At 38.7% G+C, this 57671-nt stretch carries 60 protein-coding genes, 1 pseudogene and 1 riboswitch (1 of these 62 cut by a window edge); of the genes and pseudogenes, 11 read left to right on the forward strand and 50 right to left on the reverse strand.

Going from position 1 to position 57671, the window contains the following annotated elements; all coding sequences use genetic code 11:
- Positions 1-218: 218 nt before the first annotated feature.
- From LIS78_RS15240 to LIS78_RS31420, 12 genes and pseudogenes are all read right to left on the reverse strand, one after another.
- Positions 219-926: an ABC transporter ATP-binding protein gene (locus LIS78_RS15240; protein WP_195782833.1), complete on the reverse strand. Its 708-nt coding sequence runs from the start codon at positions 924-926 to the stop codon at positions 219-221.
- Positions 923-1720 carry an ABC transporter ATP-binding protein gene (locus tag LIS78_RS15245; RefSeq protein WP_252283938.1) on the reverse strand — a complete coding sequence of 266 codons (798 nt, stop codon included), beginning with the start codon at positions 1718-1720 and terminating at the stop codon, positions 923-925. The genes LIS78_RS15240 and LIS78_RS15245 overlap by 4 nt, the downstream gene beginning before the upstream one ends.
- A 12-nt stretch (positions 1721-1732) precedes the next feature.
- Positions 1733-3019, reverse strand: a complete 1287-nt coding sequence (locus LIS78_RS15250; RefSeq protein WP_252283939.1) for a branched-chain amino acid ABC transporter permease — start codon at positions 3017-3019, stop codon at positions 1733-1735.
- 9 nt (positions 3020-3028) lie between these two features.
- Positions 3029-4015 (reverse strand): branched-chain amino acid ABC transporter permease, encoded by a 987-nt coding sequence (locus LIS78_RS15255; RefSeq protein ID WP_209150011.1) that lies wholly within the window; start codon positions 4013-4015, stop codon positions 3029-3031.
- An 81-nt stretch (positions 4016-4096) separates the two neighbouring features.
- Positions 4097-5272: a branched-chain amino acid ABC transporter substrate-binding protein gene (locus LIS78_RS15260; RefSeq protein ID WP_014459526.1), complete on the reverse strand. Its 1176-nt coding sequence runs from the start codon at positions 5270-5272 to the stop codon at positions 4097-4099.
- Positions 5273-5750: 478 nt separating this feature from the next.
- Positions 5751-6113 carry a P-II family nitrogen regulator gene (locus LIS78_RS15265; RefSeq protein WP_013057611.1) on the reverse strand — a complete coding sequence of 121 codons (363 nt, stop codon included), beginning with the start codon at positions 6111-6113 and terminating at the stop codon, positions 5751-5753.
- A gap of 14 nt (positions 6114-6127) precedes the next feature.
- Positions 6128-7354: an ammonium transporter gene (locus LIS78_RS15270; protein WP_013057612.1), complete on the reverse strand. Its 1227-nt coding sequence runs from the start codon at positions 7352-7354 to the stop codon at positions 6128-6130.
- A 266-nt stretch (positions 7355-7620) separates the two neighbouring features.
- On the reverse strand, positions 7621-9159 hold the full coding sequence (locus LIS78_RS15275; RefSeq protein WP_209150013.1) for an AbgT family transporter: 1539 nt from the start codon (positions 9157-9159) through the stop codon (positions 7621-7623).
- A 231-nt stretch (positions 9160-9390) separates the two neighbouring features.
- Positions 9391-10347 carry a class F sortase gene (locus tag LIS78_RS15280; RefSeq protein ID WP_252283941.1) on the reverse strand — a complete coding sequence of 319 codons (957 nt, stop codon included), beginning with the start codon at positions 10345-10347 and terminating at the stop codon, positions 9391-9393.
- A 106-nt stretch (positions 10348-10453) separates the two neighbouring features.
- Entirely contained in the window at positions 10454-11797 is a 1344-nt protein-coding gene (locus tag LIS78_RS15285; RefSeq protein ID WP_252283942.1) for a copper amine oxidase, read from the reverse strand.
- 340 nt (positions 11798-12137) lie between these two features.
- Positions 12138-12317, reverse strand: a complete 180-nt coding sequence (locus tag LIS78_RS15290; protein ID WP_195782826.1) for a hypothetical protein — start codon at positions 12315-12317, stop codon at positions 12138-12140.
- A 146-nt stretch (positions 12318-12463) separates the two neighbouring features.
- Positions 12464-13327, reverse strand: a pseudogene (locus LIS78_RS31420) (alpha/beta fold hydrolase).
- Positions 13328-13477: 150 nt separating this feature from the next.
- On the opposite strand from LIS78_RS31420, the gene LIS78_RS15305 reads away from it, so the two are divergent.
- Positions 13478-13630 carry a YflJ family protein gene (locus tag LIS78_RS15305; RefSeq protein WP_252283945.1) on the forward strand — a complete coding sequence of 51 codons (153 nt, stop codon included), beginning with the start codon at positions 13478-13480 and terminating at the stop codon, positions 13628-13630.
- Between the two features lie 28 nt (positions 13631-13658).
- Here the strand turns inward: LIS78_RS15305 and LIS78_RS15310 are convergent, their stop codons facing one another.
- The 3 genes from LIS78_RS15310 to LIS78_RS15320 all read right to left on the reverse strand — a co-directional run bounded on the left by LIS78_RS15310 (position 13659) and on the right by LIS78_RS15320 (position 16397).
- Positions 13659-14591, reverse strand: a complete 933-nt coding sequence (locus LIS78_RS15310) for an alpha/beta hydrolase (RefSeq protein WP_252283946.1) — start codon at positions 14589-14591, stop codon at positions 13659-13661.
- A 15-nt stretch (positions 14592-14606) separates the two neighbouring features.
- The gene (locus LIS78_RS15315) at positions 14607-15161 is read right to left on the reverse strand and encodes a GrpB family protein (protein ID WP_209150019.1); all 555 of its coding nucleotides are present in this window, start codon (positions 15159-15161) and stop codon (positions 14607-14609) included.
- Positions 15162-15251: 90 nt separating this feature from the next.
- On the reverse strand, positions 15252-16397 hold the full coding sequence (locus LIS78_RS15320; RefSeq protein WP_195782821.1) for an acyl-CoA dehydrogenase family protein: 1146 nt from the start codon (positions 16395-16397) through the stop codon (positions 15252-15254).
- A gap of 198 nt (positions 16398-16595) precedes the next feature.
- Between LIS78_RS15320 and LIS78_RS15325 the strand changes: the two genes are divergently transcribed.
- The 7 genes from LIS78_RS15325 to LIS78_RS15355 all read left to right on the forward strand — a co-directional run bounded on the left by LIS78_RS15325 (position 16596) and on the right by LIS78_RS15355 (position 21429).
- Complete coding sequence (locus tag LIS78_RS15325; RefSeq protein ID WP_209150020.1) at positions 16596-17801, forward strand: TcaA 3rd/4th domain-containing protein; 1206 nt, start codon at positions 16596-16598, stop codon at positions 17799-17801.
- A 183-nt stretch (positions 17802-17984) separates the two neighbouring features.
- On the forward strand, positions 17985-18764 hold the full coding sequence (locus LIS78_RS15330) for an STAS domain-containing protein (RefSeq protein WP_252283947.1): 780 nt from the start codon (positions 17985-17987) through the stop codon (positions 18762-18764).
- A 143-nt stretch (positions 18765-18907) separates the two neighbouring features.
- The gene (locus LIS78_RS15335; RefSeq protein ID WP_013057625.1) at positions 18908-19150 is read left to right on the forward strand and encodes a spore germination protein; all 243 of its coding nucleotides are present in this window, start codon (positions 18908-18910) and stop codon (positions 19148-19150) included.
- A gap of 103 nt (positions 19151-19253) precedes the next feature.
- A complete protein-coding gene (locus LIS78_RS15340; RefSeq protein ID WP_013057626.1) occupies positions 19254-19496 on the forward strand; it encodes a spore germination protein in 243 nt (80 codons plus the stop codon).
- A 51-nt stretch (positions 19497-19547) separates the two neighbouring features.
- Positions 19548-20051, forward strand: coding sequence for an Hsp20/alpha crystallin family protein (locus tag LIS78_RS15345; RefSeq protein WP_195782818.1), 504 nt, complete (start codon positions 19548-19550; stop codon positions 20049-20051).
- Positions 20052-20140: 89 nt separating this feature from the next.
- Positions 20141-20566: an Hsp20/alpha crystallin family protein gene (locus tag LIS78_RS15350; protein WP_209150022.1), complete on the forward strand. Its 426-nt coding sequence runs from the start codon at positions 20141-20143 to the stop codon at positions 20564-20566.
- Between the two features lie 44 nt (positions 20567-20610).
- Complete coding sequence (locus tag LIS78_RS15355) at positions 20611-21429, forward strand: hypothetical protein (RefSeq protein WP_195782816.1); 819 nt, start codon at positions 20611-20613, stop codon at positions 21427-21429.
- Between the two features lie 17 nt (positions 21430-21446).
- Here the strand turns inward: LIS78_RS15355 and LIS78_RS15360 are convergent, their stop codons facing one another.
- The 3 genes from LIS78_RS15360 to LIS78_RS15370 form a co-directional block, all read right to left on the reverse strand.
- Entirely contained in the window at positions 21447-22730 is a 1284-nt protein-coding gene (locus tag LIS78_RS15360; protein ID WP_195782815.1) for an ABC transporter ATP-binding protein, read from the reverse strand.
- A complete protein-coding gene (locus LIS78_RS15365; RefSeq protein ID WP_195782814.1) occupies positions 22727-23785 on the reverse strand; it encodes a FecCD family ABC transporter permease in 1059 nt (352 codons plus the stop codon). The genes LIS78_RS15360 and LIS78_RS15365 overlap by 4 nt, the downstream gene beginning before the upstream one ends.
- A gap of 200 nt (positions 23786-23985) precedes the next feature.
- Entirely contained in the window at positions 23986-25512 is a 1527-nt protein-coding gene (locus LIS78_RS15370) for a cobyric acid synthase (RefSeq protein ID WP_252283949.1), read from the reverse strand.
- Between the two features lie 92 nt (positions 25513-25604).
- Positions 25605-25789, reverse strand: a riboswitch (cobalamin riboswitch).
- A 147-nt stretch (positions 25790-25936) separates the two neighbouring features.
- Here LIS78_RS15370 and LIS78_RS15375 point away from each other — a divergent pair.
- The gene (locus tag LIS78_RS15375; protein ID WP_252283950.1) at positions 25937-26500 is read left to right on the forward strand and encodes a YdcF family protein; all 564 of its coding nucleotides are present in this window, start codon (positions 25937-25939) and stop codon (positions 26498-26500) included.
- Positions 26501-26558: 58 nt separating this feature from the next.
- Here LIS78_RS15375 and LIS78_RS15380 read toward each other — a convergent pair whose 3' ends face one another.
- The 18 genes from LIS78_RS15380 to LIS78_RS15460 form a co-directional block, all read right to left on the reverse strand.
- On the reverse strand, positions 26559-28130 hold the full coding sequence (locus LIS78_RS15380) for an APC family permease (protein WP_195782811.1): 1572 nt from the start codon (positions 28128-28130) through the stop codon (positions 26559-26561).
- A gap of 428 nt (positions 28131-28558) precedes the next feature.
- Positions 28559-29206: a nitroreductase family protein gene (locus LIS78_RS15385; RefSeq protein WP_209150025.1), complete on the reverse strand. Its 648-nt coding sequence runs from the start codon at positions 29204-29206 to the stop codon at positions 28559-28561.
- 274 nt (positions 29207-29480) lie between these two features.
- Positions 29481-30230 carry an SDR family oxidoreductase gene (locus tag LIS78_RS15390; RefSeq protein ID WP_252283952.1) on the reverse strand — a complete coding sequence of 250 codons (750 nt, stop codon included), beginning with the start codon at positions 30228-30230 and terminating at the stop codon, positions 29481-29483.
- 21 nt (positions 30231-30251) lie between these two features.
- Complete coding sequence (locus LIS78_RS15395; RefSeq protein WP_195782808.1) at positions 30252-31223, reverse strand: DHH family phosphoesterase; 972 nt, start codon at positions 31221-31223, stop codon at positions 30252-30254.
- A gap of 238 nt (positions 31224-31461) precedes the next feature.
- On the reverse strand, positions 31462-31590 hold the full coding sequence (locus LIS78_RS31425) for a hypothetical protein (RefSeq protein WP_280640288.1): 129 nt from the start codon (positions 31588-31590) through the stop codon (positions 31462-31464).
- 154 nt (positions 31591-31744) lie between these two features.
- A complete protein-coding gene (hxlB, locus tag LIS78_RS15400) occupies positions 31745-32293 on the reverse strand; it encodes a 6-phospho-3-hexuloisomerase (protein ID WP_252283953.1) in 549 nt (182 codons plus the stop codon).
- Complete coding sequence (gene hxlA / locus LIS78_RS15405; RefSeq protein ID WP_195782806.1) at positions 32293-32928, reverse strand: 3-hexulose-6-phosphate synthase; 636 nt, start codon at positions 32926-32928, stop codon at positions 32293-32295. The genes hxlB and hxlA overlap by 1 nt, the downstream gene beginning before the upstream one ends.
- A 100-nt stretch (positions 32929-33028) precedes the next feature.
- Complete coding sequence (locus LIS78_RS15410) at positions 33029-34039, reverse strand: LacI family DNA-binding transcriptional regulator (RefSeq protein ID WP_209150028.1); 1011 nt, start codon at positions 34037-34039, stop codon at positions 33029-33031.
- 101 nt (positions 34040-34140) lie between these two features.
- Positions 34141-34785 (reverse strand): bifunctional 4-hydroxy-2-oxoglutarate aldolase/2-dehydro-3-deoxy-phosphogluconate aldolase, encoded by a 645-nt coding sequence (locus tag LIS78_RS15415; RefSeq protein ID WP_209150029.1) that lies wholly within the window; start codon positions 34783-34785, stop codon positions 34141-34143.
- A gap of 26 nt (positions 34786-34811) precedes the next feature.
- A complete protein-coding gene (locus LIS78_RS15420; RefSeq protein ID WP_195782803.1) occupies positions 34812-36092 on the reverse strand; it encodes an MFS transporter in 1281 nt (426 codons plus the stop codon).
- 2 nt (positions 36093-36094) lie between these two features.
- Entirely contained in the window at positions 36095-37054 is a 960-nt protein-coding gene (locus LIS78_RS15425; RefSeq protein WP_195782802.1) for a sugar kinase, read from the reverse strand.
- Positions 37051-37794: a sugar phosphate isomerase/epimerase family protein gene (locus LIS78_RS15430; protein ID WP_209150030.1), complete on the reverse strand. Its 744-nt coding sequence runs from the start codon at positions 37792-37794 to the stop codon at positions 37051-37053. Before LIS78_RS15430 ends, LIS78_RS15425 begins: the two co-directional genes overlap by 4 nt.
- A gap of 157 nt (positions 37795-37951) precedes the next feature.
- Complete coding sequence (locus LIS78_RS15435; RefSeq protein ID WP_116071407.1) at positions 37952-38680, reverse strand: hypothetical protein; 729 nt, start codon at positions 38678-38680, stop codon at positions 37952-37954.
- A 140-nt stretch (positions 38681-38820) separates the two neighbouring features.
- The gene (locus tag LIS78_RS15440) at positions 38821-40281 is read right to left on the reverse strand and encodes a phytoene desaturase family protein (protein WP_252283954.1); all 1461 of its coding nucleotides are present in this window, start codon (positions 40279-40281) and stop codon (positions 38821-38823) included.
- Positions 40278-41417 carry a glycosyltransferase family 2 protein gene (locus LIS78_RS15445; protein WP_245210595.1) on the reverse strand — a complete coding sequence of 380 codons (1140 nt, stop codon included), beginning with the start codon at positions 41415-41417 and terminating at the stop codon, positions 40278-40280. Before LIS78_RS15445 ends, LIS78_RS15440 begins: the two co-directional genes overlap by 4 nt.
- The gene (locus LIS78_RS15450) at positions 41384-42094 is read right to left on the reverse strand and encodes a lysophospholipid acyltransferase family protein (RefSeq protein WP_209150032.1); all 711 of its coding nucleotides are present in this window, start codon (positions 42092-42094) and stop codon (positions 41384-41386) included. Before LIS78_RS15450 ends, LIS78_RS15445 begins: the two co-directional genes overlap by 34 nt.
- A complete protein-coding gene (locus tag LIS78_RS15455) occupies positions 42091-42858 on the reverse strand; it encodes a carotenoid biosynthesis protein (protein WP_209150033.1) in 768 nt (255 codons plus the stop codon). Before LIS78_RS15455 ends, LIS78_RS15450 begins: the two co-directional genes overlap by 4 nt.
- Positions 42859-43093: 235 nt before the next feature.
- Positions 43094-43555, reverse strand: a complete 462-nt coding sequence (locus tag LIS78_RS15460) for a hypothetical protein (RefSeq protein ID WP_252283955.1) — start codon at positions 43553-43555, stop codon at positions 43094-43096.
- A gap of 272 nt (positions 43556-43827) precedes the next feature.
- Here LIS78_RS15460 and LIS78_RS15465 point away from each other — a divergent pair, with 272 nt between their 5' ends.
- Positions 43828-44466, forward strand: a complete 639-nt coding sequence (locus LIS78_RS15465) for a HoxN/HupN/NixA family nickel/cobalt transporter (protein WP_195782796.1) — start codon at positions 43828-43830, stop codon at positions 44464-44466.
- Between the two features lie 252 nt (positions 44467-44718).
- Here LIS78_RS15465 and LIS78_RS15470 read toward each other — a convergent pair whose 3' ends face one another.
- The 8 genes from LIS78_RS15470 to LIS78_RS15505 form a co-directional block, all read right to left on the reverse strand.
- On the reverse strand, positions 44719-45528 hold the full coding sequence (locus tag LIS78_RS15470; protein WP_195782795.1) for an urease accessory protein UreD: 810 nt from the start codon (positions 45526-45528) through the stop codon (positions 44719-44721).
- Positions 45525-46139, reverse strand: coding sequence for an urease accessory protein UreG (gene ureG, locus LIS78_RS15475; RefSeq protein WP_195782794.1), 615 nt, complete (start codon positions 46137-46139; stop codon positions 45525-45527). Before ureG ends, LIS78_RS15470 begins: the two co-directional genes overlap by 4 nt.
- 39 nt (positions 46140-46178) lie before the next feature.
- Complete coding sequence (locus LIS78_RS15480) at positions 46179-46865, reverse strand: urease accessory protein UreF (protein WP_209150034.1); 687 nt, start codon at positions 46863-46865, stop codon at positions 46179-46181.
- A complete protein-coding gene (gene ureE / locus LIS78_RS15485) occupies positions 46858-47304 on the reverse strand; it encodes an urease accessory protein UreE (protein ID WP_195782792.1) in 447 nt (148 codons plus the stop codon). The genes LIS78_RS15480 and ureE overlap by 8 nt, the downstream gene beginning before the upstream one ends.
- A 10-nt stretch (positions 47305-47314) precedes the next feature.
- Positions 47315-49024: an urease subunit alpha gene (gene ureC / locus LIS78_RS15490; RefSeq protein ID WP_209150035.1), complete on the reverse strand. Its 1710-nt coding sequence runs from the start codon at positions 49022-49024 to the stop codon at positions 47315-47317.
- Position 49025: 1 nt separating this feature from the next.
- Entirely contained in the window at positions 49026-49352 is a 327-nt protein-coding gene (locus tag LIS78_RS15495; protein WP_195782790.1) for an urease subunit beta, read from the reverse strand.
- A gap of 14 nt (positions 49353-49366) precedes the next feature.
- Positions 49367-49669 carry an urease subunit gamma gene (locus tag LIS78_RS15500; protein WP_252283957.1) on the reverse strand — a complete coding sequence of 101 codons (303 nt, stop codon included), beginning with the start codon at positions 49667-49669 and terminating at the stop codon, positions 49367-49369.
- 152 nt (positions 49670-49821) lie between these two features.
- Complete coding sequence (locus LIS78_RS15505) at positions 49822-50871, reverse strand: anthranilate phosphoribosyltransferase (protein ID WP_252283958.1); 1050 nt, start codon at positions 50869-50871, stop codon at positions 49822-49824.
- 194 nt (positions 50872-51065) lie between these two features.
- On the opposite strand from LIS78_RS15505, the gene LIS78_RS15510 reads away from it, so the two are divergent.
- The gene (locus LIS78_RS15510; protein ID WP_195782788.1) at positions 51066-52208 is read left to right on the forward strand and encodes a C40 family peptidase; all 1143 of its coding nucleotides are present in this window, start codon (positions 51066-51068) and stop codon (positions 52206-52208) included.
- Positions 52209-52288: 80 nt separating this feature from the next.
- Here the strand turns inward: LIS78_RS15510 and LIS78_RS15515 are convergent, their stop codons facing one another.
- The 6 genes from LIS78_RS15515 to LIS78_RS15540 all read right to left on the reverse strand — a co-directional run.
- Positions 52289-53329, reverse strand: a complete 1041-nt coding sequence (locus LIS78_RS15515; RefSeq protein ID WP_252283959.1) for a 3D domain-containing protein — start codon at positions 53327-53329, stop codon at positions 52289-52291.
- A gap of 318 nt (positions 53330-53647) precedes the next feature.
- A complete protein-coding gene (gene nfsA, locus LIS78_RS15520) occupies positions 53648-54397 on the reverse strand; it encodes an oxygen-insensitive NADPH nitroreductase (RefSeq protein ID WP_195782786.1) in 750 nt (249 codons plus the stop codon).
- A 92-nt stretch (positions 54398-54489) separates the two neighbouring features.
- Positions 54490-55623, reverse strand: a complete 1134-nt coding sequence (locus LIS78_RS15525) for an MGDG synthase family glycosyltransferase (RefSeq protein WP_013057664.1) — start codon at positions 55621-55623, stop codon at positions 54490-54492.
- Positions 55620-56213: a DedA family protein gene (locus LIS78_RS15530; RefSeq protein WP_116071383.1), complete on the reverse strand. Its 594-nt coding sequence runs from the start codon at positions 56211-56213 to the stop codon at positions 55620-55622. The genes LIS78_RS15525 and LIS78_RS15530 overlap by 4 nt, the downstream gene beginning before the upstream one ends.
- Before the next feature lie 15 nt (positions 56214-56228).
- Positions 56229-56939 carry a polysaccharide deacetylase family protein gene (locus tag LIS78_RS15535; protein WP_195782785.1) on the reverse strand — a complete coding sequence of 237 codons (711 nt, stop codon included), beginning with the start codon at positions 56937-56939 and terminating at the stop codon, positions 56229-56231.
- 290 nt (positions 56940-57229) lie between these two features.
- Positions 57230-57671, reverse strand: partial view of an alpha/beta hydrolase gene (locus LIS78_RS15540; RefSeq protein WP_252283961.1) — the 3' portion only. It continues 161 nt past the right edge of the window; 442 of the gene's 603 nt are visible here — the last part of the coding sequence; its start codon lies beyond the right edge, outside the window; its stop codon occupies positions 57230-57232.

Raw genomic sequence — 57671 nt, forward strand, 5'->3', positions numbered from 1 at the left:
CAACTTTTTTTATTTTTTATGAAAAAGCTCGAAATTGAAGCATTTCTTTCATCTAGGAGGTTATCTAATTACTCACTTATTCAATAATCTTATTTTAAACGTTCCCTACTTAATTAAGAAACTAAACCAGATAATAGCAATGCTTACCTGCTTTATCCAAATCATCCCTTGTGAACAAAAACAAACCGCAGCGTTAAAACGCGATGCGGTTTGTTTTTTTAAGCTAAATAAGCTTCTTTTATTTTTTCATTATGAATTAATTCCGGTCCTTTCCCTTGCAGAATAATTTCTCCCGTTTGAATCACATAGCCTCGGTGCGCGATTTGCAGTGCTTGATAAGCGTTTTGTTCAACTAGTAAAATGGTCATTCCGCTTTTATTTAATTCCATAATGATTTCAAATATTTGTTCTACAATGATAGGAGCAAGCCCCATAGAAGGTTCATCTAGCATAAGCATAGAAGGGTTCATCATAAGCGCTCGCCCGATAGCTAGCATTTGCTGTTCACCGCCACTCATCGTTCCTCCTTTTTGAGTCAATCTTTCTTTTAACCTTGGAAAATATGTGAGTACTCTAGTCATATTTTCTTCTATTAGTTTTTTATTAGAAAGTGAGAATGCTCCAATAGTTAAATTTTCTTTTACCGTCATCTTAGGAAAGATCTTTCTCCCTTCTGGTACATGAGCTATTCCTAACCGAGCCGTTTGGTGAGGAGGGAATTTCGTAATGTGGGTGCCTTTATACATGATACTACCTGCTTTGACAGGAGCTTGACCGCTAATGGACTTTAATGTGGTAGATTTTCCGGCTCCATTGCTTCCGATAAGAGTCACAATTTCTCCTTCTTCTACATCAATCGTTATTCCTTTGAGTGCTTGAATTCCTCCATAAAAGGTGTCAATTTCAGTTAACTTCAATAGAGTCATGTGCTTTTCTCCTTTCTTTCTATCTCCTCTGCCGCTCCTTTTCCTAAATAGGCTTCGATCACTTTCGGGTGTGTACGGATATGTTCAGCGTTTCCTTCTGCAATTTTTATTCCATGATCTAATACAATAATATGATCAGAAATTTCCATGACGAGCTTCATGTCATGCTCAATTAATAAAATGGTTATTTCCCGGTCTTTTCGTATCGTGTGAATAAGATCCGTCAGCTCTTTTGTTTCACGCGGATTCATACCAGCAGCCGGTTCGTCTAATAATAACAGTGAAGGTCTAGTAGCTAAGGCTCTGGCAATTTCGAGTCGTCGCTGTGCTCCATATGATAAGTTATTGGCTACTTCGTTATATAAAGCTTCTAGCCCAACGTATTCTAACAGCTTATACGCTTCTTTTTTGGCTTCTTTTTCCGCTCTTCTTGCTCGAGGTAAATTCAACAGCGTCTCAAAAGTCGTTGCTTTCAAGTGGTTGTGCATCCCAACCAACACATTTTCTAAAACCGTTATATTACTAAATAACCTGATGTTTTGAAATGTCCGAGAAATCCCTTGTTTTGATACGCTGTGAGGTTTTAGCCTTGTTATGGATTGACCATTTAACATAATATCACCTGAGGTCGGCTGATAAACACCTGTCACCATATTAAAAAATGTGGTCTTTCCAGCTCCGTTTGGTCCTATTACGGCTGTTATTGAATTTCTTTGAATATCCATTGTTACGTCTTGATTAGCGATTAAACCGCCAAAGGTCTTGGTTACATTTTTCACTTCTAAAATAGACAATTTCTTTCACCTCTATAGATTGACGTTTTTCTCAGCTGCTGGAATCACAGGCTGTATTTCTTCTTCAGCTTCTTCTTTTAGCTCTTTCAAATCGAACGTTGGCTGTTTAGCAGGAAGCAACCCCTGAGACCTGTATAAAGCAAATAGAATAAGAAGTCCGCCAAAAATAAATCGCTGCATTTTAGCTGGCGAAAGTGCATCTGGTATAGAGATAACCCCGTTTAAACTCAGTTGATTAAACCAATCGGTGAGCTCCGTTAATACTTGAAGATTAAGAATGGTTACAACCGCCGCTCCAAGTATGACGCCTGGAACGCTCCCCATTCCTCCTAAAATAACCATGACTAAAATCGTGATAGATTCTAACAGCGTAAAGCTGGTTGGATCAACAAAGGTTTGCTTAGCGGCAAAAATAACTCCCATCATGCCTGAAAAAGAAGCACCGATAGCAAACGCAAGCAGCTTTGTTCTGACAAGGTGAATTCCCATCGCTTGAGCTGCAATTTCATTTTCACGAACCGCTTTCCACGATCGTCCTACTTTAGAATATTCAAATCGCCGTACAATAAAAATAACCGCAGCTAAGATGACTAATACTACATAATAGAACTGACTTGGATATACTAAGTTAATCCCAAAAATAGAAGGCGGCGTCACGGAGGACAGCCCCATTGCTCCGTTTGTAATATTGATTGGTTTATCCAAATTGTTAAATACAATTCGAATAATTTCCCCGAATCCAAGCGTAACGATAGCTAGATAGTCTCCTTTTACGCGCAGCACAGGTATACCAAGCAGAACTCCAAATAAAGCGGCTATTAGGCACCCCGCAATAATAAAAAACCAAAAGCTTTCTCCTGATAATGGGTACGTACCAAAAGGCATAAAATTAGCAGCTTGATTGGTTGCGAAAATTCCATATGTGTAAGCCCCAACTGCAAAGAAAGCAACAAATCCCAAATCCAATAATCCGGCTAATCCCACTACAATGTTCAACCCAAGTGCCATAGCAATATAGATGCCTACTAGTGTAGATACTTCCATATAGGATTCATAAGCAGGGCCTTGGCTGGCTGAAAAAGGAAGCAGCACAATTAAAATGACCCCTGCTATTAGCGATTTTAATTTAGTAGAAAGAGACATAAAGTAAAGAAGTAATAATGAAAATAAAAGAAGTAAAAATGCGACAACGGACTTTTGGACAAGCATTAAACTACCGCTTGTTGCAATTACATATATAAAAAATAGAATGATTTGCGCTTTTTTGTTTCCTTCAAGCCTACTCATTAATTTTTTCATCTTCATCACCTACACTTTTTCTGTAACGGCTTTTCCAAATAAGCCTTCTGGTTTAAAAATTAACACCAAAATCAAAATGGCAAATGCAAATACATCTTTATACTCTGCTCCTAAAACATTGCCGGTGATTGTTGATAAATTCGCAGCTGCAAACATTTCAAGGATGCCAAGCATTAGCCCTCCAAACATTGCGCCTCGTATATTGCCTATTCCTCCTAAAACAGCTGCTGTGAAAGCTTTTAATCCTAATATGAAACCAATATAAGGATCAATTGTTCCGTAATGAAGGGCAAATAATACACCAGTAGCGCCTCCTAAAGCTGAACCAATAAAAAAAGTAAGAGAAATAACTTTGTTTACATTGATGGACATCAGTGAAGCGGTATCGGGATCTTGGGCTACAGCTCTCATTGCCATTCCCCATTTGGTCCGATTGACGAAAATTTCAAGTCCGATCATTAAGCAAAGAGCAACAATTAACACTACGATAAACGTTACTTTAAATGTAGCATCATCAAATGATGATGAAAGAGAAGAAGCGCTAACCGATACTTTGCCTGAAAATAAAGCAGGGGTATTAACAATATAGTTACCATTCTTAAGTTCCGTAATGAAGCGCACAAAATCCTGTAATAGAAACGACATTCCGATAGCTGTAATAAGTGTAATCAGTTTAGAAGACTTGCGCAGGGGGCGGTAAGCCACTCTTTCAATTCCCATACCAAGAAGTCCAGTCGCAACACTCGTAATAAGAAGAACTAAAATTAACGTCACGACAGCTGGAAAAGCTGCAATCCAACCTACGCCTGTTAACCCTATTAAAATAGCGGTTCCGATAAAAGCTCCTGACATAAAAATTTCGCCGTGTGCAAAATTGATGAGTTCTAAAATGCCATATACCATCGTATAACCTAGGGCGATAATTGCATATACAGCTCCTAATGTTAGTCCGTCAATTAACACTTGCGGCAGCGTTTGTATAATATGAGCAAACATATAACCTCGTCCCTTTCGTCCTATAAAATCGATTTTAAGAAAAGAAAGGTACGGAACATCCATACCTTTCTTTTCTAAGGTTTATTGTGAGATTTCTCCTTCTAATTTAGCTGGGTATGAAGGAGCGTCAAACTTATAGATAAAAATTTTGGCGTATTTATTGTCTCCTTTCTCATCGAATCCTACCTGCGTAAGTTCTCCTTTATATTCTTTAATACCGCGTACGGCGTCACGTACTGCTTCATGAGAAGGAAGCTTTTTATCATTGTCTTCAATTGCTTTTTGAATACCTTGAAGCATAACTTTCATGGAATCATACCCGTATACAGAATATGACTCTACTTTTTTATTGAATTTCTTCTCATAATCTTTAGCGAATTGCGTTTTGGAAGCATCGCCTGCTACTGACGTAAGATACGTATCTTTTACAGCATCTCCGGCAATATCAACTAAAGTTGATGAGTCTAAGCCATCCCCTCCCATAAACTTAGCGGTAATTCCTTTGTCACGAGCTTGTTTAATTAAAAGTCCGCCTTCTGCATAAAGACCACCAAAATAAACGAGATCCGGCTTTTCTTTAGAGACTTGATTTAACACACCGTTAAAATCTTTTTCTCCAACCGTAATTCCTTCAAATCCAACAATTTTTGCTCCTTCTTTTTCAGCTGCTGTTTTAAAAGCATCTGCAAGCCCTTGTCCGTAAGCTGTTTTATCTTGAATGACAAAAATATTTTTTGCTTTCAACTCTTTAACAGCATATTCAGCTCCTGCAGGCCCTTGGAAGTCATCGCGCGCTACAATGCGGTTAACCGTTTTTAGCTTTCGATCTGTTACGTCCGTTGCTGTACTTGCAGGAGAAATCATTGGAATTGAATATTTTTCATACGTTTCAGATGAAGGAATGGTAACCCCTGAATTTAAATGTCCTATCACTCCATAGACGGCTTTATCTGATCCGATTAACTGAGCGTTTGCTACGCCTTTTTTAGGATCGCCTTGATCGTCATACGGTACAAGCTGAAGTTTATATCCTAATTTTTCAAACGTGTCTTTTTCTTCATCAAGAGCTAGCTGAGCTCCCAGTTTGATCGCTTCACCTAACGTCGCACTACCTCCTGACAAAGGGCTTTGCGTAGCAATTTTAATAACATTGCTGCCTTTATCTTCTCCTGATGTACTGTTGCTCCCACAGCCAGCTACAAACCCTACCGATAAGACCGTTGTTGCTAAAATAGATAACATTTTTTTACTTAGCATGTAGTAATCGTTATAAAGCGCTTAATAGCGGCTAGTCTTTTATAACGATTTGCCCTCCCTTTGTTCGCGTCTAGAACGCTTTTTATCTTTGCAACAAATGTCATTTCTGAAAACGGTGAAACAGCTTGCTGTTTATGTACATCTTTTTTCACATCCTTTCATAATAGATTCACTCTCATATATAAAGAGAAACTAATAAAAGTAAAAATATAGTTATTTTTTACTATTATAAAAGGATAAACAGCAGTATTTCACCAAACTTGTCAGTAACAATGACATATATTTTTATAATTTTCACAATTTTATAAAAATAATTTTAATTATATTCACTTATTTTTTGCGATATACTTTTTGGCTATATATATAACAAAAAAGCATGTCACCATAAGGAAACATGCCGTGTAACTATTCAACCTAAAAAAAAGGTGCATATTATGCACCTTTTATATGACCCTTTGTTTTCTCCTTATCCCTAAGTTTAACTATTATTTCGTAATGCCTGTGATCCCTCTTCCCCTGTTCGGATCTTAATCGCATTTTTTAATTCATAGATAAATATTTTCCCATCTCCAGGCTGACCTGTATTTAGTACTTTTCTTGCTTTATCAACAACGTCAGATACTGGAACTTCGCACACCACAATTTCTACTTTAATTCGTGCGTGCATATTGTCTTGTTTTTTAACGCCTCTATAAAGCTCCGTAATGCCTTTTTGCAACCCGCACCCCAGCGCATCCGTAACTGTAATACCGCTAACGCCAATTTTCGCCAGTTCTTGCTTAAGCTCTTCAAACTTTGAAGGGCGTGTAATAATTTCAATTTTTGTTAAAACATCACTCACTGTGCCCACCCCTTTTACATATTCGATTCGTGATACGCTCTTTCACCGTGCAGCGTAATATCAAGCCCAAGCGTTTCTTCTTCTTGTGTCGCACGCAGAGATACAATTAATCCAACTACTTTAACAATAATGAAGGTAGCAATGCCGACAAATAGATACGTTGCTACGATAGCCACCAGCTGTTTCCAAAGTAGACTTGGATCTCCGTAGAATAAACCATTCGCACCGGCATCATTTACAGAAGTTGTGGCAAATAAACCTGTTGCAATACCTCCCCATGTTCCCCCAATACCGTGAAGACCAAATGCATCTAACGCATCGTCGTAACCGATTTTCTTTTTAAGTGAGAAGATACCCCAGAAACAAACTGCTCCGCCGATAAAACCAATTACAATAGAGGCAAACGGTGTAACGAATCCACAAGCTGGTGTAATAGCTACAAGTCCAGCAATCGCTCCCGAAACGGCTCCGAGCAGCGTAGGTTTTTTATTGATAATCCACTCTACTACAAGCCAGCCGATAATTCCTGTTGCTGCCGCTGTATTCGTGTTAATGAAAGCTGTCATTGCAACGCTGTTAATAGTTAAAGAACTTCCAACGTTAAAACCAAACCAGCCGAACCAAATCAGCATTCCGCCTAAAAGAGTTAACGGTAAATTGTGAGGTGCTGCGGCATCGGCATTTTTTCGTTTTCCAACAACAAGAGCTAGAATTAATCCTGCTACACCTGACGAAATGTGAACGACGTTTCCTCCGGCAAAGTCAATAGCTCCTAGTTCACGAAGCCATCCGCCAACTCCCCAAACCCAGTGTGCAACTGGTGCATATACAAATAATGACCATAGGATAGCAAATAAGATAAATGCTGAAAACTTCATGCGCTCTGCAAAAGCCCCAGAGATAATAGCTACTGTTAGTACAGCAAATGTTAGCTGAAACATCATAAACATATTATGCGGGATCGTAGCACTGTAGTCCCCGTTTGGAGTGAACCCAACTCCTTTTAATCCTACCCAGTCCAAGTTACCAATAAAAGCATTGCCACCGGTCGAAAAAGCTAACGAATAGCCTGCTACTATCCAAAGAACGGATATAACAGCTAAGGAACCTACGCTATACATCGCGGTACTTAACATGTTTTTACTTCGAACCATCCCCCCGTAAAACAATGCAATAGCTGGTGTCATAATCCAAACCAATAATGCTGAAAAAAACATAAATACTGAATCGCCCATTTGCATGATGATTTCCCCCTTAAGTACGAATAAATAACCCCTAAATTTAATGTTAGATTATATAACATATTTCGTTATGTTTACTATCATATTTGATTTATATGTATTTAGCAACTACTTTTTGCAAATTTATTCAGAAAACTTTTGTTTTTTTATACTCTTTTCTTTTTCTTATGTGTTCTCCTACGTACACATAAGCTGAAATATTATTTATATGTGTTAGAGTTTCTGACATAAAAAATCCTCTTCTTGGAGTAGAAGAGGATTTTTCTTTACAAATACATATATACACCGGGCCCTAGAGGAATACTGAATACAGCAAAAATAATCAACATAATAATCCAAATCCCTAAAAAAGCTAGAGTATAAGGAAGCATAAGTGAAATAATTGTGCCAAGCCCTGCCTTAGGCTCGTATTCTTTCATAAAGGCTAAAATAACAATCATGTATGGATTTAAAGGAGTGATTACATTCGTGGAAGAATCCGCTATTCGGTATGCTGCTTGAATAAATCCAGGGTTGTATCCTAACAGCATGAACAATGGAATAAAAATAGGTGCTTCTAGTGCCCATTGAGCAGAGCCGCTAAAAATAAGAAGGCTTAGAACAACAGTTAAAAATACAAAACCAACCACAACTGGAAGTCCAGTTAGATTTAGTGCCTTTAATGCATCCGCTCCTTCTACTGCAATCCACGTTCCAATATTAGTCCAATTAAAGTAAGCGATAAATTGAGCAGCCGCAAAAATAAGGACAATATAGCTAGCCATATCTTTCATCGAATCAGTCATATAAGCAGGTACATCTCTAGAACTTTTGATTTTCCCTACTGTTATTCCGTAAACAGAGCCAACTACCACAAAAAACAGCAGAGTAATGGGAATGATACCATCTAAAAAAGGAGATGGAACAATTCCACCGTCTTCATTTCGTAAAGGAGAGTTGGGCCAAAATAAGAAAACAGCTAGTACAACGACATAAATACATGTAGCAACGATACTGTTTTTTAATCCTTTTGCTTCTGCCTCACTAATTTCACCAAAATCATTGCGTTTTTTTCCTTTATAATTGCCCAACCTAGGTTCTACAATCTTTTCGGTGACGATCGCCCCTATAATCGTCAAAACAAATACAGAAGCCGCCATGAAGTACCAGTTCGCTGCAGGACTGACAGCAGCGCTTGGGTCAATTGTTTTAGCAGCTTCAGTAGAAATGCCTGATAACAATCCGTCGGTTCCGGATATAATAAGATTCGCTGTAAAGCCTGATCCCACCCCAGCAAATCCTGCTGCTAATCCAGCAAGCGGGTGCCTTCCTACTGTATAAAAAATCATTGCGGCAAGCGGAGGCACGATGACAAAAGCAGCATCTGCCGCTAAGTTGGCCATAATTCCTGTAAAAATGATCGCGTATGTAATAAGAGCTTTTGGAGCATTTAAAATCGTTTTCTTTATGGCCACTTCAAGCAGACCTACTTTTTCTGCAAGTCCGACTCCAAGCATCATAGCAAGTACAAGTCCTAGGGGCTTAAATTCAGTGAAATTGGTCAGCATCGATGTTAAGATATACTGAATGCCTTCATGCGACAACAAACTTTTAATTGGAAGAGTCTTATTAGTACCGGGATGGACCACCGTTACTCCCATACTATTAATAGCAACAGATGCTACTACGATAACAAGCGCTAAACATACAAACAAAATAAAAGGATCAGGTAGTTTGTTTCCGATTGCTTCTACCCTTCCTAATAGTTTGTCTAGAAAGGTTGTTGGATGTGATTTTTGCTCTGCTTGCAAATTAGGTTGTGACATGCTTTCTCTCCTTTTTCTTTTAGATTCTTTTTAGATTTTTTCCTTTTAATTACCAAAAAGACTATTAGTACATAATAATCTGAATATTTATATTATTCAAGTATTATTTTAAAGGAATTTTTATTTATCTATTAAAACTAATAGCATTTAGATAAATAGAAAGGCAGAAGATATCTTTTTAATCGACAATCAAAAATAACAAAAAGCTCTCCGTTTGAAGAGAGCTTTTTGTTATTTCGCTATACTAGACGGAGCAGACTCTTTTCCTGACTCATTAACAGCCGTTACATAGTAACGAGCTTGAGATGCGTCGGAATCAGCAAAGCTTTTTCGCTCAAATTCCGAAACGCTGCCAATATGGACAAAGGTTCCGCCTGGATTCTTTTTATAAATTCGGTAGCCGATAATATTGCCTTCTCGTACCGCGTACCACGTAAGCAAATTACCGCTCATCTTTAAATGTGTAGGAGGTTTTGGTGCAGTTGCTCCACGCTCCAATTCTTTTGCTTGGTCAGCTTTTAGTTCTGTATAGACAACTAACCTCTCTTGATGGGTTCCTTCCGCACGGTCAAACGTTCCTGTGCACGTAATTAGGTTTAAATTACGTTTGTTGCTATACCCAAAAATTTTGTTCAAAGGAGCCTTAGCGCGCGGATAGCTTTTTGTACGTTTAACAACAAAAGTAAGCGTGGTCCCCTGTGCATCTCTTACGGTAATTTCATCATCTTTTTTTAAGTTTTTTAGGTTGTAAAAGACGGCAGGGCCAGTTTTACTGTCTACGTGTCCTGCTAATACAGCATTTCCTTTTACGCCAGGTTTAGCTCCTGGTTCAAACCAAGCAACTCCATTTTCTGTAGATGGCGCTGCCATTTCACCGCTGTCTAATAACCCTACTTGCTCAATTGAAGCCTCCACATGAATAGCTGGAATAGAAACTTTTGCAGGAATGATTCCTTTGAATTCTTTATTCAACTGTTTTGCTTCTGTTTTATGCTTTTTTAATACAGCAAATTCTTCTTCAATCGTTACCCGGCTTTTTAGATCTTGTGATTGTGCTTCTTTTTGCTTAGCTTCAGTTTGTTGCTTTGTTTCTTTTGCTTCTACCATTTGTTCTTTAAAATATAGTCCGCCGCTAACAAGCAGGACTAAACTTAATATACAGTAGGCGAGAACAATCGCTTTTTTCACATCGTCACCTCATTTCACAGCTGTTTATAAAAAAGAAGAGAGAACAACCTCTCTTCTTTTTTCAGGACTCTTGACTTGTAATCGATAAGGAAAAGGAGAAAAAATATTATTTGCTTACTGGTTTCTTGCGTAAAATAACTCCAGTTGTTAATACAGCTAACGAACCTAGTGCAATATAGATCGCTGTTAGTGGGTTCATCGTTGATTCAGATGCCCCGCCCATACCTGTTTTCGGCATATCTGTTGGCATAGCTGTTTCAGCAAACTTATCGGGGTTTTGTTTTACGATTGCTTCACCTAAAGCTTGGCCAACACCAAACATTAATTTATACCCTTCACGATAAGTATCATAACTTCCAGCGTAGTCACCGGATGCATATTGCTCAAATGTTTTAATAACCGTATCTTCGTGTGCTTTTATAGCTGCCTGTGCGTCTGCAGTTGGAAGGTTTCCATCTGTTGCTGTTCCTAAGAATGTACCAAATTCTTGCGCGAATTTATGGAGCTTATCTTTTGCAGCTTTTTCTCCTGATTCATCGCCTTTTACTTGTGCACTTACTAATTCAGCTTGGGCATTGATGTGATTTCCTTGCCAAATTTTTTCGAATTGTGCAGCTCCTTCATCGCCATATACTGAGCCGATTGCAGCTTTAAAATCTGCTGTGTTAGCATTTTCTAACCAGCTAACATAGTCGTAATCTTTTGAACCGTTAAACCCTTTTTCCATTCCCATTGTTGCTAAAGCAAAATGTTCTGCTGCTAAGCTGTTTAATGAAGACCGTAAATCTGCTGCTGGTGTATCTACTTTTGTATTGTCGAATTTATCGGGCATTTGCATTACGATTGCATTTGATAACGCTTTACTAATTGCAAACATTTGCTGATATCCTTCGCGGTATGTCTTCGCGGCTGCCTCATAGTCACCTTCTACATAATCTTCAAACGTTTCTTTTACTTGATCTTCGTGTACGCGAAGCGCTTCTTTTGCAGCATCTTCAGGTAGTTTACCCTCCGTAGCAGTGCTTAGAAACTTAGCAAATTCATTCACGAATTGATCTACTTCTTTATCTACTTCAGCCATGGCTTCTTTGTCGTTTTCTTTTGTTGCTTTTACAAAATCATCTGTGTAATTATTATGCTCTCTAAAAATTCGTTCAAATTCAGCCGCTCCTTTATCACCATAGATCGACGCAATGGCTGGCTCCATGTCGACGGCATTTTGATCCAACGCCTTGAACGCAGCTTCAGCATCTTTAGAGCCGTCATAAGCTGTTGTCATAGCGGCAACGGCAAGCGTAAAGTGTTCAGATAATAGGTAGTCTAAGTTCGCTCGTAGATCTGAAGCTTTTGTTACTGCCGTTGGTTTTGCTTCCTCTGCATTTGCAATAGTCGGCATCAATAGTGAAGCTCCTAGTACAGGGATCATTAATTTTTTACTTAATTTCATCATTTTCCACTCTCCTCATTTTTAGTTGATGTACGCCACTTTTTTCATTCTTAATACATCTTAAATCATCAAATAGATTGAAGATTTTGAATATTCTACACATTAAACCTTCATGTTCCCTCACATTTAATGATCCTTTTTAGGGAGTATTCTCTTTCTATCTACTAAACGATTGCTGAGTGACGTTGGATCACTCTTTTAAAAAAATTTTTAAAATGTCATTTTCGTGAAGAATTCCTTTTCTACTTACCTAACGAGCACCTTATTCTGTTGGATCACTTTTTTTAAAATTATTTTAAATTCAACAGAAAAAGAGATTGAGACATAACAAGATAAATTCAATTTAAAGACGAACAAATGGGATAAATGAGTTAGTATGAATCACTTCTAACACCGCTGTTGATTTCCGTGCAAGACTTCGCTTTCCGCGGGCAGCCGCTGAGCCTTCTCGTCGCTTGCGCTCCTGCGGGGTCTCATCTCTTCCGCTTTTCCCGCAGGAGTCTTCGCTTTTCCCTCCAATCAACAGCTAGAAGCCATTATATACATGAAACCTACGTTTACTATGCCAATGAAAAAATCCGAACGAGTTGGATTCTCCATCAAGAATCTCAATTCATCGTTCGGATCTTCCTTCAACTAAACTACTTTTGTCTCAGCCTCTTTTTATCTTTACTTATTTAAAAAATTCCACATCACGTCGTTGACTTCTTGTGGCTTTTCATGCTGAGGGGCATGAGATGCTTCAGCTAATCGGTGAACAGATATGTTTGGCACATATTCTTCAATACCATCTAAGTTTTCAGGCATAAAAGTAGGATCTTGATTTCCCCAAATAATTTGTACCGGGATGTTTAACACTTCTTCTTCTAACGGAAACAAAGATTTTCTTTGAAGGTCTTCTTCTGTGAAAATCTTTAAATTGCGGTAATAACTTAGCATTGACAGCACAGAGCCATTTTCCCAAGAGTTCATGTATGCTTGAACATCATCGGCTGTTAGATATCCTTTTTTTACACCTGGGTCGATCACAAGCTTACGCAAACCTGAGAAGTTGTCTCGTTCCATATAGTCCTGTGCTTCTTGTTTTTGAAACCATTTCATATACTCACTTGCTTTTTGCTGATTTTTATTTGTTCTAAGCTCACGCATAAAGGTATAAGGGTGCGGACCGTTAAAAGCAATTAATTTTTGTACATATTCCGGGTAGCGATAAGCAAATGTCCATCCGATTCCTGCTCCCTAGTCGTGTACAACTAGCGTGCAGGAGCGATATCCTAAACCTTCAATCACTTGGCGAATATCTTCTACTAATACATCAATTTCGTACGATTCCAGTCCGCTTGGCTTTTCAGATAAGTTATATCCTCTTAAATCCAAAGCAACTGTGTGAAAATCATTAGAAAATTCATCTATCTGGTGTCGCCAAATATGCGAAAAGTCAGGAAACCCATGAAGAAATAGCATAAGCTCTCCTCGCCCCTTGCTTATATAGTGCAGATTAACGCCATTTACGTTTATATATTGTTCACTCATTGTTCACTTCCTCCTTTTATGTAGCTGTAGAGCAGTATAACGCTGTAAAAAAATGAACGTCAATTCATTTGCTTCGTTCACTTCTTTTTATCTCCTTTTATGAATATAGTTAATTATTTAGAGTGGATCTTTTTGAAGGAGTGATTAACAGTGGCTCATAGCTATTCAAAGGGCTGGTTTATTCAGCAGTTAAAAGCGGTCAATATCTCTAAAATTGATGGAAGAAAGCTAGAAAGTTATAAAACCTACATTCTTCGCAATTTGCATGCTGAACTTGTAGAACAAGGTAAAATTAACAGCTAACAGCCCGCTTTTGACAAGCGGGCTGTTTTTAAAGCGCTCGATCAATAAAAGATAATACGCGCTTTACATATTCTTTTTTGTATACATGATAATTTTGAACGTGTTCTGCATTATCAGTTTTCCAGAAGTGAAAAGCATCCGGGTGCGTTTTAGCCATTTTTTCACTTTCAGTGTAAGGAATTTTTGTATCTCCTGTGCTGTGTATAAATAAAATTGGTCGAGGGTAAATATGCTCGACTGCTTTAATAGGACTAGCTTCAGCAGGATTTGCATCTGCAATAACAGGAAGAATAGCAATTGTTAGCGGTGTAAACGGAAAGTTTGGTAAATGAGACCATACAGATAGATTTTCTTTTAAATAAGAGGTTAAATCACTAAAAGGACTATCGGCTACCACTGCTTTTACGTCTTCATCTTGAGAAGCTGCTAATAAAGAAGTGGCTGCTCCCATTGAAATGCCGTAGAGCACAATTGGCTCTTTTGTTGTTTCTTTCATTTTCTGAATAACGCCTAATAAATCGAGCTGTTCTTTTACACCAATCGTCGTTTGATTCCCTTCTGAGTCTCCTGCATCTCTAAAATCAAACATGACCACTCGATATCCCGCTTTTACAAATTCTTTACTCAGCGGCAGAAAGCCAGCTCCTTGTGCTTCACGGTTATTCCCGTATCCATGTGACATAATAATGGTCGCTTTTGGCTGTTCCGTTGGTTCAATCATCCATCCTTTTAAATGGGTTATTCCGTCTTTGCTCAAAAATACTTGATTGCTATAGTGCATGCCGTAATCATCAGGATTTTTCACAGCAGGATTTTTATCCAATTTTGTCAGGCTTATGCCTACATAAAGAGAAATTGCAGTACAAAGTACAAAACAAAGAATAACAAAGGATATCAGGCTGATCCATATTGTTTTTTTCTTTTCACCTGTATTTGTCTGTCTATTTAGAACTGGAGTCAAGCTCGTTCCTCCTTTTTATCTAAGATCATCTTTCCTATTCTTATTGCTGCTTCCCTTTCTCCATTTTAGAGCTAGCCCATCTATTTTATGAATAAAATTCGTTTTATTTTCCACATATTTTTCTGGTTCAAAGCGATGGCGGTGCGCTAGTTCTATTTTCAACGTTTCGTATTCTTTTGCTGCATCAGGGTGAGTACGCAGGTAATCTCGAAACCATATATGCCGATTAATTTCTGGGTGGCCTTTTTCATAAATATGAACATGATGCGTTCTTTCATTTCCGCCTTTTTGGAAGTATCTTCTTCCTTTTATGCCGTTTTCACCTTTCGCTTCGTATCCAAGCTGTTCCATCCTCTGATTATGTGTATCTACTTTCTTTATATCTTTCACTTCAATAAGTAAATCAATAATCGGTTTTGCGCTTAAGCCGGGAACAGCAGTGCTTCCAATATGATGAACCTCTAAAACTTGAGCTGACATTATAGTTGTTAAGGTGGCAGCTTCTTTTGTAAATTCCTTTTCCCACGCGATATTATAGGGTGTCAGCTGAATTTCTCTTACAGACTTCATCTTCAATTCCTCCTCTTGTAACGAAAAAACTGCTTATTATAGAATAGCCTATAATAAGCAGTCTTTCATCATTTAACATGTTATTAAGTTTTATCTAGTAAACGCCTGCTTCGCTAAATTAACAATCGTCATATCATCCATGGGAGGGTTATGAAGGCCCGCACGCACATCTCTATAATAACGCTGCAGCGGATTACTGCGCTGCAAGCTTCGCGCTCCCACTATGCGCATGGCTTTGTCGACAACCGTACAGGCACTATTGGTCACTACGTGTTTGACAGCTGCTAACTCTCCGGCTAATGCTGCTCGGTCGCTGGTCTCATCCCATTTACTTGCCACGCTGTACATAAAGTGACGCGCCTGCATAAGTTCAAGTTCCATCTCTCCTACTAAACGCTGCACATTTGGCAACTCGCTAATCGTTCCCTCAATACTATTAGGCGAATATTCTGTAGCAAATGCGACAGCATAATCTCTTGCTGCGATGGCTGTACCCATGTAGCAAGCTGGTATATGAAGCAGCCAGCCGCTTGGCTCATTCTTTTTAAAACCACCGAGGCGTTCAACAAGAAAGTCCTGTTTAATATCGACGTTTTCTAGCACAAGATCGTGACTTCCTGTCCCGCGCATTGCAATCATATCCCATGTTTCTTCTATTGAAAGTCCGCTTGTTTCACGAGGAATTAAAAATAAGCCGATCTCTTCTTCACCTTCAATGCTTGCTTTTACCAAGAAGTAATTTAAGACCGGAGACATCGTGGTGAATGTTTTTCGGCCGTTGATTCGCCAGCCTTCTTTTGTTTTTACGGCTGTCGTTTCCGGTTTTCCTCCTCGAGTAGGACTTCCTGTCTTCGGTTCAGTAGCAGCGGTGTTAATAAGTGCACCTTTTTCTATTTCTTTAAAAATAAAATCGAGCATTTGCTGATTCCAAGGCTGTTTTTCACGCAAGTCCATTGTAATCCCCATATGCCATCCAATACTAAGAGCCGTAGAAGCATCTCCTTGAGCAATTAATTCTTGAAATAATAAAAAATCATAAAGGCGTAATTCATCTCCGCCATATTTGCTTTCTAGAGAAAGATGTGTATAGCCCGCTTCTTTTAACTCTTGAATATTTTCAAAGGGAAACGTACCTTCTTCATCTATTTTAAAAGCTCGTTTCTTAAATTTTTCGACTAGAGGCAGCAGTTTTTCATACGTATATTTTTGGTTTTTATTTACAAATGAAACACTCATTTGCTTCATCTCCTTTTTATATGACAGAGTGTCCCTATCGGATTAATATATAGTTTTTATCATAGCATATCTCACTCTTACTGTGCATGTTTGGTGTGTTTATCTTTCTCGTTCGATTTATTATTTTTCTAATTTAACGGTCTGTTTTACTTATACGTTCCATACATTTAATGGAATAAAAAGAAAGGGATGGTGTGAATGAATCAATGTCCAAAATGCGGTGCCCGTGCAAGCGCAGACCAACTATTTTGCAATAACTGTGGCTTTTCTTTCACAGTGTCACCAGCTGCAGCTAAGTACAAAAAGAAATGGTATATTGGCGGGGGTATTGCGCTTATACTTCTTTTAACTTTTGTATTTTATTTCTTTTTCTCTGGCTCAGAAGAAAAAACGGCTGACCGCTTTATTGAGGCATTAGAATCGAAAGATACAGCTGTGTTAAGAGAGTTAGTAGACTCTTCACAGTCTACTATAGTTATTAATGACGCATCTATTCAAGCTCTGTTGGATGCAACTTCCGATGGTTCTATTTTACGAGACGTTGAAAATGATTTGAAAAATAAATTGAGTATCTACTTTACAATAAAAGAACAGAAACATTCACTACTCTTCAAAAAACAGTACGTGGTTGTGCCGTCACCATATTATATCTCCCTCACCACGCCAGAGGATGCAACGGTTACAGTCAATGACACAAAACAATCGATATCCAAAAATCAAACGCAAAAAATAGGGCCTTTTATGATTGGAAGTTACCCGCTTACGGCTTCTTATGAAAGCTCTTACGGAAAACTTTCAGACCAAACCACTGTAAATTTTCACCGGCAAAAAGAAGAAAATATATCTCTTGTATTTAAAGGGGCTTACGTTACAATCTCATCGAATAGAGATGACGCTATTTTATTCGTAAACGGAAAAAGCACGGGACTGCAGGTGAATAGCTCATCACAAATAGGGCCTGTTGCCACGGATGGAAGCGTCACTGTTCATGCAGAAGTGCAAAAAGACGGTACAACGTTCAAAAGCAGTCCCTACACTATTCAAAGTGAAGAAAGTATTACGTTAAATATACAAACGCCGCCCGTTGAAAAGGAAAAAACCGTCATAAAAGAACGAGAAGTGATCGTGCCTGGGCCGCGCTCTTATGCTACTTCAAGCTCTTATATTCTTCCGGGTTCGGATTCTTACAAATTAAGCTATAGTGATATTAGCAGTTTGAGCTCGAGTGAACTAAGGCTAGCTCGAAATGAAATCTATGCGCGGCATGGGTATGTATTTAAATCGAAAGATCTTCAAGCCTATTTTTATGGAAGGTCATGGTATACGCCTGATTCATCATTTAGAGATTCCTACTTATCAAGCGTTGAAAAATATAACGTTGATTTTATTAAATCATATGAGTAAGGTGAACTCCCCTTTTGCACAGGGGATTTTTTTGATTGAAGCGAGTGCTTACTCCTACGTTTTTTTAAATACCATGATTCCTATACACGTTAATAAATTTCTTATAGCCTTCTTCATTCTTTTCACTGTAAAATATAAAATAGATGTACATAAACTTAATACACACAGAAGGAGAGATGGAGAATGAATGGAATTGGACAACTTCCACAAAAGCTTAATGTACATTTGATTTTAGAAAATATTCAAGAAACCATGATCATTGCGGATAAAGACTATCGTGTGCAGTGGATGAATGCAAGAGCAATTGAAACACTCCAGCCAGTACTCCCAATCTACCAGTTATCTCATATCGAAGAGTTAATTGGAAAGCATATGGACTTCTTTCATTCCAATTCTGAAGAAGCGGAAAAATTACTCACCTCTCTTCATACAACCTACAGAACGCGTATAACGATTGGCAGTCAATACGTAGCAGAAGCTGTGATTCACCCCATTGATACAAAAGACGGTGAGCGTTATGGCTACTTGCTTATGCTATTAGACTTTACAGATCAAGCCGAAGCAGAGCTTGAAAAAGAACGGTTAATTGAGGATTTGTCCACTCCTTTATTAAAGATATGGGACGAGGTTTTAGCTGTGCCCATTACCGGTAAGATGAATATAGAACGTGGAAAGAAGCTAACTGAAACGGTATTAGAGGCAGTTGTAAAAGAACAGGCGCGCTATCTGCTTATTGATTTATCTTCCCTTCATTCGTTAGATGAAGAACACGGTTATTATATTAACACGCTCCACGATTCTTTGCGTTTGATTGGTACCACTTGCCTTATTGTTGGTCTTTCTTCAAAAATGGCTCTCTCGCTTGTAGATTCTCAGTTTAATTGGCGGACATTTTCCACTGTCCAACAAAGCATCTCTTACATTTTAGAAAAAAAGAATTATCGTATTGCACCCATTTCATAAGCCTATCATATCATTAAGTAATCCTCTCTCAATCGCTTTTTCCTTCAACTGGAAAAGGCGATTTTAGTTATGAGGAATTGTGAACGTTTAGGCACTTATCATCATAGGATACATTAATCAACCATAGAAAAGGGTGAGAGCGTATGCCAAGTGTTATTAATATTTATAATTTAAAAATCAACAGTATCTCAAGCAACGGTTCTGTCAACATTGGCGAAGCACTCCATAACAGTCACACGGCTCATTCGAAATCCACTGGTACGAACTCTTCTTATGGCGATGTCTCACCTGCTTCCTCGAAAATGCGAAATATTTATATCGATCCTGATACAAATGACCAAACAGATATTGCAAACGTTGATCATGTCAATGGTTATCAGCAGTGATATAGGGCAATGCTTGTCAACAGCATGACGACAAACGGTGAATACATTCTCTCTTAAAGCGATAGTTAGAGCGGAATGAATAAAAACAGTAAGGAGTCTCTTTATGCCTCTTCAAATTAACGTTTTTAATATCGTAACAAATGGTGTCACGCAAAACGCAAATATTGATTTTGGTTCCACCATTCAAAACAGTCACACGGCGAACTCAAAGTTTAACGGCGCGAATTTTTCTTTAGGTAACTTCTCTCCTACTTGCTCTCAAATGAATACGGGCGTGTTAGATCCTGATGTAAGTGATCAAGATCAAATTGCAAACCCTTCAGCTCCAATTGGAAATCAAATTTAGCTTTAACAATTTTGTCATTTTACTTGGCACATTACAAGGAGGTGTGTAAATATGTTTCCATTTGGAAAGTCTCCTTTTAAAGGAATGATGGAAAATATCCCAAAAGGAATGGCATCTAAAGACATGAATAAATATATTCAGCAAATGATTTCTTCTACGATGTCCCATTCTTTTCCGGATTTTATGCAAGGAAATGAATTCTTTAAGCAAGCGCAAGACATGATGAAAGAACAGCAGGATATGGGAACTGAAGGTCATGGACAAAAGCTAAGAAGATTTGATTCAAACGTCATCAATACATTAGATGAATGCATTGTGCAGTTAAAAATCCCTAACCGCGATATTGTATCAAGCATTAAAGTCTATCATACGCCATACGTGTGCACGATTGAAGGAATAGATGGAGAAGAATCCTTCAAAGAAGAAATTCAGCTTCCTTGTTCGGTTCGCAAAAAAGGTACACGCGCCGTATATCGTTCCGGAGTGTTGGAAATCCGGATGCCTAAACATGTTAATATTCCTATGTCTCAAATAGACGTCCACGATTTAGATTAAAGTGGACGTTTTTTTCTGTTTTCATGCATACATATAAAATAGAAAGCTGCAAAAGGCCTTGTTTTATTTTTTTAAAGAAGGTGACAAATATGAATCATGGAAAATTTAAAAAGTGGGCAGAAACGTTACAAGAAGAAAACCATACGAAATTTTGGGAAAAGATTTTTGACGATGATAGTGAAAAAAAGAATGATACGGAAGCAGATGCTTCTCCTCAAATTGTAAATGAGTATCGAGATTATCCTTTAATTGATGTATATGAACGAGCAAATCAACTGTTAGTTGTGATTGAAATACCCGGTGCTAAACGAACAGACGTCGAATTGACCATGCACGAAAATACTTTACACATATCCGGTTCATCTCTTTTAACGATAAAGGATGCAAATGTTCTTCACAAAGAAAGACGTGAAGGAACATTTCAACGATCAATCATTCTTCCACCTGCTGTAGGGGAAGCGCCGTGTCACGCATCATTTAAAGATGGTCTTTTGCACGTGAAATTTGATTTGTAATTTATTGTGCAGAACTATACGTAGCATGAAAGGCAGGGAATTTCATGTTTTCTAAGTGGTTTAAACAATCGCCTAAAATTGAAACAGTCCGTAAAATAAATCCGTCTTCCCTTCCAACCAAAAAAAAAGCAGGTCCCATAGACCAAAGTTCTAATCAAAAGCGAAAAGAATTATCTGAAAAGATGAAGTCAAAAAAACAGTCTAATCTAAAAAAAACTCCTCAGCAGCCAAAGAAGTTACCTAGCCAGACGGAGTCTAAGACATCTGAGGAAGCTGAATTCACCAAACCCGCTCTCTCGTCAGATTCAGCGCTGAACTTGCAGGGGATTCTTGATCAAGTGACGCGTTTAACCGACGCAATCCCTAAAATAGAAGAGCTTCATCAGCAATTACATGAATCAGCTCACCTTATTCAGTCGCTGTCTCAACTGCACGAGCAAACAGCTCATTTGCTCTCCGCTTTGCAGTCAGCTCCTAATTTTGAAGATATTCAAAATCAGATCTCTGCGTTAAAGGAAGTATCGTCCAATACAGCTTTATATGAAATGCTGACAAGTCTTGACAAAAAGATTAGTGAAGTAACTCAGCCAAAGCAGTCCATTGTGGTTGAAAAAATTATGGTCGAAAAAGTATTGCTAGACAAAATTGACCTTAGTAATAATTTTGGCCAGCTAGGCATTAAAGATTTGACCGGCCACTTAAACATTGGTACAACGTATAGCGCCGACTCTGATCAAGTAGATGAAGAAGTCAAAGACTTGTTTTCTGTTAAGCTAAAAGAAAAAAAGATTGATGAACATACAACTGAGACAACGATGAGTTCAGGAGGTGAAACAGAGAAACCTGATCACCTCGAAGAATAAAAAATGACCGCCACTGCTTATTTAAAGCAATTGTCGGTCATTTTTGTTTCAAGAAAGACTTGCAATTCTTTCTGTAGACGTTTCAGTAAGAAATCTGAAATTTCTTCTTGAATTTCTTCTTTATGATGAGATGATGCTACAACAATACGTCCTGTTTTTCCTAAGAAAGCCCGGTATTCAATTACCTTCATCGCAGCATGAAGTAAGTTCGCGTCCGAAAGCGGCGCATTTGTTAGTAACACAATATTTACTTCGCTTTCTTTTTGTCCATGTGTCAGCACAGCCAGCCACGAGTCACCTTTATCATCTTTTAAGCGAACTTCATGACTAGATAAAAACGCAGAGTTCCACGCCGTGTCAGCACTGCTTTGCTGTTGAACAATTTCTTGACACCAGTCTAGACCTGTTTCATTTGAACCAAGTGAAAGAGTTCTCAAAGGACGCACAAAGGATAAACATAGCTTGCCCGGTTCCTTTTGTAACTGATACAACTCATGGAAGTCCGTCTCTGGATATTGATACGGCGGCACAAAAGCAATTTGTCGCTTGTTCACAGCGGGATGGTGAAATACATGCAAATCAACGCCATATACTCTTTTTAACGTAGCTGCATCCTGAAAAATGGCATCCATACCCGTTTCTTCTACTCTTCCATCTTTCAGTAACACGGCATTATCTGCAAACAGCGAGGCGATGTTGAGATCATGCAAAATGGCCAGAACCGTTAAGCTCATTTCCTGCTGTAAAGTTTTTAACAGCTGAAGCAGTTCCATCGTATGTTTTACATCTAAGTGATTAGTTGGTTCATCAAGAAGTAAGTAGTCAGGTTCTTGCGCCAGTGCTTTAGCCAGTAAAACCCGCTGTTTTTCTCCACCGCTTAGCGATTGAAAGGTATGATTTCTATAGTGCCAAACGTTTGTTAATTTCATCACGCTTTCCACCACTTCTTCATCCTGTGCTGATACAGTGCTAAACAATCCTTTTGCCTGATAAGGGTAACGTCCAAGTGAAACAATTTCTTGAACCGTAAATTCTAACCCAATTTGATTTTCTTGCGTCATAACTGCCACTTTTTGCGCAAGTTGTTTTGGTGAATAAGCCTTCACTGACTTTCCTTCTACCTTCACTTCTCCTGATTGAATGCTTAATACATTCATGATTAAGCGAATAAGCGTTGTTTTCCCGCTTCCATTTGGTCCTAGTAAAGCGACAAAAGAACCTTTGTCTACGGTGAACGTAATGTCACGAACGGTCGGTTGCTGTTTATCGTATCCTCCTGTCACATTATATAGTTCAATCATGATATTCCTCTCTTCCGCATACGTTCTTTTACAAGGAGCAGCGTAAAAATCGGCGAACCAATTAAGGCGGTTACAACTCCAATCGGCAGTTCACGCGGTTCTAATATCGTTCGTGCCAATAAATCCGCTAAAACTAAATAACTTCCTCCGATTAAAATAGAAAGCGGCAGTACATGCTTATGATTAGCTCCCGCTACGAGACGTACTACATGGGGAATAACCAAACCAACAAATCCGATTGCTCCGGATACTGATACCGCAGCCCCTGTCAACACGGACGCTCCTATTAAAATTATTCTTTTTTTCTTCTTTACGTCTATTCCCATAAACTGAGCGGATTGATCGCCAAATGCTAAGCCGTTCAGCTCTTTTACATGTAACAGCAGCATAATCGTACCGACCAAAAAAAACGGCCCTAAAATTTGAATGTGAGACCATCCTCTCATTGATACGCTTCCCATTAGCCAATATAAAACCTGCCTTACATCTTCTTCAGGAGAAAGAGCCACAATTAATGAAATAAGCGCGCTCATAAAGGATGATAAAATAATCCCAGCTAAGATGATGGTTTCATTGGCCAAATTGCCGCTTGCGAGCTTCGTAATACCAAAAACTAAAAGAAGGGTAATAAATCCAGATACAATGCCGACTACAGGCAGCGTGAAGATGGACAAACCAAAAATACTCCAATGGAAATAAATTGCCATCACAGAGCCAAGGGTTGCACCGGAGGAAACCCCAATTGTGTAAGGATCAGCAAGAGAATTTCTTAGTAGCCCTTGAAAAGCAGCCCCTGCTATAGAAAGCGAAGCTCCTACTAAAAATGCTACCAGTACTCTTGGGAATCGAATTTGCCAAATGATTAAATCCATATTTTCCGGACCATGATATAGGGATAATCCGGTAAGGTGGCCAATAATAATTTTGATTGTATCTCCTACGGTTAACGAAACCGTACCAATAAATACCCCCATGATAACCGAAGTACATACAATAAATAAACTCCCTATGTATAAAATAGATGTTTTGTTAAAAAAGATATTTTTAAAAATCAATACGTTCAGCTCCTCTAGGAAACGAGGCGTGATGTTTTACATTAACCATTCATTTTCCTGTCCATAACCCATGTTTCCACCATACATAGAGTTGGAAACAATCAGCTTTTATTTGTCACGAGTGTGAGATTGTTGAACTAGACAACGTAACATAGCGTACTAAAAATTCTGGTAAAAAAACAAGTGAAAGCCTCTGTAAGCTATACTTTTTGTGCTTGCTCAGGGCTTTTATAGTTATCTATTAAATGATACAGCTTTTCCATATCTACAGCTTCTCGCACATATGCTGCTGCTTTTGAAAAAGACTCCTCTTTTCGCAGACGGCTGTTGAATGTATCCGTAACGGGAGGCAATTTTTTATGTTTGCGAATTTGATTAAGCAAAGCTCTGCGCAAAGCATCATTATGAAAAACATCATGAACATACGTACCGATAACGTTGTCTTTAACCGTTCCTTCTTTTTCATGATCTACCACTGCAAAAGCTTCCGTCGTACTCTTAGAAACCGTCTTTCCCATATGAATTTCGTAGCCTTCAATCGAAACTCTTTCACTTTCTAGCTGGACATACCCAGAAACTCTTTCTGTTTTTTTGCTGGTTGTCATAACGGTTTCCACTGGAAGCAAACCCAGCCCTTTAATGGATTCAATCCGAGATTCTACTGCATCAGGGTCTGTAATTGTCTCCCCTAGCATTTGATATCCTCCGCAGATGCCAATGACGTGAACGTTCGTTGTGTTCAAAACTTGATTAATGGCTAGAGCCAGGCCGCTTTCTTGTAAAAACTGCGCATCTTCAATCGTATTTTTGCTTCCTGGTAAAACAATTAAATCAGGCGTACCTAATTGCGACGGCTTGGTTACAAGCCTCACATGACAGTCTTCTTCTAAGCTTAAAGGATCGATGTCTGTAAAATTTGAGATGCGTGGATACGAAATAACCGCAATATCAATTTCTTTTAACGGATTCACAAGCGTTGAGTAATTTCTGAGTGATAACGAATCTTCCGCGTCAATTTCCACGTTGTGCATATAAGGAATAACTCCTAGAACTGGAACACCCGTGTATTCTTCAAACCACTTCAACCCTGGTTTTAAAAGTTCTAAATCTCCTCGGAATTTATTAATTAACACCCCGATAACTCTAGACTTGTGTTCATCTGGAAGCAATTGAAGAGTACCCACTAAGCTCGCAAAAACCCCTCCTTTATCAATATCTCCTACTAACACAACAGGCGCTTGGGCTATTTTTGCAACGCGCATATTTACGAGTTCCCGGTCGTTCAAATTCACTTCAGCAGGACTTCCAGCACCTTCAATCACAATTCGATCATAATGCTTGGCAAGTTCTTTATAAGACTCTGTGATAACGTTTAACCCTTCATTAAAAAATTCTTGCCGATACTGAAAAGCAAACATATTACGAAGCGGCTTTCCATGAACGACAATTTGAGATTCATGATCACGAGTTGGTTTAATTAAAATAGGGTTCATATTGGTTGTTGCTTCTACCCCAGCCGCTTCTGCTTGAATTCCTTGCGCTCTGCCAATTTCTTTTCCATCCATTGTAATGTATGAATTAAGCGCCATGTTTTGCGATTTAAACGGTGCAGTTTGATAGCCGTCTTCTTTAAAAATACGGCAAAATGCTGTAGCAATCATACTTTTTCCAGCGTCTGAGTGCGTTCCTTGAATCATAAGAGGTTTTCCTTTTTTCACTTTATCCACTCCCTATCACATAAAAAAACCTTAACTGTAAAAGTCAAGGTTTGGTCATGCGCTCATTAACACATTGTCTTGACTTATTTCTCCCACCGAAAAATAAGGGGTTTTTAAAAGCAGGTCTCCTGGCTTATGCTTCATTTTACTTCTGCACCCTTCCTAGTTTAGTTTGACTAGTGGGTCTTTGCAGGTTCATCGACATTTACAGTAGCGGGGGCTGCACCGGATTTGCACCGATTTCCCTATTATCCTCCTTAGAGGCACTTTTAAAATCATTTATTCTTTATTGTAACGAATTTTATAACCATTCACAATAACGATTTTCTTCTATTATTATATATTACTGTGTTTATACTTATTTAGGTCTCGTATGCTATAATAACAATTATTTTCCAAACATCTTATAGAATAGCTAGGAAGGGGCTCACAGTTGAAGAAAAAAATGATTTATACCTTTATTGGTTCGCTTGTTCTTTATATAGCAATCATATCTTTTTGTATGTATCAAACTGCTCACAAGCCTGTTCCACAAAAAGCAGATTATGTGCTGATTTTAGGTTCTAAAGTAGATGGCGATCAAATGTCTCCTAGTTTAAAAGAACGAGTAAAGACGGCTCTATCTTATTTACAAGTACATCAACAAACAAAAGTTATCGTAACGGGCGGAAAAGGATCCGATGAAGAAATTTCTGAAGCAGAAGCAGCCTATCGTTTTCTGCGGAAAGAAGGAATTAAAAAGAATCGAATTATAAAAGAAGATCAGTCAACTTCTACTTTTGAGAATTTCACTTTCACTAAACAGAAAGTCGATATTCAACACAAAAAAGTCGTGCTTGTTAGCAGTGATTTTCATTTATTTCGCGCCTCTATTATTGCCGAACGTCAAGGTTTTGATGTTTATCCTTTAGGTGCAAAGACACCAAATTCAATTAAACTTCAAGCCTACTTTCGTGAGTATGTTGCTATATTAAAAACGTGGCTGTTTGATAAATAAATAGAGCCCACGTCTATATAAACGAAAAACACGGCATGAATTCATGCCGTGTTTTTTATTAATCATCTGTATCGATAACTGCTTTTGGTAAACCTGTATATTTCGCCCAGTAGAAAATACCGATTGAAACAAGAGCAATTAAAATTAAGTCAAGCGGGTTGCTTAGTACACCTTGTCCTCCACCAAATGAACCTAGGTAAGAAATAACAAGCATAATAATATAATAAGCAACTAGCCACCATGCAGATTTAAGCTGCTGTGCAAATTTTACAACGTCAGTTGGTACGTATTTTTTAAACGCTACGTAGATAACAACCATTAGAAGCTGTGATCCTAGCAGCCAAGAAATTGTCGTCCACCCTGACCAATACACGATGTATGAACAGAAGATAAATGAAACAGGAGCAATAACGCTCATACCTTTCAATTTAAAAGGCTTTTTAAGGTCTTTTGCATTTACTCTGAATGCAGCAGCAGAAATTGGCGCAATCGCATAAGACAGAATAAGTGCTACTGAACATACGTTTACTAGCGCTTCCCAAGAAGGAAATGGCAGTGTCCAGAATACAGACATTCCAAATGATAGCCATAGTGACGCACGCGGAATTCCTGTTTTCTTATCTACTTTTGAGAAGCCTTTAAATAGTGTTCCGTTACGAGACCAAGCATAAACTAGACGAGAAGTTGTATTCATAAAGATGTTCCCGTTACCGCCTGGTGATAAAATAGCATCAAAAATAACAAGCGTTACTAACCAGCCAAGGCCTAAAATAAGTGCAATATCTTTAAATGGTAAAGAGAATTGCTCTTGAATTGTTCCCCATCCTCCTGATAGCATATCAGCCGGGATGTTACCAATGAACAATACTTGCAGTGCTGTGTAAATAATCGCTGAAAGTACAATACAGATAATGAGCGCGATTGGAATATTACGCTGCGGGTTTTTAACTTCACTGGCTACAGAAACAATAGGGTGAAGTCCTAGGTAAGCAAACATAACGCCACCTGTTGAAATGGCTGCTTGGATACCATTAAAACCAAACGGAGCAAAATCGCCAGTTGTAAAGTTAGCAGATTTAAAGTGATAAGCCAACACGACGATAATTGTAAGAGGAACCGCATATTTGAACACAGATATAATAACATTTGACTTAGCAAATGCTTTTACACTTACGTAGTTAATGATAAAAAATAGCGTTAATAACGCAAACTGAAATAACCAGCCAATCGTAGTAGGCGATTCAGAACCATGTTTAGTTAGACCAGGAAGCCAAAAAGCAACATACTGACGTACAGCCGTTACCTCGATGGCAATCAAACTTGTGTAAGCAATAATGGTAATGAATGAAATTAAGTAACCCACTAAATGACCATGTGAGTAAACCGGATAACGGATAATCCCACCGGTACGCGGCAGAGCTGCTCCAAGTTCAGCATACACTAAACCGATAAGCAAAATAATGACTCCGCCAATCAGCCACGAAAAACTTCCGGCTGGCCCAGCCTTTGACGCTACGTTACTAACCGCAAATAACCAGGCGGAACCAAAAATAGCTCCCATCCCAATTAATGTTAAGTCAAGTAACGATATTGATTTTTTAAACTTTCCTTGATTTCCTTGATCAGACATAAAATCCTCCTTTAAAATTCCCACTCCACATACCTAACGCCCTTGCGTCCGATATGGGATTCTTTACATCCTCCTCCTCTTACTAAGACCTCACAAGTGGATATGTTAACAAATATTCTCTAAAAAACCAAGTCAAAAACTTTATTTTTTTGTAAAACATCGTTGAATTGTTTATGTATAACGCACAAATTCCACAGAAGATTTGAGGACTACTACCCTTATTTAACCGCATTGTTCTCAGTTTAAACATAAAAGAATATTCAAACTATTTATCATAAAAAAAGGGGCTGAGACATAACAAAATCAACCGCTAGAAGCAGCTACATACGTAAAACCTAAGCTTACCCTATTTAATGAAAAAATCCGAACGATTCATCGTTCGGATCTTCCTTCAACTAAAATACTTTTGTCCCAGTTTCTTTTTCTGGTTATTTAAATACTTTTACGCGTTCACTTAGCGGTTGAAATTCTTTTTCTCCCGCTGGCGCCACAGGATTACCAAATGGCATTTGGGCAATCAGCTTCCATGAACTTGGAATATTCCAAGCTGCTTTTACTTCATCGTCAATTAATGGATTGTAATGCTGTAATGTTGCTCCTAGGCCTTCGAGCTCAAGCGCTGTCCAGATCACATGCTGCAGCATGCCTGATGATTGGTTAGACCAAACCGGGAAATTTTCGCTGTAAGATGCAAACTGCTTTTGTAACCCTTCAATTACTTCTTGATCTTCAAAGAAAAGAACTGTTCCATAGCCGCTTCCGAATAAGTTCATTTTTTGATCCGTATCTGCAAAATTTTCAGCGGGGACAATTTTACGAAGTGTTTCCCTCGTAATATTCCATACTTTATCATGCTGTTCGCCAAATAAAACGACTACGCGTGCGCTTTGGGAATTAAATGATGAAGGAGTATGTTTCACCGCAAAGTTAATAATTTCTTCAACTTTTTCTTCTGATATTTTTACATTTTTATCAATTGCATAAATAGAACGCCGGTTTTTAATTGCTTCATAAAAATCTTTTCCAGCCTGTTGCTGATCACTTGATTTATCAAATAATTTATCTAAAAAACCCATTTTCCCCACTCCTAATTGTTTGTGTTTTTTTAAAGCTTAAATTATATGCTTATACCCTTCCCCCTGATAAAAGGAGATAAACAAGATATAATGAATTCTTATATCTCTAATTCGAGATATTAAACTAAAAAAATATTAATTGAAATTTAATTACTTTATGTAACTTACTTTACAATGATTATTTTATTATGTCAAGAAAAAAATTATTATCTTTTTCTTTTCTTGATCATATGAAAAAAGACTGCTAAATACGGCAGTCTTTTTTCGTAGATGCTTAATGTTCATAAATCATCTTTCGCGTCATTCCCCCGTCTACTACGAGGTTAGCTCCTGTTACAAAATCATTTTCCGCATTTGTTAAGTACATACACGCTCTTGAGATATCGGCTGGCGTTCCCACCCGATTAGACGGATGCTGCGTATGATCGATTTCACGAAGGCCATCATAGTCAGATGTCTCAATCCATCCTGGAGAAATAGCATTTACTGTGACGTTGTCATCACCAAGTGAAATGGCAAGTGCATGAGTTAAAGCAACGATTCCTCCTTTTGTAGCGGCATAGGCTTCTGTGTGAGGTTCAGACATTGTAGCTCTCGTAGAAGCTAAGTTTACAATGGAGCCTCCGCTCTCGTTTTTTCTCATCACCTTAGCTGCTTCGCGAGAGCATAGAAACACGCTGCGCAGGTTCGTATTGATAATATCATCCCACTCATCAATGGTTAGCTCATACGGTGATTTCCAGCGGGAAACGCCTGCATTATTAATCAAAATATGTATCGTTCCATACGTACTGACCGTTTTTTCAACGAGATTTAAAATGTCGCCTTCTTTTCGGACGTCTGTTTTGACAAAAATGGCTTCTCCGCCTTGTCTTTGAATAGCTTCTGCGTGACGCTCTCCTTCGGTTTCGTCCACATCTGCCAATACCACTTTTGCTCCTTGTTTAGCGTATGCGCGGGATACATCTTTTCCTATTCCATTTGCAGCTCCGGTAACAACTACAACTAGCTCTTTAAACGACATATCATCTCCTCCTTATACGCTTTATTCACTTTTTTCTTCGTCTTTAAACAAGTGATTCGTGACGAAAAGAGCAAACGTTTCAGCTGTTAACTTGCATCCAGAAGCTTTGGGGTGACCTCCTCCTCCGAGGTGTCCAACAATTTCTGCTAAGTTGATTTCGTCTTTTACTGCACGGAAGCCAATTTTCTGGCGTCCCATATCCACCATAACGGAAAAGTCGATATCTTCATTTTCTAGACACAGTGCATTTCCTAACTCAGACTGATATGTATCTGCAAAGACAATGCCTGCGTTGTACGCTGTTTTATCAATTTCAACACTTTCTTTTATGATTTGTTTTTGTTTGTCATAAATGTATTTTTCAATCTTTTTTTCTTCTGCTTCTAGTAAAATTTCGTGTTTGTCCGTAAACGTAAATTCTTGATTTTCAGTATGATACGATTCACGAAGCGTTTCTAGAATGGTCTCTTTAAATTCTTCATGCGGGATTAGGTAATATAGGTGATTAAGGCGCTTTGCTTTCAAGTTATTTTCATGGAACCAGTCCCATGTATCAAATAAGCGCACAAGCTCTACATATTCATCAAGCAACTCCGTTTTTTGAAGCATATTGTGGCGCACTAAGTAGTCGTAGAAAAGAGATGTAGCTGCCGTCTTTTTACCGTTTTCATCTTCCGCAATAACATGAACCCAATCATATTTCTCAGCTAGTGGGAGAGCAGAGATATGATGGTCAATAAGAGTGATTTGCTGGCCCTTTTTTACAAGTTCATTTAATTTTTCCGCTACTTCCTCATTTACGCTAATATCCGTTATGTATAAAGCTGTGTCTCCATCGTTTTCTTCTTCAATAAAATGCGTCACTGTGTCATTGATGCGGCCAATGCTTACCGTGCTGTAATCAAAGTTGTCGTCGCCAAACGCTAACCTACCCAACAGTGCTGGACTTACCCCGTCTAAATCGTTATGTGAAATTAATTTTATTTTTGTCATCAATCAAAACTCCTTTATTTTCAGTCGCCTTAGTATATGTACCGGCTTGTATATTATAGCAATTTCAACATAAAAATGCTGTTATTTACTTTGAAGCAAAGTAATATATTCTCAATGAACAAAAGTGAAGTAAACGTTCAGACTGGGATTTACTTGCATCAAAAGAAATTGAGACATAACTACATCAATACAATCTAAAGACGAACAATGAAATAAATGAGCTAGTGTGGATCACTTGTTACAACGCCGTTGATTTCCGTGCCAGGCTTCGCTTTCCGAGGGCGGCCGGTGAGCCTCCTCGTCGCCTACGCTCCTGCGAGGTCTCAACTGTTTTCCCGCAGGAGTCTTCGCCTTGCCCTCCAATCAACAGCTAGAAGCACTAGAAGCGACTACATACACGAAACATACACTCACCTATACCAATGAAAAAATCCGAACGAATGTGATTCTCCATCAAGAATCTTGATTCATCGTTCGGATTTTCTTTTAAATAACCTGCTTTTGTGCTAGCCTCTTTCCACTTACTCTAAATTGCTGTGCTGCTTAAACGCCTGTTCATGATCCGTGTGGTTCAAATTCCCGTATTCCAAGCAAATGGTATCAAATACAACGTGAGCACATTGATCAAATAATGAGCCCAAAGGCTGAATAGAAGCTGCTTCATTTTCACTTCGGTATTTGGTTGCAGCGGGAATGTGCAGCAGCTCATCAGTATGAGCAGTTAATGGTGATTTTGTACTAGCTGAAATGCCGATAACTGAACATCCTACTTCTTTGGCTTTTTTAGCTACACTCACCACTTGCTGTGTTTTTCCTGAACCAGATACGGCCACCAACACGTCACCTGCTGCAATCGAAGGAGTAATGGTCTCCCCTACAACATATACTGTCGCACCTAAATGCATCAGTCTCATCGCAAATGATTTGCCCATTAACCCAGAGCGACCTTCGCCTATAACAAAAATTCGTTTCGCTTGGTAAAGTGAAAACGCTACTTCTTCTATTTGCGGTTCTTTTATGTGATTCATTACGGCCGTAATTTCATGTAAAATCGTTTGTGTTTTTGTCATTATACGTTCCCCCTGCTCATAAATAAGTCTTGAAATTCAGCAGATGCCTTTGCCACATCCGCACTTTTTGTAATCGCTGATCCAATAATCGCGACGTCCGCTTTCATTTGAAGTAATGATGCTGCTGAGGCTGGATTAATTCCTCCTGCCACTGCTATTTGGGCATCTGAATGAAAATACTGCCGCAAATTTATTTGACTCAGTGATTTTCCTTCTTTTTCTTGCTCGTCTTTGCTGATATGATGGCAGAAAATAGCGTTATTATAAATACTTACTTGCTTTTGTAAGCTGCTTGACGTATTTAATAAATCAACCATCATTTTTTTATTCCATTTCTCGCTGACATTTGCACACGTCTCTATCGTTGGTAAAGGTGATACGCCCATTACTGTTGCTACATCTGCCCCTGCTTGGTAGCACATTGTAAACTCATACTCTGCGTTATCAATCGTTTTGATATCTGCTACAATCGTCTTGTGCGGAAATGCCTGTTTGATTTTATAAATGCTTTCAATTCCATACTCTTTTATAAGAGATGTACCTACTTCAATCCAATCAACAGAGGGTTCTGCCAGCTTGGCAAGTATAATAGCTTCTTCAATTGTGACGCGATCTAATGCTAATTGTATCTTCATATTTCTTCTCCTCACTTTCTACTAAACCGGTTTAGTAATAGCGTAAAAAAACAATATCTTGATGGGCTAAAAAGAGCACGCCATAGGCGCTCTTTTTAGCTTAATGCGACAAAGTTGTTTCTCGAATAATCAATTCACACTCATACTGGTACTCTTCATAAGCTATCTTTTCTTTCAAAATTTGTTTAACAAGTAAATCTGCTGCTTTTGTTCCCATGTCAAAAGCAGGCTGCGAAATGGTGGTAACGGCAGGCGTTGCTACATCTGCGTAAGGAATATTATCATAAACAATTAAAGATAAATCATTTGGGATATTAAATCCGTGTTGTTTAATAAATTTCTGCACTTCAATGAACACTAAATCGTTTCCAGCAAGCAGCGCTGTCGGCGGATTATCGGCTGCAAATAGCTTCTCCAGCGCTTTTTGCATGTCCGCTTTTTTGCAGTTAATAATCATGGATTCATTTACAGGCATATTGGCTGATGTTAACGCTTCTTTGTACCCTTCTACACGTTCAATCCGGGGTGTAATAGTTAATGGTTCTGTAATAATCGCTATATGCTTATGTCCAAGCTCGAGCAGATGCAAAATAGCCTGTTTTGTGGCTTTTTGGTTGTTCGCCACTACGGATGGAATTTTTCCTTTTACATCATGAATTTTACGATCCATAATAACAACCGGATATTCTTCTTTGATCATCTGTTCATAAAGAGAAGTATTGGCCCCCGTTGGAAATAAAATAAGGCCATCTACTTGCTTTGCTTTTAACATATTGATATATTTCTTTTCCTTCTCAGGATCATCATCTGCGTTACAGATAATGGCATGTATATCTTGTGAATGGCAATAGTCCTCAATTGCGCGAATGACTTCAGTAGAAAATCTGTGCATAATATTCGCGACAATAATCCCAATCATCGACGTTCGCTTTTGTTTTAAGCTCCGTGCTAGGTAGTTGGGCTGATAGCCGAGTGTATCAATCGCTTCTTTAATTTTTTTTCGTGTCTCTTCGCCCATATATTCATACCGCTTGTTAATGTATTGTGATACGGTGCTTTTGGAGACATTTGCTGCTTTTGCAACGTCCAGCATAGTAACTTTTTGCATCATAATCCGTCCTTTTCATTCAATCCCTAAAATTATGCTACTCCTAGTGTAAACGAAAAAAACGAAAAAGGAAAAGCCTTCTTGCTAGCAGAAGGCTTTATTTATTAAGCGTACGCAAGCCTAGCTTCTTGAATTTCATGAGTAAAACGCTTCGCTTCCTTTGTTACTTGAAGTAAGTATTCAGGAGTTGGAAGCTGCTTTCCATCCACTAATGTGCTTCCTGCTCCAATAGCAGCTGCTCCAGCTTTAATATAAGCTCCTGCATTTTCAGCCGTAATGCCGCCTGTTGGCATTAATGGAATATGAGGAAGCGGTCCTGCTATATTTTTAAAATAGGCGGGACCTACTACGCTTGCCGGGAAGACTTTAATCATATCTGCACCGCATTCATAGGCTGTTAAAATTTCAGTGGGTGTAAAAGCGCCCGGAACGCTAATGACTCCGTATCTTTTAGCCGTTTTAATTGTTCGTTCATTAACCGTAGGAGAAAAAATAAATGACGCTCCCGCCATAATAGCAATTCGTGCTGTTTCTTCGTCTAGAACAGTTCCTGCTCCAATAAACATCGAGTCGTCAAATTCATTTTTTAACTCTTTAATAACCTCTACGGCAGCAGGGTTTTCCATTGTAATTTCTAGGTTTGTTACTCCGCCTTCTTTTAACGCGTAGGCAAGCGGAATAATTCGCTCAGCACTTGCTCCTCGAATGACCGCTACAATACCGCTACTTGTAATTTTCTCAATATGCATGTGAATTCTCCTTTTCTATCGTTACATTAAGCCGTTGTTTCGACTGGCTTCACACTTTGAACTTCTCTTGGCTTTTTCGTTGCGACAATGGTTAGAACTGCAGCAAGGAATAATGATCCAGCCATAAAGATATATGAAGCGCCAAATCCTCCTGTTGATCCATTTAAAAATCCTACAATATAAGAACCGGCAAATGAACCAAGTGCGCCCATACTATTAATTAAAGCCATTGCTCCACCGGCAACATTACGTGGTAAAATTTCAGGAATAATCGCAAAGAACGGTCCGTACGGAGCGTACATCGTTCCTCCGGCGATAACGAGTAAGGTAAAAGAAAGCCAGAAGTTGCTTGTGCCAACTAAATAAGATCCGTAAAAAGCAAGCGCTCCTACTAATAAGAACGGCCATACAAATGCGCTGCGTTTTAAAAACTTATCTGACAGATATGAAACCGCTAACATTAATACAACTGCTAATACGTAAGGAACGGACGCTAACCACCCTGTCTTCACTATACTCATGTTAGGCGCTGCTTTAATAATAGACGGCAACCACATAACAAATCCGTAGACGCCGATACTCCATAAAGCATATTGAATGCTTAATAAAATGACAGTACGATTTTTGAAAGCTTCTTTATAGCCTTTAACAGGTTTGATTCCTTCTTGTTCTTTTTGCAGCGCATCGTGTAAATCTGCTTTTTCTTTTTTCGACAGCCACCCTGCATCTTTTGGCTCATCGTTTACTAGTTTCCACCATAAAAATGCCCAAATAACAGCTGGAAAACCTTCTAAAATAAACATCCATCTCCAGCCAAACGATTCTAGCAAATACCCAGAAACAATAGACATCCAAAGAACGGTTGCGGGGTTTCCTAAAATTAAAAATGTGTTGGCTCTAGAACGTTCTGCTTTTGTAAACCAGTGGCTTAAAAACACGAGCATAGCAGGCATAACGGCACTTTCGACTACTCCTAAAGCAAATCGAATAACAAACAAAAATCCGACGTGGCTTACCATACCCGTAGCTGTAGCAAGTGCTCCCCATAAAATCAGAGACCAAAAAATCAGCTTTTTGGCGCTTTTATTTTCAGCATAGTGAGCGCCTGGAATTTGGAAAAAGAAATAACCTAAGAAAAAGAGCGATCCTAATAAAGACGAAATACCTGGCGTAATATGAAGATCTTCTGCCAGCCCTGCCGCTGCTCCAAACCCATAGTTTGCACGGTCTAAATATGCAAGGCTATACGTAATAAATACGATAGGAATTAACCGAAGCCATCTTTTTTTTGCTAGCTGCTGTTTCATTATCACTTCACTCCTTGTTTTTGGGATTCCATATATCTTTGCAACTGCTGTTCAGTTGGATATCCGTCGTTATCTCCAGGGCTTTGTACAGCTAATGACCCAATGGCATTTGCTCTCCTTACAGATTGAGTAAGAGAATCATTTTGAAGAAGTCCGCTTAACAGTCCTACTGCAAAACCGTCTCCTGCTCCGACTGTATCCACTATTTGTTTCACTTGTATTCCTTCAACCATTCCTTGCTCTTTAGCCGTCTTAAAAAAGGCTCCTTGTTCACCTAGTTTAATAACGACAACCTCTACGCCTGCATCTAAATAGTAAGAAGCAATGTCTTCCGGATTTTCGTAGCCGGTTAAGATTTTTCCTTCTTCAATACCCGGCAGAACGTAGTTTGCTTGTTTAGCAGCTTCATTGATTGTAATAACCATTTCTTCTTTCGATGTCCAAAGAGTGGGTCTCAGGTTTGGGTCAAAGGAAACAGTCCTTCCAGCTGCTTTCATCGATGTAAGTGCATGTAGAGCAAAATCGCGCATACTTGCTGACACAGCAAGCGGTATGCCTGTCATATGCATATGTTTTGCCGCTAAAAAATAGTTTCTATTAAAATCGCTGGAGTGCAAGTGACTGGCTGCTGAATTTTTTCGGAAGTAACAAACTTCCGGATCTCCCACTTCCACTTTTGATTTAATTTGAAAGCCTGTTGCATGTTCGCTATCTACTAGTACACAATCGGTGTTGACTGACTCCTCTTGTAGCCGTTTCATAATAAACGTACCGAAAGGATCGTTGCCGACTTTGCTCACCCAGCCTGCGCGCAGACCGAGACGAGCGAGACCAATTGCTACATTTGTTTCTGCCCCGGCCAGTTCTTTCGTATAATGCTTAATCTCATGCAGCGGTCCTGGTTGTTGTGCCATGAACATCGCCATTGCTTCTCCGAAGGTAATAACGTCTAATGAATTCATTGAACTTCCTCCTGTTCTGCTGCTTGCACCAATGAAATGAAGCCGAGGATTTGTTCGGGTTCATCGATTGGAAACTCTAAAGCTTTAAAAATCGAATGAGAAAACCCTTTCAAAATATCTTTCCACATTTCATTTGAATCGTTTGATATAGCGGTTGTCACTAGCTTTCCGCTGTTTTTTATTACGTGTTTAATATGAATATAGCCCACAAATGACCTTAGCTTTTTGATTGCTTCCTGAGGTTGTTCATGTACATAAAGCCAATTACCAATATCAAACGTCATGGAAACAGGAACTTCGTAAGCGTTATCAAAAAATGCGTGCAGAGATGCTATGTTGCCTCCGTGACTGGTTTGATCGTTTTCTACAAATAGACGTAAAGCTGGAAATGCCTCTAATAGCTGCTGTAAATCTGCCATAGGCGATTGGGGCTGATAAAAACCAAGAGAAACTTTTACCCACTGAGCGCCAAGTGATACGGCTTCTTCAAGAATAGATTTTAATTCTTGTTTGTTTAACTCTCCATTTTCTTTCCACAGTTCAATTGGAGCCGAATATACTGTAAAAAGCGGATATTTTTTTAATTCTTCGGCAATAAGCTCAATCTCTTGATCTACTTTTTTCATTAACTCTCTTCGAATTTCCACTCCATGTACTTGCTGCTCATGTATTTTCCCAATTATGGTGTGCTGAAAGCCTGTTGTTTCAAATGCATTTAACGGGATAATGATACTATTCATAAATCGACCTACCTTTCTTATTATACTAACTAACCACTTACTAAACCGGTTTAGTAAATCGATTTATCTAAATTATAAGACTATTGAAAGCGCTTTTCAAGCTTTTTTTATAAATTATAAAAAAAAGAAACAACACAGCTTTATGCCGTGTTGTTTCTTAGTGATCATCTGTGCTTTTTACTAGATTGCGATCTTGCTGGTAAATATCATAAATTAAAAAGCTAAAGCCATAGTACAAGACCATGATGACAACTGACTTCGTCATGATAAATAAAGCGCCTAGCCCGATACCAACTAACAGCGTCTGGACACTTAAACGGTCACGCTGGAAAGCTAGCTGTGATAGGAAATAACCAATACCAATTAAGACGGCCAATACCCATGTGTTTTCAATGGCTAATATATAGTGACTATATAAATAAAAGCTAGGAAAATAGACGGTGCTTTCTACGAAGCTGGAAATACCGCTGTATGCAAGCCACCACTTTTGCTCTCTTTCCGTTTTAGGAACGGTTGCCTCAATTGACGTGGGCATTTCCTGTTCCACAAAAACCGTTTCTCCATGATCTTTCATCCATTGAAGCATAATGGAAAGAATGATAAAGCCTGCAAAGATTAAAAGCAGCAAATATTCAATCCACGCTGGATACGGAGCCGTGCGGTGAATCGTATCGAGATATACTCCCTGTAATCCTAACATAGAAATTGGAACCCCATGGTATACCATCACCGCAATATAAAATAGTAAAATTAGCACATAAAAAAAGAACTGTTCTTTGTAGTAGCGAATTTTTTTGCCTTCTGAAGCAATTCGCTTAACAGTCACGCTTTCCAAGTACGGACGGATAATGCTTATGATAATAATAAGACACGTAAATACAATCATATAGTTATGTAATCACCTTTTCAACTTCGTTATGTAACATGTTTTTCATCTTTTCCATCCGTAAGAACAGTAGGTTAACAGCCTCTGCACTTTCTTATAGTACCAAAAAACTAAACTTTTTGACAATCCTGATTTATCAATTAGGAAGATGAAATAAGCATAGCTACATTGATGCCGCTAATCGTGACCATAGGAGACCCTCCTCCAGGGTGAGTCGTTCCTCCTACAAAATATAAGTTTTTAACATCTTTTGAGACGTTACTTGGGCGAAGAAAACTATCCATTTTCCGGTTTGAACTCACGCCGTACAAAGCGCCTTTAAATGCACCAAACGTTTGTTCAATTTCATATGGAGTAACAATTCGTTCATGTACGAGCGAAGGCTCGATATCTAAACCAAACTGAGAAAGCTTGCGATAGACAACTTCTCTGTAAGCTTTCATTTCTTCTTGATTCTCTTCTTTCACAGCAGGAGCATTCACTAAAATAAATAAATTATCACCCGGAGCTACCGTGTTATCGGTATATGAAGAATTACAAATGTAGATGGTGGGATCGGTTGGAAGCGTTTTTTGCTGAAATAGCTCATAGAATTCCTGTTTATAATCCTGAGAAAAATACACTTGATGATGAATCAGCTGAGGAAAGCGCTTCTTAACAGCTGCCATGATCACATAAGCTGATATGGAAGGCTCAAATTCAGCTGCTTTTTTGTTTTTAAAATGAGGTCTATGCTGTTCTTTTACGAGTGCCGGATAGGCTTTTAGCAAGTCCCCGTTCACAATAACGATATCCGCGTCTATCTTTTCTTCTCCATTTACTTCCACTCCGACAGCCCGTTTATTTTTTACTACTATTTCAGTAACGCTGCAGTTTGTATACAGCTTTCCTCCAGCTTTTTGGAACACATGGCCCAATCCTTTTGCAATTCTAGGATTTCCTCCTTTTACATAGTACACCCCATCATTCATTTCTAAATGTCCAATCAGTGAAAACGTAGCGGGTGATGTATAAGGTGAAGATCCGATATAGGTTGCATATCGATTAAATGCATTTCGAATGTTTTCGTTTCGAAAAAAGCGCTGATGAAACGTATCTACTGTTTCAAACGGCCTTACTTGCAGCAATGCTTTTAATAATGAAGGGTTTGTGTAATCTTTCCACGATGAAAATGTCCGGTAGAAAAATTGACTTTTTGCAATGTCGTATATTCTTTTTACTTCTTTTAAATAGGCAGGGTATTGCTCCGCAGCAAAGGGATCGAGACGTTCAAGCTGCTGAATCATTTTTCTTTCATCTATAGACATGGAAAATTGTGAGCCGTCGGTGAAGAAATTATTCGTATGATGCGTTAGTTTGACAAGAGGCATATAGTCTTCTGGACGTTCACCCGCTTGCTCAAATAACCACTGAAAAACTTCTGGCATTGTAATGGTATTAGGCCCAAAATCAAAAGAATATTCTCCTAGCTGCACAGGCATCATTTTTCCGCCTACATGCTCGTTTTTTTCCACAATTGTGACATCGAACCCTTTTGTTTGAAGAAGAACTCCTGCAGCTAATCCGCCTAATCCTGCCCCAACTATTAGTACTTTTTTCATTGATAATGCCTTCCTTTCCATTCATATCCCTGCTTTTTTCGTTCACGCTTCATGGAATGATTCATCAGCAGCATCAGCACAATTGCCGACGCCGGCATAGTACAAAACAAAAGCCCTTTTTGCTGAGCCGACCGGTCAATTAAAAACCGCTGAAAAAGCATAATGCAAAAAGGAAGAATCCAAAGCATGTTGCCTGTGAATATTCCTGCTATAAAAAAAGGAAGCGGCAGCACATAGTAACAGGCAAAAAAAACGCTTAGTACCCAAACTGCTTTAGCGGAGCGGCCCAGACCTACAAAGATGTTTTTAGCAAAACCGTTCCATACTTCTTCTGTTGTTTCATACATATAACAGCTAACATAAGAGGTAATATTAGCTAAAATGACGCGGTGTTTCTTTTGCTTAAAAAGCTGGGCTAGGTGGACATCTTCTACTAGTGAAGATTTGACGGCTTCATGTCCTCCTACGGCCTCGTAAGCTTCTTTTTTTATAAACATAAAAGCACCGTGAGCCGCTGAAGCTTTGCTCATCTTGTTACGATTAGCTACGACAACCGGTAAATAACTAAAAACAACCACATGCTGAAGCGGAACAACCAATGCTTCTAACCACGTTTTTACGGGAAAACGAGGGAAACCTGTTAAAAGAGCGGCCTTTGTCGCTTGTGCTGTGGCTAAAGTATGTTCTAGTGTACGTTCTTTTAGTTCTACATCTGCATCTACAAACAATAAATAGTCTCCATTTGCAGCTTGCGACAGCTGGTGACAGGCATGAACTTTTCCGACCCACCCTTCTTTCAGCTCTTTTCCTTCTATGATGGTAAACCTCGGATCCCCGTGAATTTCTTTCAACAGCTGTGTTCGTGTTTGATCTGTGGACTGATCGTCTAGTATGACACATTCTAGATTGCTATACGTTAATCCTTTAATAGAGGAAATGATTCGCTTTACATTTCGTTCTTCATTTCGCATTGGAATTAAAATAGAAATGAGAGCCTGAGGTGTTTTGGAATCCGGCTCGTATCTTTTTAATTTAGGCATTGCTTGAATATTTACAATGGTTAGAAGCAGCATAAAAATAAATAAAAGCATATAGTAAATCATTATTTCACCTTCGCTTTCCACCACGTTAACCATTCACTAAGCGTCTTTTTTCCTTTTAGTAAAACCGTAAATTCCTCATCGTTTTCTTGAATTATTTTCTGTTTTTGATGATCGAGCTGAGTAGTGACTGCACCGCCTAGCGTGTTGGTTATCTCTTCTCTTGCCTTAGCTGAGTCGTAAAAAACAGCTTGCCCTATCCAGATAAAAAGCTCCGGTCGCTGATCATGGCGAAACGTATAATAATACGTAATGGGAATAACTTCAACGTCAGAATGCTTCTTTAGAAGAAAAGCAGGTCCTTCAGAAAAAGTTAACGGTCTTTTCTCAAGATGCTCTTCTTTTCCTTGAGGAAAAATAAGCACCGCTTTTTTCTCTTCTAACAGCTTACTGGCAAACCTTAACGATTCCACCGTGTGCTTCGGAGACGCTGCATTTACTGAAAAAGCCCCGATTCGTTGAAAAAAAGGAAAATCCTTCATTCCTTGTTCGGACATCATAGCGTATAGATCTGTTTTTAATACCGCGTTATTTAAATAAAATGTCACTAAACCGTCCCACCAGCTGGAATGATTAGCAATTAATAAGGTTTTTTTATCTTTCGGGAGCCCTTCTATATGTAAATGAATACGATAAAATTGCTTTTTAAGCTGATATGTGACAAACAGTTGAAAAAATCGCTCAAATATTGAGTTTTTCTTCGGGTAAATCATAAGCGAGTCTCCTTTTTATACACAATATAAAGAATAAGAAAAGGAATCATCGTCAGCCATACGACAAGCCATAGGCCATTTGCTAACGCTACAATCACAAACATCATGACAACTGCACCATACAAAAATACCATTCTTCTTTCCCACACCGGATTTTCCTCTTTAGGAGACTTAGCTAAAAAGAAATATACGAACAGCTGAATGAAGAAAGACAATAAAAACCAGCCGGAGAAATTAGATAAAGGAATATTATAATAAAAGCTATCCCCTTCCCACACCCAATATTGTTTAACAACATAGGCAACAGGATCAATAGCCAAATCCATAATAACAGCAAAAAGCGAACTAATGACTGCATAGGCAATTCCATGGACAATAAACGGCAGTTCCATACGTTTTATAATTCCGAGAGCTAATATTCTGCTTGTAATCACAACCATAAACCAAGCCGAACCAATGGTTAGAGGAACCCCTAAAATTTTGGCGCCAAAATCTTTTTCATAATCGTAGGATCCAAATAAAAATCCATACTTAACACCTAGACTTTCGATATAAATAGATGCGCCTGTCACAAATATCGCAACGAGCAGTGCCCGCCTTACCCCATAAGCTTTAGCTAGATAAATAACAGCAAGAAGACTGCTCAAGTGTAAAAAGACCGCGTTTGCCCATTCTAACCATGAAGGCAGCAAATCGAAGGAAAGCAAGACGACTCCGCATACGTACCAGATAAGAAAAAAACGATAAATACCATTTGTGATCATCCTCTATCCACCTTCCCTCCAGCTTCTTTTTGTCAAAGTGCTATTATATAAGCTTGTACACATTCTCTCCATTTTCAATGTGCTCTTTTTTATGAGTAGTTTGCGCTCTCTTAAAGTTATGTAAAAACAGCCACTGTTAGTACGTTCCCTAAATAAGAGACTTTATTACTTATTTATAAACAAAAATAAAATAAACGTCCATTAAAATCTACGGATGTATAGATTGTAATGACGTTTATTTTTTCTTATGTATATACACTTCTAATAGCTTTTTGACAATGAGTCCGACAACAAGTCCGGGTATAACAGACAGCATAGGAAGCCAAATTGGTCCTATAAAAACACCGTTGATGGTTGTTACTGAGGAATACATAATCCCTACTGTAACAAAATAAGCACAGGAGACAAAAGGAATAAATGTAAATCTCGATGCGCCGTTTTCTGCTTCTTTAACAGCATCCCAAATTGCAAAAAAATACAAACATGGATAAAACATTAACCACTGCATGTTCATTACCTCTAGGGACTGCCTTGTTTCTCCTAAAAAGCTTAAGCGAATGCCTTCATTAAAATTTGCGCCCATATTAATGAGAAATTCAAGTAAAATAAACAAAATTCCTTTTATATGTTTTTTGTTTAGTAATTGTCCAAAGCCCGGCAACGCAATGCTCCATAAAAGAGCTTCTAGTCTAGTCACGTTCTATCCTAACATTTTGACGTATAAAAGAACTCCACAGCATGATATCAGTAGAAATTTTGTCCATAGTTATCAACCTCACAATAATTTACTCATAGTTTCTGTAAATGTAAAATTTTTATACTACATCTCCTTTAATATTTGTAACTTATTGTAAATTGATAAATAGTTTAGCTATTCGACCAGACATTTTTGTTTAGAATTTTCTGTTTATTAAAACAAAAGCGTACGATATACTAGTTTTATACTTACGAAAGGATGAGAAAGCTGACATGGAAACAAGTTTTTTTTCAATTTTAATACTAGGTTTTTTTTTAGGAATCAAGCATGCTCTAGAACCAGATCATATTATCGCTGTATCAACCATTGCTTCAAAAAGTAAAAAGCTGTGGCGCTCTTCGCTTGCAGGAGTATACTGGGGGATTGGCCATACGCTTACGCTGTTTATTTTTGGCATGATTTTAATGGTGTTAAAAAGCAGTATTTCTGAACGTATGAGCATGTCACTTGAATTTTTAGTGGGCATTATGCTCGTTTACCTCGGTTTTACATCGTTTCTGTCTTACAAAAAACAAGTACATACGCATCATGAAAAAACGTCTTACTTAAAGTCATTAGGCATTGGCTTTGTTCATGGACTGGCCGGAAGCGCAGCGATGGTTGTATTAACGATGAGCACCGTTACTCACGTATGGCAAGGTGCTCTGTACATTATCATTTTTGGAATCGGCACTTGTCTTGGCATGCTGTTATTTACAACGATTATTGGGATTCCATTCGTTACAACTAAAAAACAAGTGACGTTAAACCGCTGCTTGATGCAGGTAACAGGCGCTGTCAGCATTATATTTGGCCTTTATTATATGTATAATTTAGGTGTAAGCGACGGATTGTTTAGTCTGTGGTTCTAAAAGCGAATGAGACATAACGAAAACAATTCAATCTAAAGATGAATAAGTAGGATAAATGATCTGGACTGCTTGTTCCACAGCTGTTGATTTCTGTGCAAGACGTCGCTTTGCCCTTTAATCAACGGCTAGAAGAAACTACATACAGGAAACCTACGTTCACCCTACCAATAAAAAAATCCGAACGAATTTGACCATTAAGAATCTAGCTCGTTCGGATCTTCCTTCAACTACAATACTTTTGTCCCAGCCTCTTTAATACTTACGCAAAAGTGATACTTCAGCTTTTAGTAGATGCTGTCGGAACAATCCGTATACTTTAGCGATTATGTCTTCAACTTCTTGTGTACTAGCAGCTAATATTCGAATAGCACATCCGGGGATCGGAAGTGCGGAAGCTCCTACTTTACAGCCTGCCTCTTCGCACAGCTGATGTACTTTCGCTATAAATGCGTCGTCGGCGTTTGGATGAACAATGATAATCGATCCAAAATGAGTATATCCTTCCATTTTCATCATGCCGCGCAAATGGCTTTCTGGCTTCAAGTATAAGTGATCGTATACCTTCAGCTGCTTGTTTACATACAGTTTAAGCTTGGAACGCATAGAGGTATACTGAAACAGCTGCCCATCCGGCGACCACCCCGGGGTGATGCTGTCACACATAAACAAAGCAGCGTTTTGTGCCATATGAACCGTTATTTCTTGGACAAATGCAGCATTTTCATACAAAATAAGCGGGTCTGGTATATATTCCATGATGGCTTGTTCTTCAAGGGTTATACACGTTTCTTGTAAAACAGCTTCGTTCGGTGTTTTGTACACCTTTGTCGCAGATTGAGTAGTAGCCGTCAGCTGGGCATTTTTCTCTACCGTTATCATCGTTTTATACTTGTCTCCGCTCACGTATCCTCCGCCTACGTGCAGCATATAAACAAAAGGTGATTCAGGAGTCATGTAAATAGGTCTGGCAACTTTGAAAGCCCCGTAATGATAAGTATCTTTAATAACGGTTCGCTCACTGTTTCTTTCTGCTCGAAGCTCTAAATAACCCGTGTAGCTCATGATTCAAGGCCGATTAAAAAGGCCTCTTTTTTAATCCATTCTATCACTTGGTCGAGCCCTTTATCTTCTTTTAAATTGGTGAAAACAAAAGGCTTGTGCCCTCTCGCTTGAATTGTATCTTTTTCCATTACTTCTAAACTAGCTCCTACATACGGGGCTAAATCTGTTTTGTTGATAATGAATAAATCAGATTTAATCATTCCTTGACCGCCTTTACGCGGGATTTTTTCCCCTTGTGCTACGTCGATGATATAAATCGAAAAATCAACGAGCTCTGGGCTAAACGTTGCGGCTAAATTATCTCCTCCGCTTTCTACAAAAATAAGTTCAACATCGGGGTGACGTTCCACTAACTCATCGATCGCAGCAAAGTTCATAGATGCATCTTCTCGAATAGCCGTATGAGGACATCCTCCTGTTTCTACTCCTACGATACGATTTTCTGGCAAAATACTGTTTTTTACTAAAAATTGTGCATCTTCTTTTGTATAAATATCGTTTGTAATGACTGCCATGCTTAGCTGTCCTTCTAGTGCACGCGTTAATCGTTCTACTAACATTGTTTTCCCTGCACCAACAGGTCCACCAATTCCAATTTTAATTGCATCCATTTTTTACGCCTTCATCGTTAGAAGGCCTTCCCTCCTTTTTTATGACATGAACAATCGGACATGCAATTGTTCATGCTGCATTTGAGCGATTTCTAACCCTGGTGTCACGGCACCAAATTCCTCTTGATCCGCTTGTAAAATATGATGAAGTGCTTGCTGCAGCAGCGGTTGAAAAAGAACGAGCGTTTTTTGCCCATCCGTTTGACCGATCGGTATGCCGCGAACAGCATTTTGAATTAACGAAGAAATGCTAGCGTACAGGTGACTTAAAATTGCGTCTTCTTTTGTGATATTTAACTGCAGGCTGGCTAACGCAAATACAACAGCAGGATGTCCATACGCCTTCTTTGCTTTTACCTCACTCATATACTTTTCCAAATAAGAGCCTTGAAATAACTCTAAGCAAAGTTTTAACATGCGCTGGCCCACGCGTCTTGTCCCTTCTCTTGTTTCTTTTGACAAAGCAAGAGCGTATAATTCATGATCCACTCTCATAATTTCGTTAAACTGGTCATGAGCAGCATACTCATAAGCCAGTCTGCATGCTAAGCCGTCCGTATACGTCAGCTGAACATCAAGGTATGTACGAAGCGCTTCTTGAAAGGTTTCTGTGTTGTGAATTTGATCTCGCTGAATATACGTTTCAAAGCCAAACGAATGTGAAAATGCACCGGATGGAAAATTTGAATCACATAGTTGAATCAGCGAAAGCAATGAATTAGTCATGACTGTGTCCGATATGCTTAAAAGCTTGTTTTACTTTTCTTTTTTCGCGCTTATAGGGAATATCAAGCTGCTGGAGCAATTCTTCGACTAAATAATCGTACTGTACGAGCATGTCTCCACCTTCAAACTGCGCGGGCAAATGTCGGTTGCCAAGCTGATGAGCAATTTCTCCCATCTGCTGAATATCAATGGGCTGAATCGTCAAAATATCGTCTGCCAGCACCTGCACGACAATCATATTGCTTTCATCCATAAATAGCACGTCGCCATCAGCGAGCTCGCGATTTTCTTTTAGACGGATTCCTAGTTCCTTACCGTGATCTGTTACAACGCGCTGAACGCGTTTTACTAAGTGATCACTTTCGATATATACCTTTTCTATGTGCGGAGATTGTTTTTCTAATGTTGCCATATTTCCGATAATTTTTTCGATGACCATTTTTTTCACCTCAAAATAAAAAGTATCGCTGCGCCATAGGCACAACTTCTGCTGCTTCACATGTAATCATTTGTCCATCTACTTTTACTTCGTACGTTTGGGGATCAACTTCAATTTTAGGCATTTCCCCGTTTAACTTCATATCTGTTTTTTTTAATTGACGAATATTTTTGACCGGTTTAAGCAGCTTTTGCAACCCCAGTTTCTCGCCCACTCTGTTCTCGTACGCTGCTTTTGACACAAACGTAAGAGACGTTTTAGCTCGTGCTTTTCCATAAGAAGCAAACATCGGACGGTATAAAATCGGCTGCGGGGTCGGAATTGAAGCGTTAGGATCTCCCATTAAGCTGTGAGCAATAAGTCCGCCTTTTACAATCAAGTCAGGCTTTATTCCAAAAAACGCTGGCTCCCATAGGACTAAGTCAGCCATTTTCCCTGTTTCTACCGATCCTACGTATTCGGAAATTCCATGAGCAATAGCTGGATTAATCGTATATTTAGCTACATAGCGTTTGACACGTGCGTTATCGCCGGCTTCGCTGTCACCTTTAAGTTTTCCTCGTTGCTTTTTCATTTTATCAGCTGTTTGCCACGTTCTTGTAATCACTTCTCCTACACGTCCCATTGCTTGAGAATCTGAAGAAATCATACTGAATACACCTAAGTCGTGTAAAATATCTTCAGCTGCAATCGTTTCTTTTCGAATGCGAGAATCAGCAAAAGCGATGTCTTCTGGTACAGAGGGATCAAGATGATGACATACCATGAGCATATCTAAATGTTCTTCAAGCGTGTTGACAGTATAGGGTCTTGTTGGATTGGTTGATGATGGAAGCACGTTTGGAAAGCTTGCCATTTCCATAATATCAGGTGCATGTCCGCCTCCGGCTCCTTCAGTATGATAGGTATGGATGACTCGATCGCCAATCGCTGCAATCGTATCTTCGACAAAGCCGCCTTCATTTAAAGTATCTGTATGAATCGCAATTTGAACATCGTACTCGTCTGCTACCTGTAAGCTTGTGTCGATGGCAGATGCCGTGGTTCCCCAGTCTTCATGAAGCTTTAGTCCAATCGCTCCAGCTTCAATTTGCTCAATTAAAGGCTCTTTGGCACTTGCATTCCCTTTTCCTAAAAAGCCAATATTCATTGGAAATGCTTCAGCAGCTTCAAGCATTCGTTCAATATGCCAAGCTCCGGGTGTACAAGTTGTAGCTTTTGATCCTGTAGCCGGTCCTGTTCCTCCTCCAATCATTGTTGTAACTCCAGAGGCAAGAGCAGTTTCAATTTGCTGCGGACAAATGAAATGAATATGTGCATCAATACCGCCGGCGGTTAAAATTTTCCCTTCAGCTGCAATCACTTCTGTACTCGCACCAATGATGATGTCTACTTCATCCATCAACAGGGGATTGCCCGCTTTTCCGATGGTTTGAATGAGTCCATCTTTTATTCCAATATCTGCTTTATATATGCCTGTATAATCAACAATAATGGCATTTGTCAACACTAAGTCCGCTGCTTCGCTTCGTGTTGCAAGAGGATGCTGCCCCATTCCGTCACGAATGACTTTTCCTCCGCCGAACTTTACTTCATCTCCGTACGTGGTGAAGTCTTTTTCAATTTCAATAAATAGCTCTGTGTCTGCTAAACGAACAGCATCTCCAACGGTTGGTCCAAACATATCTGCATACTGACGTCGCGACATTTGAAAACTCATCTCATATATCTTCCTTTCTATCAGAAACCGATCTGTTTGTTTTATTGTTAAGACCGTAGATTTCTCTTGTTCCGGAGAAAGCAACGAGATCCACTTCTTTTGCATCACCTGGTTCAAAACGAACGGCTGTACCAGCTGGAATATTTAAATGATAGCCAAGCGAAGCTTCGCGGGGGAATTCGAGCGCAGCATTCACTTCAAAAAAATGAAAGTGTGACCCTACTTGAACAGGTCGATCGCCTCTGTTGATTACAGTCACGCTAATCGATTTCTTTCCGTTATTACATGTGATTGGGTCTTTTTTTAAGAAATATTCCCCTGGAATCATATCTTTCCCTCCTCTTAACGAATTGGATCGTGCACAGTGACGAGCTTGGTTCCGTCTGGAAAGGTAGCTTCTACTTGAATATCATGAATCATTTCCGGAATACCTTCCATTACATCTTCTCGTTTTAAAATCTTGGTGCCTTCTCGCATTAGCTGTGCTACCGTCTTGCCATCACGAGCTCCTTCTATAATTTCATATGTAATGATAGCTACTGCTTCGGGATAGTTAAGTTTTAATCCCCTTGTCTGACGGCGTCTTGCTAAGTCTGCAGCTACGACAATCATTAATTTTTCTTGTTCTCTCGACGTAAGTTTCAATGAAAGCTTCCTTTCTGCTAATCTATTTTCTAATTAACATCAAATGTGACATTTTCTAACGCAAATACACAACTAATTATAGTAAATTTTCTGACAAAAAACAAAGGATTTATCTCTTCCGATAAAAAAAGATGAGCATTTTTGCTCACCTTTTACTCTTCTGAAATCGCTTGTGTTTTCCATTTCTGCAGGTGTTTCCAGCCCAAACCTTCAGCTAGCTGACGTTTTGCATAGTCTACTCCTTTTTCAATAGAAGCTTCATAGCCAAATAGATAATAGCGCAAGCCAGCGTTTAATACTACTTGATTATAGACGTAAGTCAGTTCGGAAGAAGATTCACCCTCCAGAATGCGCGTCACATATTCCGCTTGTTTTTCAACACTTATTTTCTTTTCAAAGTGCTCTTCTTCCACAAACAGTCCGTATTCTTTTGGATTGACAATAAACGACTCCATCTCTCCTTCTGAGATAGTAAAAACAAAGCTGCTTCTATGTACAGGTACATCTTCAGATCCTTCTATACCTTGCACCACGTATACATGTTTAAACGGGAGCGAAGCAAAAATGGGCACAATTTTGTTAATGGCTGTGCGGTGAAAAGCGCCCATCATTAAAGAAGAAGCATTTGATAAATTTAGTAGTTTTTCAACCGTATTAATTAGTGTTCTTACGCCAATTTCATGACGAACTTGTTTGATGCGGCTAAGAGGATAAGAGATTGTTTCGGCATTTACAAAACCAATTTTTAACGTTTCAAACGCATGACCGATGTCTTCAATCGTTTGAGCTTGAGGGATCTGTAATGAATGAAGTACATCTTCTATCGTTGTTCCAAACTTTGGGGGAAGCGCTTCTGTACAATGTAAAAAAGCAGGGACCCCCCTTTCAGCTAATAAAATCGATACAGGAATGGTCGCAAAAAATGAATTTCTCCCTGCATAAGGGCTTGCAAAATCAATTGATTTATCTTTTAACGGCTGAGGTAGGGGTATTTCTTTTGTTTTTTCACGAAAAGCATGAACGAATCCCAATAGTTCATCTGCATTTTCAGTTTTAATACGTTCCGCGATAAAAAAAGCAGCGATCTGAGCATCCGTAGCTTGTCCAGAAGCGATTAAGCGAGCTGCTTCTTTTGCTTGTTCATACGTTAAGTCAGTTGATCCTCTTTTTCCGCGCGCTATTTCTTTGATAAATTGCTGCATATCGTACACTTCCTTTTTAACTGAATATTTGTACATTGTATCACATATTTTCTTTGTTCCTTAGATTATCTTCTATCAGGTACGCAAACTGCTAAAAAATATGAAATTAAAGGAAAAGTACTAGTTCTTTTATAATCTAATATAGTATAATCTATCTGCTATACTATTATTTGGATATTTGGAGGGCATTACAAATGAAAAAAGAGAAACTACTTGTACCATTTATAGCAGCATCCGTTTTAGTAGGAGCATCAGTGACAACGCCTGTTTTTAGTCACTCTGCTTATGCTGCTTCTTCTGTCAGCGTTTATCAAAAAGACGTTAATTCACTAGCAGATTATTACGCACCATTTTATAAAACCGTAGAAAAAAAGCTAAAAGAAATTGAAGGAATAAAAGATGATGAAAAAGCTTTAGCGGCATATGATCAGCTTGCGGATCAAATTGACCAGTTTCTAACAAAGACTGATAAAAATTACGCGATGAATCACCTTAATTCAGAAGCTGATCAGCTTCAAGGGTATTTATATGACAGCTTAATTGCTCTTTACAATTACATTGTGGATCTTGAAGACTATGCGTATGGAGATGTAAGTGACGCGGAATTTAATAAGATCTCTGCAAATTTTGAAAAAGAAATCAACGCATACAATACGCAATTTCAGCAAAAAGCGAAGAGCTATAAAACGAAGCGAAAAGTAACGTTTAACGCAAATATGAGTTATTTGCTTGATGAAGATATTCAACCTTCACCAACAGCTCCATCTACACCGGCTGATAGCAATGGCACCTACACGGTGAAAAAAGGAGACACGCTGACAGCAGTCGCTAAAAAGTACGGCATGACGGTAGCTGAATTAAAAAAATTAAACAATTTAAAAACAGATTCGCTAAAAGTCGGACAAGTGCTGAAAGTGAAAAGTGCAAGCGCACCTTCGCCGGCTCCAGCACCTCAAACTTCTGTTAGTGCAAAACAGCAGCAAATTGTATCGTATGCCAAAACGCTAATTGGAAAGCCATATAAATATGGAGGCACGACACCAAAAGGTTTTGATGTATCAGGGTACACACAGTATGTATATAAAAACGCGGGTTCAAATATTTCTATCCCCCGTACAGTAGCAGATCAGTATAAAAGCGGCACGGACGTAAAGCAAAACAGCCTGCAGGCTGGAGATTTAGTTTTCTTTAAAAACGGCAAATCCGTTTCAGTCGTAGGAATTTACCTAGACAAACAAGAATTCATTTATGTCAGCAGCAAAGGCGTTAAAACGCAATCACTTTCAACAGCTTACTGGAAAAACAGCTATGCGGGAGCAAAGCGTATTATAAAGTAAAAAGAGGTGCCATAAGGCACCTCTTTTGCTTTACTAGCTATGTATTTCTATACTAGACTAGCAATTTTATAAAGAACTTCTTAGTTCATAACCGTGATTTTAACAGATTTTCTTCCGAACTGTTGAGCATCACCTTCAGAAGGAACGAACACATCAATTCGATTGCCTTTAATTGCTCCACCTGTATCGGCAGCTACAGCTTCACCATAGCCTTCTACATAAACTTTCGAACCTAATGGAATAACACTAGGGTCAACAGCGATTACTTTTTGATTTGGATTTGCTTTTAAATCCACTCCTGTAGCAGTTGTACCGCTACATCCAGCACAATTAGCCGTATAGGCAGTTGCTTCAACTGTCATTGATTTGCCGCTGGCTTGTTGTGACGATTCAGCAGGTTGTTGTTGTTCTTTTTGAGCCTGTTCAGCTTGAGCTTGCTGCTGTTCTTTTTGAGCCTGTTCAGCTTGGGTCTGCTGCTGCTCTTTTTGAGCCTGTTCAGCTTGGGTCTGCTGCTGCTCTTTTTGAGCCTGTTCAGCTTGAGCTTGCTGCTGCTCTTTTTGAGCCTGTTCAGCTTGAGCTTGCTGCTGTTCTTTTTGAGCCTGTTCAGCTTGAGCTTGCTGCTGTTCTTTTTGAGCCTGTTCAGCTTGAGCTTGCTGCTGTTCTTCTTGAGTTTGTTCAGCCGGCGCTTGAGCTTGCTGAGCTTCTGGAGCAGCTTGGGCTACTGAAGGGCTTGATTGCTGAGCTTGGCCGTTTGGAGACTGAATTTTTAATTGTTCACCAGGATAAATTAAATCTGACTTCAGTCCGTTCCATTCTTTAATTTGATCTACCGTCACGCCGTATTGCTGACTGATGGACCATAATGTGTTTCCTTGCTGAACTTTGTGTGTCATTTCTTTTATAGTAGCTACGTTTAATTCTTGATTTGGATAAATAATATTAGATGTTAAGTTGTTTGCATCTTTTAGCTCGTCTACGCTCACGCTGTGCTTTTGAGCGACTTTCCATAACGTATCACCTTTTTCTACGTGATACGTTCCGCTTGTAGAAGCAGAAGCTGCACCTACAAATCCTGCTGAAAGGATTGCTGTTGTTCCTAGAGTAAATATAAATTTTTTCATTACGAATACCTCCTTATTTACTCAATGATTGAATGATATCATCCTCACATTTCACAGCCGTTACAGAGCCATGCTACTTTTATTACAAAACTTAACAAAACAGAACGTTTAATCGTAATATTTCTGATAATTTGGCTATATGATGAAACATTTCTACTTTTCACTGCTTTTTATTGTTGTTTTTCCTAAAATAGCTGAATTTCTTTATCACTGCTGGGGGATATCTCTTCTTTTTTATTGATTAGTTAACGTGTAATTTAAGTTTTTTTCATAACAAAAAAAACACTCACCAAATGGGTGAGTGTTTTTATTACTACCTTATTTCTTGTTAAATCCTTGTTTTTCAATAAATTCTTTCATATACATACGCTTAGGATTTGAAAGCATGTCGGCCATTTGACCAGTCCATGTGTCTTGGCGTTTGCCATTTGTTCTTTCGTTGTAGTAAGCAGAAATTTCTTCGTTATACGCCGTTAATTCTTTTTTCGTCTGCTCATCGTTCGGCTCATATGTTTCTTCATGATACACATGTTTAAATGGTAAGCGCGGCTTTTTATCTGTAATACCCGCTGGATGTCCAACCGTTAGACCAAATAACGGGATTACATGATGAGGCAGTTTTAACAACTTGCTTACTTCTTCTAATTCATTACGCAAACCGCCGATGTAGCAAGCTCCAAGTCCCATTGATTCAGCGGCAAGCGTTGCATTTTGCGCAGCAAGAGCAACGTCAATGACAGCTACCATAAATTGCTCCGTGCTTTCGAGCGCTGTCGATAAATCTTTTTTCTCCATTTCCGCAATGACATCATGACGATGAAAGTCAGCGCAAAATACAAAGAAATGTCCATTTGTTTCTACGTAAGGCTGATTTCCTGCTAATTGAGCAAGCTTTCGCTTCGTTTCTTTATCTTTTACTCCAATAATGGAATACGCTTGAATATAGCTTGATGTGGAAGCTGCCTGTGCGCTTTCTACAATCGTCTGAATTTGTTCTTCCGACAATGGTTTGTCTTCATATTTGCGAATAGAACGATGATTTAAAATCGTTTCAATAACTGAGTTCATATTATAATCTCCTTTTACTTCATTTAACCTTCTACAGATGTTATCTCTACAGTTAGTTTATCGAATGTAAAAAGAAATAACCAATGTTCTGCTTAAAATTGATTTTGACTTGTCTCATATCGATACAGCTTAAAATGATCTGCAAGCACGCGGTCAACTTTTACTTCTAAGCTGTCTACATATTCGTCCATTCGTTTTATCAAACGGTTTCGTTTTACATCATTTTCTAAAATGTTCTTAAGCTGCTGTTCAAAGGCTTCAGCATCATTAAGCGGTATAAGCAGCTCTTTTTCTTTTAGATATTCAATGTTAATTTGTTCTTGACCGGGAAGAGATGAATGAATAAAAATAGGTAGTCTCTTATGAAGGGCTTCGCTAATTGTCACTCCCCCCGCTTTTGTGACAATGGCATCTGCTCCCTCATATAAATCATTCATTTTCTCTCTCGATTTTACATACGAGACCGCTTTAATTCTCGGGTGGTTTAATTTTATTAGTTCTTGATACAACTTTTTGTTTTTTCCGCACAGCACATAATACATATACGTACAGTTTTGCGGAAGCTGCTGAAGCATTTTGCGTACATTTCCAAGGCCGGAATTCCCTCCGGCAATCAGTATATGTTTCTGTGGCATGAGATGGTCAATCCGTCTTTTTAAAAACGCTTTATGAACGGGAATGCCCGTTACATAAATAGAAGACTCTTTTACACCGTGAACGTTCTGTAAAAACGCTTTTGTATCCTGATCAGGCACGCAGTGAAGCTCAATTCCATTTTTACCCCATACGTCGCTTACTAAGAAGTCGGTGTATACGTTTATAATAGGAAGATCAATGATTCCTTTTTCTTTTAACCCGCTTAATACACAGGAAGGAAAGCTGTGTGTACAAACAATGACGTCCGGCTGCTCTGCATCAATTAATTTCTTCATATGGTATTCGATAATCGGCCACTTTTTCACAACAAAATCATCCATCGTATGGTCGTTTTTTTTGTATACATGACCGTAATAAAATTTTTCAAACTGCTTTGGAAAAACAGAAATCCACTTCATGTATATCGATGAAATCATTTGTTCAAGCGGTTTGCTCCAATAGCTTAAACAATCAATTTTTTGACAAATAACGTGCGAAAAACGCTCCATGATGGCATCCATAACGGCGTCTGCTACTTGGTGATGACCAGATGGCATCTGAAAAAGCGGTAAGAATAAAACCTTCCTCATTGACCATCCCTCCTCTCAAGACGTTTTCGGTTTCTTTTTCTTTTTATAAGTAAATAAATGACAAAAAAAGCTACAGCGCCCATGATAATATACGAAATATGAATTCGATCTCCTACGTAGTAACCTAGAATCAGAAAAGAAAGGACCCATACTAGACTTCCTACTACCGATAACAATAAATAAAGCAAAAACGGATAGCGACTTATTCCCGCCATATATGGGCTAATTTGACGCAAGCCTGGAATATATAAACCAAATAAAATGGTCCATATCCCATATTTATGGTAGCTGCCGCTTGCCGCTTCAATTTTCTCTTTGGTTAACCCTACGTATTTTCCATATTTATCAAAAAATGGGGTTCCCGCATACCTTCCTAGCCCGTAAGCAGTAAGCATTCCAGTTATAACACCTAAAAAAGCAAAAACGGATGATTCGTATAAGTTCAGCTGATGTTTGGCAATAAACATGCCTAATAATATTAAAAATGATTCTTCAGGCGCTGGAATTCCAACAATCCCACAAAAAAGTACAAGTAAAATAACAATATAACCATAGGAATGTATATACTGAGAAATAATTGTTAAGTCCACTGCTCGCTCCTCTATTTACGATTGATTCATCAATTGCTGCATGGTTATACTTTCATACCCTTGCTGTTTTAAGTAAGGTAAAAATTCTTCTAACGCCGCAATCGTCATTTCAGGTGCTTTTTCATCTGCTCCCGGGGTATCTCCATTATCGTGTAAAACAAAAATGGCTCCATCTTCTACTTTACGCATTAGTTTTTGAACTAATGCCGTTTTCGTTGTTTTTAGTGTCCAATCCTGAAAGATTCCTGTCCAGATCACAAGGTGATATGGCTTGGCCATTGATAAACTGCTCATATTTAAATGTCCCCACGGCGGACGATAAAAAAGCGGCTTTTGATTTGTTACTTTCTCTATAACCTGTGCACATTGATGAATTTGTCTTCTTAATTGCCAAGGTGTTTGCGTCCATGCACTCACATGACGATGATGATGTATAGCTACTTCATGTCCTTCATCGATCATCCTGTTTAAAATAGACGGGTGTTTTTCCCCTAGTTCTCCCACAATAAAAAAAGTAGCTTTCATTTCATGCAGTTTGAACAAGTCCAAAATTTTTGGCGTATAAACAGGATGAGGCCCATCGTCAAATGTTATAGCTATTTTATGCTTTTTTGCCCCTTTTATTATGACTGATGAATGATAGCGACGGTAAAGGGTTTGCGAAATAATGGTATATACACATATAACCATTAGAACGAAAAGTAAAACAATAAAAAAACGAGTCATATGCTTTTAACCATCCTTTTGAATTTAAATCCTGCATTTATTATAACGGTTTACTCAGACTTTGGTTTCAATTTTTTGTGATAGAAGCCAGGAATTTTAAAATAATTTGATACTTTACCTAAAAATAGCTGTTCTTCAAGGGTATACCGGAAATAAAATGATATCATAAAATTTCCCTTCATTCAGTAAAAAAAGTACTTTTTACCATTTATATCTATCTTTTGTATGATAACTGTCATTATTTTTTAAAAATAAAAAAACTTCCCGCACGAGTGCGGAAAGTTTTTAAATTAAAATTTTGACCGATACCATTTTTCAGCTGCTTCAATTTCTGTTCGTGTTAACTGATGACCAAATGATTCCCAATGCACCTGTACGTCCGCTCCGGCTTTTTCTAAAAGCGCAGAAAGTTCTTCCGTTTCTGATGCTGGGCAAATAGGGTCGTTTGTGCCTGCGCCAATAAAGATAGAGGTGTTGGTCTTAGGCACTTCAATTCCTCTTCTTGGAACCATTGGATGAAGAAGGGCTGCCCCTTTTAAAGAATTCTCATAATGAAATAGCAAACTTCCTGCAATATTGGCACCATTTGAGTAGCCTACAGCTATGATGTTGTTTCGGTCGAATGAATATGTTTCAGCCGCTTCATCCAAAAATTGATGAAGTTCTTTTGTACGTTCAATTAAATCTTCTATATCAAATATTCCTTCTTGTAAACGTCTAAAGAAACGGGGC

The sequence above is a fragment of the Priestia megaterium genome, from assembly GCF_023824195.1.
Lineage (GTDB): Bacteria > Bacillota > Bacilli > Bacillales > Bacillaceae_H > Priestia > Priestia megaterium_D.

What these genes read in the sequence shown, in the direction of transcription:
- LIS78_RS15240 (WP_195782833.1), bottom strand. Translation starts at nt 926, where the DNA reads ATGACTCTATTGAAGTTAACTGAAATTGACACCTTTTATGGAGGAATT.
- LIS78_RS15250 (WP_252283939.1), bottom strand. Translation starts at nt 3,019, where the DNA reads ATGAAAAAATTAATGAGTAGGCTTGAAGGAAACAAAAAAGCGCAAATC.
- LIS78_RS15255 (WP_209150011.1), bottom strand. Translation starts at nt 4,015, where the DNA reads ATGTTTGCTCATATTATACAAACGCTGCCGCAAGTGTTAATTGACGGA.
- LIS78_RS15260 (WP_014459526.1), bottom strand. Translation starts at nt 5,272, where the DNA reads ATGCTAAGTAAAAAAATGTTATCTATTTTAGCAACAACGGTCTTATCG.
- LIS78_RS15270 (WP_013057612.1), bottom strand. Translation starts at nt 7,354, where the DNA reads ATGCAAATGGGCGATTCAGTATTTATGTTTTTTTCAGCATTATTGGTT.
- LIS78_RS15275 (WP_209150013.1), bottom strand. Translation starts at nt 9,159, where the DNA reads ATGTCACAACCTAATTTGCAAGCAGAGCAAAAATCACATCCAACAACC.
- LIS78_RS15285 (WP_252283942.1), bottom strand. Translation starts at nt 11,797, where the DNA reads ATGATGAAATTAAGTAAAAAATTAATGATCCCTGTACTAGGAGCTTCA.
- LIS78_RS15315 (WP_209150019.1), bottom strand. Translation starts at nt 15,161, where the DNA reads ATGAAGTCTGTAAGAGAAATTCAGCTGACACCCTATAATATCGCGTGG.
- LIS78_RS15320 (WP_195782821.1), bottom strand. Translation starts at nt 16,397, where the DNA reads ATGAGTGTTTCATTTGTAAATAAAAACCAAAAATATACGTATGAAAAA.
- LIS78_RS15325 (WP_209150020.1), top strand. Translation starts at nt 16,596, where the DNA reads ATGAATCAATGTCCAAAATGCGGTGCCCGTGCAAGCGCAGACCAACTA.
- LIS78_RS15330 (WP_252283947.1), top strand. Translation starts at nt 17,985, where the DNA reads ATGAATGGAATTGGACAACTTCCACAAAAGCTTAATGTACATTTGATT.
- LIS78_RS15335 (WP_013057625.1), top strand. Translation starts at nt 18,908, where the DNA reads ATGCCAAGTGTTATTAATATTTATAATTTAAAAATCAACAGTATCTCA.
- LIS78_RS15340 (WP_013057626.1), top strand. Translation starts at nt 19,254, where the DNA reads ATGCCTCTTCAAATTAACGTTTTTAATATCGTAACAAATGGTGTCACG.
- LIS78_RS15345 (WP_195782818.1), top strand. Translation starts at nt 19,548, where the DNA reads ATGTTTCCATTTGGAAAGTCTCCTTTTAAAGGAATGATGGAAAATATC.
- LIS78_RS15350 (WP_209150022.1), top strand. Translation starts at nt 20,141, where the DNA reads ATGAATCATGGAAAATTTAAAAAGTGGGCAGAAACGTTACAAGAAGAA.
- LIS78_RS15355 (WP_195782816.1), top strand. Translation starts at nt 20,611, where the DNA reads ATGTTTTCTAAGTGGTTTAAACAATCGCCTAAAATTGAAACAGTCCGT.
- LIS78_RS15360 (WP_195782815.1), bottom strand. Translation starts at nt 22,730, where the DNA reads ATGATTGAACTATATAATGTGACAGGAGGATACGATAAACAGCAACCG.
- LIS78_RS15380 (WP_195782811.1), bottom strand. Translation starts at nt 28,130, where the DNA reads ATGTCTGATCAAGGAAATCAAGGAAAGTTTAAAAAATCAATATCGTTA.
- LIS78_RS15385 (WP_209150025.1), bottom strand. Translation starts at nt 29,206, where the DNA reads ATGGGTTTTTTAGATAAATTATTTGATAAATCAAGTGATCAGCAACAG.
- LIS78_RS15390 (WP_252283952.1), bottom strand. Translation starts at nt 30,230, where the DNA reads ATGTCGTTTAAAGAGCTAGTTGTAGTTGTTACCGGAGCTGCAAATGGA.
- LIS78_RS15395 (WP_195782808.1), bottom strand. Translation starts at nt 31,223, where the DNA reads ATGACAAAAATAAAATTAATTTCACATAACGATTTAGACGGGGTAAGT.
- hxlB (WP_252283953.1), bottom strand. Translation starts at nt 32,293, where the DNA reads ATGACAAAAACACAAACGATTTTACATGAAATTACGGCCGTAATGAAT.
- hxlA (WP_195782806.1), bottom strand. Translation starts at nt 32,928, where the DNA reads ATGAAGATACAATTAGCATTAGATCGCGTCACAATTGAAGAAGCTATT.
- LIS78_RS15410 (WP_209150028.1), bottom strand. Translation starts at nt 34,039, where the DNA reads ATGATGCAAAAAGTTACTATGCTGGACGTTGCAAAAGCAGCAAATGTC.
- LIS78_RS15415 (WP_209150029.1), bottom strand. Translation starts at nt 34,785, where the DNA reads ATGCATATTGAGAAAATTACAAGTAGCGGTATTGTAGCGGTCATTCGA.
- LIS78_RS15420 (WP_195782803.1), bottom strand. Translation starts at nt 36,092, where the DNA reads ATGAAACAGCAGCTAGCAAAAAAAAGATGGCTTCGGTTAATTCCTATC.
- LIS78_RS15425 (WP_195782802.1), bottom strand. Translation starts at nt 37,054, where the DNA reads ATGAATTCATTAGACGTTATTACCTTCGGAGAAGCAATGGCGATGTTC.
- LIS78_RS15430 (WP_209150030.1), bottom strand. Translation starts at nt 37,794, where the DNA reads ATGAATAGTATCATTATCCCGTTAAATGCATTTGAAACAACAGGCTTT.
- LIS78_RS15435 (WP_116071407.1), bottom strand. Translation starts at nt 38,680, where the DNA reads ATGATTGTATTTACGTGTCTTATTATTATCATAAGCATTATCCGTCCG.
- LIS78_RS15440 (WP_252283954.1), bottom strand. Translation starts at nt 40,281, where the DNA reads ATGAAAAAAGTACTAATAGTTGGGGCAGGATTAGGCGGATTAGCTGCA.
- LIS78_RS15445 (WP_245210595.1), bottom strand. Translation starts at nt 41,417, where the DNA reads ATGGTTAACGTGGTGGAAAGCGAAGGTGAAATAATGATTTACTATATG.
- LIS78_RS15450 (WP_209150032.1), bottom strand. Translation starts at nt 42,094, where the DNA reads ATGATTTACCCGAAGAAAAACTCAATATTTGAGCGATTTTTTCAACTG.
- LIS78_RS15455 (WP_209150033.1), bottom strand. Translation starts at nt 42,858, where the DNA reads ATGATCACAAATGGTATTTATCGTTTTTTTCTTATCTGGTACGTATGC.
- LIS78_RS15465 (WP_195782796.1), top strand. Translation starts at nt 43,828, where the DNA reads ATGGAAACAAGTTTTTTTTCAATTTTAATACTAGGTTTTTTTTTAGGA.
- LIS78_RS15470 (WP_195782795.1), bottom strand. Translation starts at nt 45,528, where the DNA reads ATGAGCTACACGGGTTATTTAGAGCTTCGAGCAGAAAGAAACAGTGAG.
- ureG (WP_195782794.1), bottom strand. Translation starts at nt 46,139, where the DNA reads ATGGATGCAATTAAAATTGGAATTGGTGGACCTGTTGGTGCAGGGAAA.
- LIS78_RS15480 (WP_209150034.1), bottom strand. Translation starts at nt 46,865, where the DNA reads ATGACTAATTCATTGCTTTCGCTGATTCAACTATGTGATTCAAATTTT.
- ureE (WP_195782792.1), bottom strand. Translation starts at nt 47,304, where the DNA reads ATGGTCATCGAAAAAATTATCGGAAATATGGCAACATTAGAAAAACAA.
- ureC (WP_209150035.1), bottom strand. Translation starts at nt 49,024, where the DNA reads ATGAGTTTTCAAATGTCGCGACGTCAGTATGCAGATATGTTTGGACCA.
- LIS78_RS15495 (WP_195782790.1), bottom strand. Translation starts at nt 49,352, where the DNA reads ATGATTCCAGGGGAATATTTCTTAAAAAAAGACCCAATCACATGTAAT.
- LIS78_RS15505 (WP_252283958.1), bottom strand. Translation starts at nt 50,871, where the DNA reads ATGCAGCAATTTATCAAAGAAATAGCGCGCGGAAAAAGAGGATCAACT.
- LIS78_RS15510 (WP_195782788.1), top strand. Translation starts at nt 51,066, where the DNA reads ATGAAAAAAGAGAAACTACTTGTACCATTTATAGCAGCATCCGTTTTA.
- LIS78_RS15515 (WP_252283959.1), bottom strand. Translation starts at nt 53,329, where the DNA reads ATGAAAAAATTTATATTTACTCTAGGAACAACAGCAATCCTTTCAGCA.
- nfsA (WP_195782786.1), bottom strand. Translation starts at nt 54,397, where the DNA reads ATGAACTCAGTTATTGAAACGATTTTAAATCATCGTTCTATTCGCAAA.
- LIS78_RS15525 (WP_013057664.1), bottom strand. Translation starts at nt 55,623, where the DNA reads ATGAGGAAGGTTTTATTCTTACCGCTTTTTCAGATGCCATCTGGTCAT.
- LIS78_RS15535 (WP_195782785.1), bottom strand. Translation starts at nt 56,939, where the DNA reads ATGACTCGTTTTTTTATTGTTTTACTTTTCGTTCTAATGGTTATATGT.